At 63.8% G+C, this 48,074-nt stretch carries 43 protein-coding genes; 22 read left to right on the plus strand and 21 right to left on the minus strand.

Annotated elements, in window-relative coordinates; translation table 11 throughout:
• The 3 genes from CVM52_RS06935 to CVM52_RS06945 form a co-directional block, all read left to right on the plus strand.
• Positions 1-876: DinB/UmuC family translesion DNA polymerase (locus CVM52_RS06935; RefSeq protein WP_442439569.1), on the plus strand; the 876-nt coding region annotated here is incomplete at its 5' end.
• A complete protein-coding gene (locus CVM52_RS06940; protein WP_100161783.1) occupies positions 873-4,223 on the plus strand; it encodes an error-prone DNA polymerase in 3,351 nt (1,116 codons plus the stop codon). The genes CVM52_RS06935 and CVM52_RS06940, both read left to right, overlap by 4 nt.
• A 205-nt stretch (positions 4,224-4,428) precedes the next feature.
• Entirely contained in the window at positions 4,429-5,451 is a 1,023-nt protein-coding gene (locus CVM52_RS06945) for an aspartate-semialdehyde dehydrogenase (protein WP_100161784.1), read from the plus strand.
• An 87-nt stretch (positions 5,452-5,538) separates the two neighbouring features.
• On the opposite strand, the gene CVM52_RS06950 is transcribed toward CVM52_RS06945, so the two are convergent.
• Genes CVM52_RS06950 through CVM52_RS06960 form a run of 3 tightly spaced genes read right to left on the minus strand, consistent with a single transcriptional unit; the run spans position 5,539 to position 7,862 of the window.
• Entirely contained in the window at positions 5,539-6,657 is a 1,119-nt protein-coding gene (locus tag CVM52_RS06950; protein ID WP_100161785.1) for a CaiB/BaiF CoA transferase family protein, read from the minus strand.
• The gene (locus CVM52_RS06955) at positions 6,657-7,340 is read right to left on the minus strand and encodes a DsbA family protein (RefSeq protein WP_100161824.1); all 684 of its coding nucleotides are present in this window, start codon (positions 7,338-7,340) and stop codon (positions 6,657-6,659) included. Before CVM52_RS06955 ends, CVM52_RS06950 begins: the two co-directional genes overlap by 1 nt.
• Before the next feature lie 15 nt (positions 7,341-7,355).
• The gene (locus tag CVM52_RS06960; RefSeq protein WP_100161786.1) at positions 7,356-7,862 is read right to left on the minus strand and encodes a DUF721 domain-containing protein; all 507 of its coding nucleotides are present in this window, start codon (positions 7,860-7,862) and stop codon (positions 7,356-7,358) included.
• Between the two features lie 103 nt (positions 7,863-7,965).
• On the opposite strand from CVM52_RS06960, the gene mutY reads away from it, so the two are divergent.
• From mutY to CVM52_RS06975, 3 genes are all read left to right on the plus strand, one after another.
• On the plus strand, positions 7,966-9,006 hold the full coding sequence (gene mutY, locus CVM52_RS06965; protein WP_100161787.1) for an A/G-specific adenine glycosylase: 1,041 nt from the start codon (positions 7,966-7,968) through the stop codon (positions 9,004-9,006).
• A gap of 75 nt (positions 9,007-9,081) precedes the next feature.
• Entirely contained in the window at positions 9,082-10,215 is a 1,134-nt protein-coding gene (locus tag CVM52_RS06970) for an alkane 1-monooxygenase (RefSeq protein ID WP_100161788.1), read from the plus strand.
• Between the two features lie 69 nt (positions 10,216-10,284).
• Positions 10,285-10,674: a response regulator gene (locus CVM52_RS06975; RefSeq protein ID WP_100161789.1), complete on the plus strand. Its 390-nt coding sequence runs from the start codon at positions 10,285-10,287 to the stop codon at positions 10,672-10,674.
• A 130-nt stretch (positions 10,675-10,804) separates the two neighbouring features.
• Here CVM52_RS06975 and CVM52_RS06980 read toward each other — a convergent pair whose 3' ends face one another.
• The 3 genes from CVM52_RS06980 to CVM52_RS06990 all read right to left on the minus strand — a co-directional run bounded on the left by CVM52_RS06980 (position 10,805) and on the right by CVM52_RS06990 (position 13,205).
• Positions 10,805-11,908, minus strand: coding sequence for a site-specific DNA-methyltransferase (locus CVM52_RS06980; protein WP_100161790.1), 1,104 nt, complete (start codon positions 11,906-11,908; stop codon positions 10,805-10,807).
• 94 nt (positions 11,909-12,002) lie between these two features.
• Entirely contained in the window at positions 12,003-12,635 is a 633-nt protein-coding gene (rnhB, locus tag CVM52_RS06985) for a ribonuclease HII (protein WP_100161791.1), read from the minus strand.
• Between the two features lie 102 nt (positions 12,636-12,737).
• Positions 12,738-13,205, minus strand: a complete 468-nt coding sequence (locus CVM52_RS06990) for a hypothetical protein (protein WP_100161792.1) — start codon at positions 13,203-13,205, stop codon at positions 12,738-12,740.
• Between the two features lie 177 nt (positions 13,206-13,382).
• Here CVM52_RS06990 and CVM52_RS06995 point away from each other — a divergent pair, with 177 nt between their 5' ends.
• From CVM52_RS06995 to CVM52_RS07005, 3 genes are all read left to right on the plus strand, one after another.
• Complete coding sequence (locus CVM52_RS06995) at positions 13,383-13,673, plus strand: hypothetical protein (protein ID WP_100161793.1); 291 nt, start codon at positions 13,383-13,385, stop codon at positions 13,671-13,673.
• Positions 13,645-14,349: a winged helix-turn-helix domain-containing protein gene (locus tag CVM52_RS07000; protein WP_100161794.1), complete on the plus strand. Its 705-nt coding sequence runs from the start codon at positions 13,645-13,647 to the stop codon at positions 14,347-14,349. The genes CVM52_RS06995 and CVM52_RS07000 overlap by 29 nt, the downstream gene beginning before the upstream one ends.
• Positions 14,350-14,439: 90 nt before the next feature.
• On the plus strand, positions 14,440-15,090 hold the full coding sequence (locus tag CVM52_RS07005) for a rhomboid family intramembrane serine protease (RefSeq protein WP_172720937.1): 651 nt from the start codon (positions 14,440-14,442) through the stop codon (positions 15,088-15,090).
• Between the two features lie 31 nt (positions 15,091-15,121).
• Here CVM52_RS07005 and CVM52_RS07010 read toward each other — a convergent pair whose 3' ends face one another.
• Genes CVM52_RS07010 through CVM52_RS07020 form a run of 3 tightly spaced genes read right to left on the minus strand, consistent with a single transcriptional unit; the run spans position 15,122 to position 18,417 of the window.
• Positions 15,122-15,985, minus strand: a complete 864-nt coding sequence (locus tag CVM52_RS07010) for a CpsD/CapB family tyrosine-protein kinase (RefSeq protein WP_100161796.1) — start codon at positions 15,983-15,985, stop codon at positions 15,122-15,124.
• A gap of 40 nt (positions 15,986-16,025) precedes the next feature.
• Positions 16,026-17,564: a GumC family protein gene (locus tag CVM52_RS07015; RefSeq protein WP_172720938.1), complete on the minus strand. Its 1,539-nt coding sequence runs from the start codon at positions 17,562-17,564 to the stop codon at positions 16,026-16,028.
• Positions 17,557-18,417, minus strand: coding sequence for an ExeA family protein (locus CVM52_RS07020; RefSeq protein ID WP_100161798.1), 861 nt, complete (start codon positions 18,415-18,417; stop codon positions 17,557-17,559). Before CVM52_RS07020 ends, CVM52_RS07015 begins: the two co-directional genes overlap by 8 nt.
• Before the next feature lie 619 nt (positions 18,418-19,036).
• On the opposite strand from CVM52_RS07020, the gene CVM52_RS07025 reads away from it, so the two are divergent.
• The 7 genes from CVM52_RS07025 (at position 19,037) to CVM52_RS07055 (ending at position 27,395) form a co-directional block, all read left to right on the plus strand.
• Entirely contained in the window at positions 19,037-19,726 is a 690-nt protein-coding gene (locus tag CVM52_RS07025) for a sugar transferase (protein WP_100161799.1), read from the plus strand.
• 109 nt (positions 19,727-19,835) lie between these two features.
• A complete protein-coding gene (locus tag CVM52_RS07030) occupies positions 19,836-22,250 on the plus strand; it encodes a tetratricopeptide repeat protein (RefSeq protein WP_172720939.1) in 2,415 nt (804 codons plus the stop codon).
• Positions 22,251-22,283: 33 nt separating this feature from the next.
• Complete coding sequence (gene xrtD / locus CVM52_RS07035; protein ID WP_100161801.1) at positions 22,284-23,876, plus strand: VPLPA-CTERM-specific exosortase XrtD; 1,593 nt, start codon at positions 22,284-22,286, stop codon at positions 23,874-23,876.
• A gap of 133 nt (positions 23,877-24,009) precedes the next feature.
• Positions 24,010-24,483 (plus strand): glycosyltransferase family protein, encoded by a 474-nt coding sequence (locus CVM52_RS07040; RefSeq protein ID WP_100161802.1) that lies wholly within the window; start codon positions 24,010-24,012, stop codon positions 24,481-24,483.
• Positions 24,480-24,998, plus strand: a complete 519-nt coding sequence (locus tag CVM52_RS07045; RefSeq protein ID WP_100161803.1) for a glycosyltransferase — start codon at positions 24,480-24,482, stop codon at positions 24,996-24,998. The genes CVM52_RS07040 and CVM52_RS07045 overlap by 4 nt, the downstream gene beginning before the upstream one ends.
• Before the next feature lie 52 nt (positions 24,999-25,050).
• Complete coding sequence (locus CVM52_RS07050) at positions 25,051-26,394, plus strand: nucleotide sugar dehydrogenase (RefSeq protein WP_100161804.1); 1,344 nt, start codon at positions 25,051-25,053, stop codon at positions 26,392-26,394.
• 326 nt (positions 26,395-26,720) lie between these two features.
• Complete coding sequence (locus CVM52_RS07055; RefSeq protein ID WP_100161805.1) at positions 26,721-27,395, plus strand: sugar transferase; 675 nt, start codon at positions 26,721-26,723, stop codon at positions 27,393-27,395.
• 34 nt (positions 27,396-27,429) lie between these two features.
• Here the strand turns inward: CVM52_RS07055 and CVM52_RS07060 are convergent, their stop codons facing one another.
• From CVM52_RS07060 to CVM52_RS07080, 5 genes are all read right to left on the minus strand, one after another.
• Positions 27,430-28,458, minus strand: a complete 1,029-nt coding sequence (locus CVM52_RS07060; protein ID WP_100161806.1) for an NAD-dependent epimerase/dehydratase family protein — start codon at positions 28,456-28,458, stop codon at positions 27,430-27,432.
• Between the two features lie 18 nt (positions 28,459-28,476).
• Positions 28,477-29,490, minus strand: coding sequence for a glycosyl transferase family 2 (locus CVM52_RS07065; RefSeq protein ID WP_100161807.1), 1,014 nt, complete (start codon positions 29,488-29,490; stop codon positions 28,477-28,479).
• 12 nt (positions 29,491-29,502) lie between these two features.
• Positions 29,503-30,432 (minus strand): glycosyltransferase family 2 protein, encoded by a 930-nt coding sequence (locus CVM52_RS07070; RefSeq protein WP_100161808.1) that lies wholly within the window; start codon positions 30,430-30,432, stop codon positions 29,503-29,505.
• 158 nt (positions 30,433-30,590) lie between these two features.
• Positions 30,591-31,781: a glycosyltransferase family 4 protein gene (locus CVM52_RS07075; protein ID WP_240620890.1), complete on the minus strand. Its 1,191-nt coding sequence runs from the start codon at positions 31,779-31,781 to the stop codon at positions 30,591-30,593.
• Positions 31,778-32,491, minus strand: a complete 714-nt coding sequence (locus CVM52_RS07080; protein ID WP_133119805.1) for a class I SAM-dependent methyltransferase — start codon at positions 32,489-32,491, stop codon at positions 31,778-31,780. Before CVM52_RS07080 ends, CVM52_RS07075 begins: the two co-directional genes overlap by 4 nt.
• Before the next feature lie 340 nt (positions 32,492-32,831).
• On the opposite strand from CVM52_RS07080, the gene CVM52_RS07085 reads away from it, so the two are divergent.
• From CVM52_RS07085 to CVM52_RS28085, 4 genes are all read left to right on the plus strand, one after another.
• Positions 32,832-34,418: a hypothetical protein gene (locus CVM52_RS07085; RefSeq protein WP_100161810.1), complete on the plus strand. Its 1,587-nt coding sequence runs from the start codon at positions 32,832-32,834 to the stop codon at positions 34,416-34,418.
• 15 nt (positions 34,419-34,433) lie between these two features.
• Positions 34,434-35,213 (plus strand): hypothetical protein, encoded by a 780-nt coding sequence (locus tag CVM52_RS07090; protein ID WP_100161811.1) that lies wholly within the window; start codon positions 34,434-34,436, stop codon positions 35,211-35,213.
• A gap of 6 nt (positions 35,214-35,219) precedes the next feature.
• Positions 35,220-36,815, plus strand: coding sequence for an FAD-dependent oxidoreductase (locus CVM52_RS07095; RefSeq protein WP_100161812.1), 1,596 nt, complete (start codon positions 35,220-35,222; stop codon positions 36,813-36,815).
• 68 nt (positions 36,816-36,883) lie between these two features.
• Positions 36,884-37,678 carry an acyltransferase gene (locus CVM52_RS28085; protein WP_100161813.1) on the plus strand — a complete coding sequence of 265 codons (795 nt, stop codon included), beginning with the start codon at positions 36,884-36,886 and terminating at the stop codon, positions 37,676-37,678.
• Between the two features lie 108 nt (positions 37,679-37,786).
• Here the strand turns inward: CVM52_RS28085 and CVM52_RS26835 are convergent, their stop codons facing one another.
• Positions 37,787-37,933 (minus strand): hypothetical protein, encoded by a 147-nt coding sequence (locus CVM52_RS26835; protein ID WP_172720940.1) that lies wholly within the window; start codon positions 37,931-37,933, stop codon positions 37,787-37,789.
• Positions 37,934-38,037: 104 nt separating this feature from the next.
• On the opposite strand from CVM52_RS26835, the gene CVM52_RS07105 reads away from it, so the two are divergent.
• Positions 38,038-38,970, plus strand: a complete 933-nt coding sequence (locus CVM52_RS07105) for a hypothetical protein (protein ID WP_100161814.1) — start codon at positions 38,038-38,040, stop codon at positions 38,968-38,970.
• A gap of 89 nt (positions 38,971-39,059) precedes the next feature.
• On the plus strand, positions 39,060-40,076 hold the full coding sequence (locus CVM52_RS07110; protein ID WP_172720941.1) for a lysylphosphatidylglycerol synthase transmembrane domain-containing protein: 1,017 nt from the start codon (positions 39,060-39,062) through the stop codon (positions 40,074-40,076).
• Positions 40,077-40,130: 54 nt separating this feature from the next.
• Here CVM52_RS07110 and CVM52_RS07115 read toward each other — a convergent pair whose 3' ends face one another.
• The 6 genes from CVM52_RS07115 to CVM52_RS26840 all read right to left on the minus strand — a co-directional run.
• Positions 40,131-40,862 (minus strand): TylF/MycF/NovP-related O-methyltransferase, encoded by a 732-nt coding sequence (locus tag CVM52_RS07115; RefSeq protein WP_100161816.1) that lies wholly within the window; start codon positions 40,860-40,862, stop codon positions 40,131-40,133.
• A 393-nt stretch (positions 40,863-41,255) separates the two neighbouring features.
• Entirely contained in the window at positions 41,256-43,058 is a 1,803-nt protein-coding gene (locus tag CVM52_RS07120; RefSeq protein ID WP_205964905.1) for an ABC transporter ATP-binding protein, read from the minus strand.
• Between the two features lie 259 nt (positions 43,059-43,317).
• Entirely contained in the window at positions 43,318-44,286 is a 969-nt protein-coding gene (locus CVM52_RS07125; RefSeq protein WP_172720942.1) for a glycosyltransferase family 8 protein, read from the minus strand.
• Between the two features lie 146 nt (positions 44,287-44,432).
• Positions 44,433-45,596, minus strand: a complete 1,164-nt coding sequence (locus CVM52_RS07130) for a glycosyltransferase family 4 protein (RefSeq protein WP_100161818.1) — start codon at positions 45,594-45,596, stop codon at positions 44,433-44,435.
• A gap of 37 nt (positions 45,597-45,633) precedes the next feature.
• Positions 45,634-46,617: a glycosyltransferase family 2 protein gene (locus CVM52_RS07135; protein ID WP_172720943.1), complete on the minus strand. Its 984-nt coding sequence runs from the start codon at positions 46,615-46,617 to the stop codon at positions 45,634-45,636.
• Between the two features lie 74 nt (positions 46,618-46,691).
• On the minus strand, positions 46,692-48,074 hold a 1,383-nt coding region (locus tag CVM52_RS26840; protein ID WP_172720944.1), incomplete at its 5' end, for a cadherin-like domain-containing protein.

Genomic DNA, 48,074 nt, shown 5'->3' on the forward strand with positions numbered 1-48,074 from the left:
GGCGCCGCCCGCGCGCCGCTGGCGCGCCGGTTCGGCCCGGCGCTGATGCTGCGGCTGGACCAGGCGCTGGGCCATCTGGGCGAAGAGATCTCGCCGCTGGCCGAACCGCCGCATTACGGCGTGCGCCTGACCCTGCCGGACCCGATCGGCCTTTATGATGACGTCATGGCCGGCACCTCCCGCCTGCTGGACCAGCTCTGCGCCCGGCTCAAGGCGCAGGAAACCGGCGCGCGAAAGCTGTGCCTGACCCTGCGCCGGGTCGATCAGGACAGCCAGACGGTGGAACTGCGCCTGGCCCGGCCGCTGCGCGACCCGCACCGCATCCTGCCGCTGTTCGACCGCGGGGTGAAAGAGATCGAAGCCGGGTTCGGCATCGACCAGATGCGCCTGGAGGCCACCCAGGTCGAACCGCTGCCGGTGCGCCAGCTCAGCCATGTGAGTTCGGGGCAGAAGGGACAGCTGGACGATCTGATCACGCGCATCGGCACCCGCATCGGGCTGGAGAATATTCGCCGCTTCCTGCCCGCCGACAGCCATATTCCCGAACGCAGCTTTCTGGTTGTTCCGGCGGCCTATTCCGACCCGGAAGGCCCCTGGGTGGCCCTGCGCCCGCGCCCCCTGCGCCTGTTCCCGCCCGAACCTATCGCCGGCTCTGGCGCCCGCCCGCCCGGCCGGTTCCGCTGGCGGCGCATGTCGTTCAGCACCGCCCGCGCCACCGGGCCGGAACGCATCGCCCCCGAATGGTGGCTGGAGGATGACAACTGGCGTTCGGGGGTGCGCGATTACTGGCAGATCGAAACCCGGCAGGGGCGGCGGTTGTGGCTCTATTATACGCCGCAGGCCCCGGGCTGGTTCGTGCAGGGGGAATTCGCATGAATGCCCCCGCAACCTCTCCCAGCGCAGAAACCGGCGGCCCGGCCTATGCCGAGCTGTGCGTGACCACCAATTTCACCTTCCTCACCGGTGCCTCGCATCCCGAGGAACTGGTGGTGCGCGCCGCCGAGCTGGGGCTGGCCGCCATCGCCATCACCGACCGCAATTCGCTGGCCGGGGTGGTGCGCGCCTATCGGGCGCTGAAGGAGCTGTCGCGCGAGGCGGATGCGGCGGTGCAGATCCGGTCGCAGCACCGTGTCGACAATTGTTCGCGGCTTGAAATCGGCGCGCCGCAGGACATCGCCCGCCCCGTTGCGCCGCAGCTGCCCAGGCTGATCGTCGGCTGCCGGCTGGTGCTGCGCGACAGCCCGGTGCACTGGCTCGCCCTGCCCCGCGACCGGGCGGCGTATCAGCGGCTGACCCGGCTGCTGACGCTGGGCAAGCGGCGGGCGGAAAAGGGCGACTGCCATCTCGACCTGAAGGACATGATCGGCGCCTGCACCGGCATGATCCTGATCGCGCTGCCGCAGGGGCGGCTGGGCGAGGCCGCCGGCCATATCCAGCAGGTCCAGCGCCGGTTTCCCGGCCATGTCTTCCTGGGCGCCGCGCCGCGTTATGACGGGTCCGACCAGGCCTGGCTGGCCGCCTGCGCCCGGCTGGCGCATCGCAGTTCGGCGCCGATGGTGGCGGTGGGCGACGTGCTGATGCACCGCGCCGCGCGCCGCCAGCTGGCCGATGTGCTGACCTGCATGCGCGACCATATCACCATCGACCAGATCGGCACCCGCGCCCTGCCCAATGCGGAACGGCGGCTGAAGGGGCAGGCCGACATGGCGCGGCTGTTCCGCGATCACCCGGCGGCCCTGCGCCGCACGCTGGAGATCGCCGCGCGCTGTTCCTTCTGCCTCAGCGAGCTGAGCTATGAATACCCCGACGAGATCGCGCAGGACGAAACCCCGCAGGCCCGGCTGGAGCGGCTGGCGCGCCAGGGGCTGGAACGGCGCTATCCCCAGGGCGCGCCCGACCGGGTACACGCCCTGCTGAAGAAGGAACTGGCGCTTGTCGCCGACCTGGGCTTTCCTGCCTATTTCCTCACCGTCTACGACATCGTCGAATATGCCCGCTCGATCGGGATCCTGTGCCAGGGGCGCGGATCGGCGGCCAATTCCATCCTGTGCTACCTGCTGGGCATCACCGATGTCGCGCCCGACCAGATCGCCATGGTGTTCGAGCGTTTCATCTCGAAATACCGCGGCGAGCCGCCCGATATCGACGTCGATTTCGAACATGAACGGCGCGAGGAGGTGATCCAGTGGATCTACCAAAAATACGGCCGCGACCGCGCCGGGCTGTGCGCCACGGTGATCCATTTCCGCTCGCGCGCCGCGATCCGCGAGGTGGGCAAGGTGATGGGCCTGTCGCAGGACGTGACCGCCGGGCTGTCGGGCCAGATCTGGGGCATGTCCAATGGCGGCGCCGATCCCGAGCGCATCCGCGAACTGGGCCTCGACCCCAGCGACCGGCGGCTGGCCCAGACCCTGCGCCTGATCGGCGAAATCATCGGCTTTCCCCGCCACCTGTCTCAGCATGTCGGCGGCTTTGTCATCACCAAGGGGCGGCTGGACGAGATGTGCCCGATCGAGAACGCGGCGATGGAGGACCGCACGGTGATCGAATGGGACAAGGACGATATCGACACGCTGGGCATTCTCAAGGTCGATGTGCTGGGCCTGGGCATGCTCAGCTGCATCCGCAAGGCCTTTGACCTGATGCGCGATCACGAGCGCCGGACGCTGACCATCGACACCGTCCCGCAAGAAGACAAGACCACCTATGACATGCTGCAAAGGGCCGATGCGGTGGGCGTGTTCCAGGTGGAAAGCCGGGCACAGATGAATTTCCTGCCGCGGATGAAGCCGGCCACCTTCTACGACCTGGTGATCGAGGTCGCCATCGTCCGCCCCGGCCCGATCCAGGGCGGCATGGTCCAGCCCTATATCCGCCGCCGGCAGGGGCTGGAACAGCCGGAACCTTTCGGCCCGGAACTGGAGGCGGTGACAAAGCGCACCCTGGGCGTGCCGCTGTTCCAGGAACAGGCGATGCAGATCGCCGTGGTCGGCGCCGGCTTCAGCGCGGAAGAGGCCGACCATCTGCGCCGCTCGCTGGCCTCGTTCCGGCGCATGGGCACCATCGGCAGCTTCCGCGACAAGTTCGTCGCCGGAATGCGGGCCAACGGCTATGGTCCCGAAGTGGCCGACCGCTGCTTCGGCCAGATCGAGGGCTTTGCCGATTACGGCTTTCCCGAAAGCCATGCCGCCGCCTTCGCCATGCTGGCCTATGTCTCGGCCTGGCTGAAATGCCACCACCCGGCGATCTTTGCCTGTGCGCTGCTCAACTCGCAACCGATGGGGTTTTACGCCCCGGCCCAGATCGTGCGCGATGTGCGCGAACACGGGGTCGAGGTGCGGCCGATCTGCGTGAACAACAGCGATTGGGACAACACGCTGGAACGCCGCGCCGACGGGGCGCTGGCGCTGCGGCTGGGCTTTCGGCAGATCAAGGGGTTCAAGCAGGAGGATGCCGAATGGATCGGCAAGGCCCGCGGCAACGGCTATCGCGACCCCGAGTCGCTGTGGCTGCGCGCCGGCATCTCGCCCCCGGTGCTGGAGCGGCTGGCCGAGGCCGATGCCTTTGCCGATATGGGCCTGACCCGGCGCGACGCGCTGTGGCAGGTCAAGGCGATCCGCGGGCAGGCGCCATTGCCCTTGTTCAACGACCCGATCGACGGCGAAAGCATTCGCGAGCCGGAAATCACCCTGCCCGCCATGCATCTGGGCGAAGAGGTGGTCGAGGATTACGTCTCGATGCGGCTGACCCTGCGCGCCCACCCGATGGAACTGCTGCGCCCGTCGATCCCCGGCCTGACCCCGCATGACAAGCTGGCCGAGGTGCCCCTGAACCGCACCCGCGTCTGCGGCCTGGTGATCACCCGGCAGCGCCCCGGCACTGCCTCGGGGGTGATCTTCCTGACGCTGGAGGATGAAACCGGGGTGTCCAACGTGGTGGTCTGGCCCAAGGTCTATGAACGCTATCGCCGCGCCGTCATGGGCGGGCGGCTGCTCTGCGTCACCGGCCACCTGCAGCGCGAGGGCATCGTGGTGCACCTGATCGCGCAGCAGATCGAGGATATGTCGCACCGCCTGACCGATCTGGGCCACCCGCTGGACGAGGCGGTGGGCATCACCCGGCCCCAGGCCGACGACGCCCCCCGCCCGCGCCGCCAGCCCGCCCGCGCTATGCACCCGCGCGAACAGGCCAAACGGCTGTTTCCCAGCCGCGACTTTCACTAGGCTGGGCAAAGATCGCCCAGTGCAGACACCTGACCAATGCCCAGGGGGCGGAACGGGGCCGCCGGAACAAGCCGGTCAAACGCCCCCGGTCCAACACACCAGCTCTCTAACCCGGTCACCGCGGTGAACTGCCCCTTTCATCCAACCGCACATGACGCTATGTGACCGCTGCCGGGCAGAACCCCGGCAGAATTGGAGAAACAATATGGGTTACAAAGTTGTCGTTGCCGGCGCCACGGGCAATGTGGGCCGCGAAATGCTGAACATCCTGGCCGAGCGCCAGTTCCCGGTCGACGAGATCGCCGCGCTGGCGTCGCGAAAATCGCTGGGAACCGAGGTGTCGTTCGGCGACAAGACACTCAAGACCCAGGATCTGGACAGCTTCGACTTCACCGGCTGGGACATGGCGCTGTTTGCCATCGGCTCGGACGCGACCAAGAAATACGCCCCCATCGCCGCCAAGGCCGGCTGCGTGGTGATCGACAACAGCTCGCTCTATCGCTACGACCCCGATGTGCCGCTGATCGTGCCCGAGGTGAACGCCGATGCGATCGAGGGCTATTCCAAGAAGAACATCATCGCCAACCCGAACTGTTCCACCGCGCAGATGGTGGTGGCGCTGAAGCCGCTGCACGACCGCGCGCGGATCAAGCGGGTGGTGGTGTCGACCTATCAGTCGGTCTCGGGCGCCGGCAAGGCCGGCATCGACGAACTGTGGGACCAGACCAAGGCGGTGTATAACCCGGTCGACGAAAAGCCGCCGGTGAAATTCACCAAGCAGATCGCCTTTAACGTCATTCCCCATATCGATGTCTTCATGGAAGACGGCTCGACCAAGGAAGAATGGAAGATGGTCGCCGAAACCAAGAAGATCGTCGATCCGTCGATCAAGGTCACCGCAACCTGCGTGCGGGTGCCGGTCTTTGTCGGCCATTCCGAGTCGATCAACCTGGAGTTCGAGGATTTCCTGGACGAGGACGAGGCCCGCGACATCCTGCGCGAGGCGCCCGGTATCATGGTGATCGACAAGCGCGAGGACGGCGGCTATGTCAGCCCGGTGGAATGCGTCGGCGATTTCGCCACCTTCATCAGCCGCATCCGCCAGGATCCCACCATCGAGAACGGCCTGAACCTGTGGTGCGTCAGCGACAACCTGCGCAAGGGCGCCGCCCTGAACGCGGTGCAGATCGCCGAGGTGCTGGGCACGCGGGTGCTGAAAAAAGGCTGAACCGCGCCTGAAACGGTGATTAGAATGCGAAAACGCCCGGGTGATGACCCGGGCGTTTTTCTTTGCGGCCAGACGCAAGGCGCGGCGCTATGGCGCGTCATCCTCACCCAGCTTGGGCGCCGGGCGGTGCAGCGCCAGCTCGGCATCGGAAAACCGGAAGGGCGAACGGATACCCGGCACCCCGTCCAGCTCGATCTGCATGCCGCGCGCGACAACCTGCGGATCGGCCATCACCTCGGCCAGGTCGTTGATCGGCCCGGCAGGCACGCCCTGGCCTTCGCAGGCCTTCAGCAGGTCGTCCTTGTTCCACCCGGCAGTGGCGCCGTTCAGCCGGGCGATCATCACCCGGCGGTTGGCGATGCGGTCCTTGTTGCGCAGGAATTCCGGCGCCTCGGCCATATCGTCCAGCCCCAGCAGCCGGCACAGGCGCTGATACTGCCCGTCATTGCCGGTGGCGATGATGATGAACCCGTCGGCGCAGTCGAAGACCTCGTAGGGGGTGAGGTTCATATGCGCATTGCCCATCCGCCCCGGTGCAGTGCCGGTGGTGAGATAGTTCAGCGCCTGGTTGGCGGTGACCGCCACCGCCACGTCCAGCAGCGCCATGTCGATATGCTGACCGCGCCCGGTGCTTTCGCGCTGATGCAGCGCGGCCAGGATCGCGGTAACCGAATAAATGCCGGTGAAGATATCGGTGATCGCCACGCCGGCCTTTTGCGGCTGGCCCTCGGGTTCGCCGGTGATCGACATCAGCCCGGACATGCCCTGGATGATGAAATCATACCCGGCGCGATGCGCATAGGGGCCGGTCTGGCCGAACCCGGTGATCGAGCAATAGATCAGCCGCGGGTTGATCGCTTTCAGGCTGTCATAGTCCAGCCCGTATTTGGCCAGCCCGCCCAGCTTGAAATTCTCGATCAGGATATCGGCGTCCCTGATCAGGTCGCGCACCTGCGCCTGCCCCTCGGGGGTGGTGAAATCGGCGGTGACCGAGGCCTTGCCGCGATTGGTCGAGTGGAAATAGGCCGCCGTCACATCCTCGTCCCGGGTGACGAAGGGCGGACCCCAGGCGCGGGTATCGTCGCCCTTGGGGGATTCGACCTTGATCACCTCGGCGCCCAGATCTGACAGCGTCTGGCCAGCCCAGGGGCCGGCCAGAATGCGGGCAAGTTCTACGACCTTCAGGCCGGCCAGCGGTGCCGCCATCACTCGCCCAACTCGGCGTCGATCGCCGCGGCGAATTCGGCATAGGTCTGGTTCGGGACCTTGCGGCCGTTCAGCACAAAGCTGGGCGTCGCGGTGACCTCGTCAGCCTGGGCGTTTTTCTGGTACCAGGCGACCAGGGTTTCGGCCCGGGCGCTGTCCTGCAGGCAGGCTTCCAGCGTGTCTTCCTCCAGCCCGGCCAGGCGGCCGATCTTTTTCAGCTCGGCCACCACTTCGGGCGCGCCGCCGGCGCGCGTCCACTGGTCCTGGCCACGGTAGATCAGGTCGGAGATGCCGAAGAACTTGTCCGGCCCGGCGCAGCGCGCGATCATCGAGGCCCACAGGCCGTAGCGGTCGAAATAGACCTCGCGATAGATCAGGTGCACCTTGCCGGTATCGACATAGTTCTTCTTGATCTCTTTCAGCGGGCCCTGGTGGAAGGCGGCGCAATGCGGGCAGGTATACGAAGCGTATTCGATCAGGGTGACCGGCGCATCGGGGTCGCCCATCGTCATTTCGACAATCGACGAGGTGTCGATCTCTTCCGCGCTCTCGGTCTGGTCAGAGCTTTCGGGCGCCGGTGCGGCGGCGACTTCGGTGGTGCCCGGCGTTTCGGGTTTCAGGACAAAATAGCCGGCGACCGCAAGCGCGATCACGGCTCCGGCCAGTACGAGGAGGCGGGGCATGGTCATCTCTTTATCTCAGCTTTTGGATTTGATTAGTACGTTCCGGCCCAGACGTTCAAGAGCGGCCCTCAGCCCCTCATCCGCAACCGGCCTGACCGCGGTTTCGACGCTGGCGATGTCATCCGGTTCGGGCACCGGCGTGGGTTGGGGCGCGGCGGGTGCAAATTGCGCCTGGCCCTCGGCAAAGCCGGTGGGCGCGGTCTGGGTGATGCGCACGCGGGAAATGGCGTTATAGCCGTAGACGGCATTGACCCGCTCGCGCAGTGTTTCCTTCTGCATTTCCAGCATCGGCGCCTGTGCCCCGGTGGTCAGCACCGTCAACGTCGCACCAAAGGACCCCCGGCCATAGCTGACCTCGACCGGGCGGGCGATGCTGGCGATGTCTTTGCCGGCAATCTCGGCCCAATGGGTCAGCACCCGCGACACCGCGAAACCCCGGCTTTCCCCCGCGCGCCGGATCTGGTCGCCCAGAACGCTGGCAGTGCGCTTGAAGCCGCGCGTTGTCGAGTGATACCGCGCCATGGGCATGGAGTCTCCGCTGGTTGGCGTTATCTTACGGGGCAGATGCCGCGTTACCAGCGAAACCGCAAGCCGGAGGTCATAAAGATTGCGTGACGGGACAGACATGGAAACACTCGCCCGCGACCTGCTGGACTGGTACGACCGCCATGCACGGGTGATGCCCTGGCGCGTCGGTCCGTCCGACCGGCAGCGCGGCCTGCGGCCTGACCCCTATCGCGTCTGGCTGTCCGAGGTGATGTTGCAGCAGACCACCGTTGCCGCCGTGCGCGACTATTTCCACCGCTTTACCACGCGCTGGCCCACCGTGGAGGATCTGGCCACGGCCGAGGATGGCGCGGTGATGGGCGAATGGGCCGGTCTGGGCTATTACGCCCGGGCGCGCAACCTGCTGAAATGTGCCCGTGTGGTGGCCCGCGACCATGGCGGCGTGTTCCCCGACAACCGCGAAGACCTGCTCGCGCTGCCCGGCATCGGCCCCTATACCGCCGCCGCGATCTCGGCCATTGCCTTCGACCGGCCGGAACCGGTGATGGACGGCAATGTCGAACGGGTGATGGCGCGGCTGTTCGACATTCACACGCCGCTGCCCGCCGCCAAGCCCGAGCTGGCCGCGTATGCCGCGATGCTGACGCCGCAGGAGCGGCCCGGCGATTACGCTCAGGCGGTGATGGATCTGGGCGCGACGATCTGCACCCCGAAATCACCCGCTTGCGGCATCTGCCCGCTGCGCCCGCCCTGCGCCGCCCGCGCGGCAGGTACCGCGGCGGAATTGCCGAAGAAGACCCCGAAAAAGCCCAAGCCGACGCGGCGCGGCATTGTCTATCTGGCGCAGCGCGAAGACGGCGCCTGGCTGCTGGAGCGGCGGCCGGATCGCGGATTGCTGGGCGGCATGCTGGGCTGGCCCGGCAGCGACTGGGGCGAGGCGCCTGTCGAGGCGCCGCCGATTGCAGCGGACTGGGCCATGCTGCCCGCCGAAGTGCGCCACACCTTCACCCATTTCCACCTGATCCTGAGCGTGCGCCATGCCGTGGTTCCGCTGGGACAGGCGCCGCACAGCGGCCATTTCGTGCCGCAAAGCGCGTTCCGCCCCTCGGACCTGCCCACGGTGATGCGCAAGGCGTTCGACCTGCTGCGCGGGGCCTGAGCGCACGATGGGAAAAGACATAGTTTACGCCTAATTTATATGTAGATTTCCGTTCAGACCGATACGGAGCCCGCCATGACCGCGCCCGACACCCTTGCCCGCTGGCAGACTGCCCTGCCCTTCGCGACATCCTTCCTGCTGGTGCCGCTTGTCTGGTACTGTGCCGTTCAGGGTGGCTGGATCATCCTGCTGATCCCGGTCCTGACCTGGAACACCTATTCGGCGCTGGACAAGGTGCTGGGGCTGAACACCCAGAACGCCGATCCGGAGACCAGCGAGGACGATCTGTTCTGGTACAAGCTGATCACCTGGGCCTGGACGCCGATCCAGTTCGCCACGCTGTTCGGGGTGATCTGGTATGTCGCCCGCACCGACCACCTGTCGGCGCTCGAACAGATCGCGCTGTTCTTCGGCGTCGGCGTGATGACCGGCGGCATCGGCATCAATTACAGCCACGAGCTGATGCATCAGAAATCCCGCTTTGAACGGGGGCTGGCCGATATCCTGCTGGCGATGGTGCTGTATTCGCATTTCCGCTCGGAACATCTGCTGGTGCATCACCGCTATGTCGGCACCCCGCGCGATGCGGTCACCGCGCGGTACAACGAGAATTTTCACCGCTTTTTTCCACGCGTGCTGAAAGAAAGCCTGATCTCGGCCTTCCAGGCGGAAAAGGCGATGTTGGCGCGCAAGGGGCTGCCCTGGACCGACCTGTCGAACCCGTTCTTCCGCTATTGGGCCTTGCAGGCGGCGACGCTGCTGCTGGCGCTGGGGCTCGGTGGGCTGGCCGGGCTGGCACTGTTCCTGTTCCAGGCGCTGGTGGCCATCTGGCACCTTGAGCTGGTCAACTATGTCGAGCATTACGGGCTGACGCGCAAACATCTGGGCGATGGCAAATACGAACGGGTTCTGCCCCGGCATTCCTGGAACGCGGCGCACAAGGCGACGAACTGGTTCCTGATCAACCTGCAGCGCCATTCCGATCATCACTACAAGCCCAGCCGCAGGTTTCCCCTGCTGCAGAACTATACCCAGGACGAGGCGCCGCAATTGCCCTATGGCTATGCGGTGATGACCACATTGGCGCTGATCCCGCCGGTCTGGCGGCGGATGATGAACCCGCGGGTGCGCAAGTGGCGGGCGATGTATTATCCCGAAATCACCGATTGGAAACCTTATACCAAGGCGTCCACGCCGATGCCGCGATAGCGCGGGAACGTTTCCTTAATCCCTCGCTGTCATGCTGCGGGCGAAGAGTCCGTAGGCAAGGGGGCCGGGATGACGCAACACGCCCAGAGATGCCTGATCGTCGATGACAGCAGCTTTGACCAGCGGATGATGGCCCGCGCGGTCAGCAAGCTGGACCGCCCGGTCGACATCCTGTTCGCCGCCACGCTGGACGATGCCCGCCAGGTGCTGGCCCTGGGCGAGGTTGCGCTGATCCTGCTGGACAATACCCTGCCCGATGGCAAGGGCGCCAATTTCGCGCTGGAACTGGCGGAACATGCGGATTGGGCGGAAATTCCGGTGATCATCGTGTCGGACTGGCCATCGCCCTTCATGTGGCAAAAGGCGAAACAGGCCGGCGTGGCCCATGTGGTCAACAAATCCGAATTCGGCCCCGACTTGGTGGCGCGGATGTTGCCGGAACCGGCGGTGATGCAATAGCCACCCCGCGCCGGCAGCGCCGCAAGGGGCCGCTGCCGCAAGAAAAGGGCCCCGCCGGGACGGGCGGGGCCAGTTGCGTGCCATGTGTCAGGCCACAGGCACCGGCGGTAACTTGGAATTCTGTCTGCTGTCAGGCCTGCATCTCGGCCCGGATCTGCTGGCGCAGGACGTCGATCGGCACGGTCTTGCCGTCACGCTTGAAGCACCAGTAGGTCCAGCCATTGCAGCTGGGGGCGCCTTCCAGGTGGGCGCCCACCTGGTGGATCGAGCCCTTTACATCCTCGCCGATCAGCGTGCCATCGGCGCGCACCTTGGCGATCTTGCCACGCGGCGAATACAGCGCCTCGCCCGGGCGCAGCATGCCGCGCTCGACCAGCTGACCGAAGGGCACACGCGGTTCGGCACGTTTGCTGGCGCTGACCTGCAGCGCCTCACGGTCGAACTTGCGCACCTTGGCCAGCCGCGCGGTGGCCGCCTTGCGATAGGCTTCTTCGCGCTCGATCCCGATCCAGTCGCGGCCCAGCATCTTGGCCACGGCGCCGGTGGTGCCGGTGCCGAAAAACGGGTCAAGCACCACGTCGCCCGGATTGGTGGACCCCACCAGCACCCGGTGCAGCAGCGCCTCGGGCTTTTGCGTCGGATGCGCCTTGTCGCCCTTTTCGTCCTTCAGACGCTCATGCCCGGTGCACAGCGGGATCACCCAGTCGCTGCGCATTTGCACCCCTTCGTTCAGCGCCTTAAGCGCCTCGTAATTGAAGGTGTATTTGGCGCCTTCCTCTTTCGAGGCCCAGATCATGGTTTCATGCGCGTTGGTAAAGCGTTTGCCGCGGAAATTCGGCATCGGGTTGGACTTGCGCCAGATCACATCGTTCAGGATCCAGTAGCCGGCGTTTTGCAGCGCCGCGCCCACCCGGAAAATATTGTGATAAGAGCCGATCACCCAGATCGCGCCGTTGGGCTTGAGCAGCCGCCGCGCCGCCTTCAGCCAGTCCTGGGTGAACCGGTCATAGGCTTCGAACGAGGCGAACTGGTCCCAGTGGTCATCAACCGCGTCGACCTGCGAATTGTCCGGCCGGTGCAGATCACCGCGCAGCTGCAGGTTATAGGGCGGATCGGCAAAGATCAGGTCGACCGAATTGGCCGGCAAACCATTCATCACCTCGATGCAGTCGCCGTCCAGGATCGTGTTCAAAGGAAGCGCCTGGGCGCTGGGGGTTGTCTTGGTCTTCGTCATCGTCTGCCTCTGTCCCAGGGCACAATTTGCTTGCGCTCTCTTGGTTGAGGTCAGGATGAGTCATCGCGGATTCGGCGTCAATTTCTTTTTTGAATCAATCGCTTATCGTTTTCGCTTGATACAATATATGGTGGACCGGCTTAAAAGAACGTCTATGATGTGGGGTCACACCGAGATTTTGAAGCGCCAATCTGTGGCTTTTTGACGGGTATCCGGCATTGGTCTCCCAGCCATATCCGGGGTGCTGTTGCGCCAAGTCCACCATGATCGCATCGCGTGCGGTTTTTGCCACGATCGACGCCGCCGCAATCGAAACCGACCGGGCATCGCCCTTGACCACCGCCTCGGCGGGAAGGGCCAGATCGCGGGGCAGCAGGTTGCCGTCGATCAGCAGGAAATCGGGCGCCGGATCCAGCGCGGCGACGGCGCGGCACATCGCCAGGTGGCTGGCCCGCAGGATGTTCAACTCGTCGATCTCGGCCACGCTGGCATGGGCGATGGCCACCTGGGCCTGGGCATGGATCACTTCGGTCAGACGGTCGCGCACCTTTGGCGACAGCCGCTTGGAATCGTTCAGCCCCGCGGGCACCGCCTCCAGGTCCAGCACCACCGCGGCGGCGGTGACCGGCCCGGCCAGCGGGCCGCGCCCGACCTCGTCCACGCCAGCAATCCGCAGGAAGCCGCGGGTGCGGGCAGAGCGTTCCAAACTGTCATCGGGTCCGACCATGCCCCTTGCTGGCCGATGCGGGAAACCGGCGCAAGGGCCTAACCCGCGCAAAAAAACGGGGAGGGCCGTTTCCGGCCCTCCCCCTGCTCGATCTTTGCCCCGTTAACCGGCGATACGATACCCACGCTCGCGCAGGCAGACCGGTTCATACCCGGTGTGTCTGCCACGCCGATCGCTGAACTGATACTGGCAGGCATAGGGCAAGGACCGCGCATGGCGGTAATTGCGATTGAGGCAGCCCGCTTCGACCAGCCGGATGGTGCCCCGGTTGACGGAATAGCTGCGCAGGCAGTGCCGCGGCAGGTTGTACCGCGAGACCGCCGGCGGCACCGGGCGCGGGGTGACATAGCGCGGCGGCACCGGCTGATAGCGCGGCGGGGTCTGATAGACATGACGGGTGACGGTGCGGTCGTCATCATTATGGTCGCTGATCGCCTTGCCGATGATGGCCAGCGCGGCGATGCCCGCCAGCACTTTGGCGATATCGTCGGTATCGGCGCGGGCGGGCGCGGTCAGGCCGGTGACCGCGACGGCGACGGTGATGATAAGTGCGATGAACTTGCGGTGCATGGTCCTGTTCCTTTCGGTCGGGTCTGAGTCGGGTCACCGGCCAGTGCAGCCGGGCGATGTCCCAACTTTCGACCCGCCCCCGCAAGACAGGCAATATCGCCCCGCTGTTATCCGATAACAGCCGCGCAAAACCCTGTGGTTATTGAATTTCCACCCCTGCCCGCGCAATGTGAGCGCATGAGACATCTTTTGCTGATCCTTGCCCTGATCACCGGCCTCGCGGCGGCACCGCCCGCCGTTGCGGCGGAGTGTTACGCCGATTACAAGGCCAAGCAGGACGCGCCGCTGCGCCTGCATTACGGAGTTATCGCCCTGCAGGGCCCGTGCCGGCGCGGCGCGGCCAATGCCGAGGTTGCAGAGCGGCTGGCGGCCAATGGCTGGACGCTTTTGAACGTGCTGTCGGTCTTCGGCCCGGAGGGGCTGCAGCAAAGGAGGGCCAATGCAGGAGCCTACTTTCTCCGGTTCTGAGGCAGCGCGCCCGGGCAACCGGATCGCCTTGGTGGGCATCGCCGCCATCGTGCTGATCCTGGCGGCGGCAGGTGCGATGCTGTTGCTGACATTGCCCGATGCCAATGCCTTCAATGAACGTGTTGAACAACTGTTCATCGAAAACGACGACCTGACCGCGCAGGCCGAAATCAAGCTGCTGGAGATTCTGGCGCAGTCCGGCACCGCCTTTTCCGACACGCTGGCCAGCTATCGCATGGTGATTTTCGTGCTGCTGGTCTTTGCCGCGGCGGTGCTGGTGGCGGCGCTGGTGTTTCTGGTGATGCTGACCGCGCTGAACCGGCGCATGGCCCAGATCGAACGCCAGGGGATACAGGTGAATTCGCTGCTGATCAGCCGCGAGGAAAACACCGTCTGGCTGAACAACCTCGATTTCAAGCTGACGGCGGCGGCGATGGAGACTCTCGCCGCACTGGCCGAGGCGCGGATGGACGACGAGGTGCTGTCAGGCGCCGAGATCGAGGCGGTGATCTCGGGCCGCAGCGCTGCGGATTGCGAAGAGGCGGCCGGCGCCACCCGGATCAAGCGGCTGCGCGACACGCTGGGCAACCAGATGGTCAGCGAGCTGCTGGTCAAGAATATCGCGCGGCGGGGCTATATGCTGGCCATCGACAAGGACGTGATCCGGATGGTGTGACCGGCAGGGAATGGACCCCGCGCCTTTCCGGGCTTGTTCCGAAGGGCTAAAACCGGCATCGCTCAGGACATGACAGCGCAGGATCTTCCCATGCCCCACCGGCCCCGTTTGTGGCTTCCGCTGCCGCTGCTGGTTGTTTTCCTGGGCTTGCCGGCGCTGATCGAATTGCTGCTGATCGCCGGCGATCTCGGCTGGCTGCCGTTGCGCGGGGTGCGGTCGCTGGCCTATCAAAACGGCGCCTTCTGGGCCGGGCTGTTGGATAATTGGCGGCCGAATTACGCGGCGCAGCCCTGGCTGATGTTTCTGACCTATTCCTTCCTGCATGCCGGGTTCGGGCACCTGGTCGGGAACATGGTGGCGTTGGTGGTGCTGATGCAGCTGGTCGCGCGCCGGCTGACCGCCTGGTCTTTCACCGCGGTCTACCTGATCTCCGCCATCGGCGGCGGGCTGGGCTTTGCCCTGCTGGGCCAGGCGGTGAACCCGATGGTGGGCGCCTCGGGGGCCCTGTTCGGAATTGCCGGCGCCTGGAAATGGATCGACTGGCAAAGGGTTGCCAGCGGACCCGCCCGCGCTTGGATGATCCTGCGGGATATCGCCCTGCTGAGCCTGCTGAACCTGGTGATCTGGGTGACCGAGGGCGGCGCGCTGGCCTGGGAGGCGCATCTGGGCGGCTTCCTCGCCGGGCTGGCGGCAATGGCGGTTCTGGACCGGCGGGCCGGACCCGGCCCGCGCGGAGGGTGATGGCACCGGGCGTCAGAGCCCGGCGCGCGGCTTAGTAATACTCGTTCTCATAGCCATGCGCGCCGCCGGTATAGCGGCACTGGTTCAGAACGATGCCCAGCACGTTGGTCAGCTCCGACAGCTGCCGTTCAGCAACGTCGATGCGATCCATCGGCGTATGTTCCGCCGCGGCGATCAGCAGCGCGCAATCGACCGATTGCAGAAACCCCTGGCTGTCGTCGCTGACCATCAGCGGCGGCGTGTCGAACAGCATCAGGTCGGGCTGGTACATCGCTTCCAGCTCGTCCAGCACCTCCATGGTGACCGGGCTTTGCAGCAGTTCCGACGGGTTCTGCACGCGCTCGCGGTTGAGGCCGAACACCACGTTGCCCTCATGGCAGATGCCATGTTCGGCAAAGGGCACCCGGCGTTCCAGCACGTCGGCCATGCTGTGCGCGGTCTTGTGTTCCAACAGCCGCGCCAGCCCCATGCGGCGCAGGTCGAAATCGAAGATCATCGTGCGGCGGTCGCGCATCCGGCCAAAGCTGAAGCCCAGGTTGGCGGTGACCGTCGTCTTGCCCGAACCGCTTTCGGGCGAGACCAGCGCGATACGCTTCCAATTGTTCTTGCGCGTCTGCTGAATGATCTTGGTGCGCAGCATGTCGAAGGGGATCGCGCTTTCGCCGGTGGCATAGGCAATCAGGCGATTGCGCTCCACCGTGCGATCGGACAGCTCCAGCTGGGCGAACTCGCTCCAGTTGGCAGCGACCTCGGTGGCGCTTGCCGCGCCACGCCGGGCGCGGTCACGCCCTGTTCGCGGTGCCGTGCGGGCGGCACCGGGATCGCGATAAGCGCCCGTTTCGACATCTTCGCGCTGGGTGCGCGCCTTGCTGATGGCCTGTTGCAATCTGTCCATCGTTACCACTCCGTTCCGGCCAGCAGGATCGCGACGCGCGTCACCACCGGACTCCGATTCTGTTCATGATTTTCTGGGCCAGGATATCCAGCGGCAGATAGTATTCGTGGATCGCCCATACCCCGACCGGCACCACGATCAGGATCGCGATGATCAGCGCGATCTTGCGGCTGCGCTGCACGATCATGTCATGCCGGGTGCGGGTATAAGGGATCGTCGCCATCGGCCAGACGCCCAGTTTCTTGATGATGTCTTCGGGCCGGCGCGGAGCACGGTTCAGCAGTTCCAGCAGGAACACCACCGCCACGCCCAGCATCAGGCCCAGGAAGGTGCCGCCGCCGGCAATCATCATGCGATTGGGCTTGGTCGGGCGGCTGGGCACCGTGGGCTGGTCGATGATGGTGACGCGTTCGCCCTTGGACAGCACCTCGATCTTCTCGCCGGTCGAGGCTTCGGCCTGACGGGCAACCGCGGTGTTATACTGCTGCTGCAGGTTGTTATAGCCACGCTGCAGATCTTCCAGGACGATGGCGTTCTCCGGGGTTTCGTCGATGGTCCTGCCCACCGCCTCGATCCGCGAATTCAGCCCCTCGATCTGGCCCTGCAGGGTTTCAACCCGCGCGTCGATCTCGGCCAGCCGCAGGTCCAGCGCCGAATTGCCGGTTTCCTCGGTGCCCTCGGCCTCCTGGCTTGCGCGCTCTTGCTCCACCGCTTCTTCCAGCAGACCGACCCGCGCCTGCAGCAGACGCACCTTGGGGTTGGTTGCGGAATAGACCAGCAGCGCATCCTGCAGCTCGGTCCGGGTTTCGTCCAACTGGATCTGCGTGCGGCTTTTCGGCAGGCCGGCGGCCGCGGCATCGCCGCCGGCGCTGGCGATCTCGATCAACTGCTGACGCTGGGTGCGCAGGTCGTAGATGTCACGCTCGGCCTGTTCCAGCCGGTCCTGCAGCGCCGAGCGCTGGCGCTGGCGGAAATCCAGGCTGTCGGGCAGTGCGTTGATATGCGCCTTCTTGAATTCGAGGATCTTCTCGCTCTGCGCGCTCAGCTCCTCGCTCAGACGACGCACCTCGATGTCGAAGAAATCCAGCGTATCGGTGGCGCTGCCGGTACGGATGGTCACGTCTTCCTGCTGGATCAGGCTGACATATTCGTTCAGCACGCCCGCCGCGATTTCGGCGGTCCGCGCCTCAAAGGTGATCTGCATGATCGTGGCCTGGTTGCGGCCGCCGCTGGTGCGCATCCCGGTGCGCGACCGCATCGCGTTCACGATCTCGTCGGGCGACATCTGCGACTGGTTGGGCAGCGCGTTGAACCGTTCGGCAATATCCAAGAGCACGGGCCGGGTCAGCAGCCGGTTCTGGATCACCTGCAGGCGCTCGACACTGGAGATCTGCACGGTGCTGGGGGCAAGCGAGTCGGGGATCTGCGAGGATTCCACCATCAGCCGCGCATGCGATTCAAACTCTGGCGGCAGCTTGATGGCAACGATCACCGAAACCGCGGAAACCAGCGCCGAGACAAGCACGACGATCGGCAGCCTGCGGATAAACAGGGAAAAATAGTACTGGAGTTCAGACATTGGTACGTGTCTCCTCGCGACGATCTTCGGTCCAGAAGAACGTTCCGTCATCCAGAACGGCCTGAATGCTCTCTTTCTGAACCTCACGAACATCGTCGGTCCAGCTGTAGAGCAGCCCGAAATCACATAACTGATTAATCAACCGCGGAACGCCGCCCGTGGCCTCGTAAACTAGGTCAATCGCCTCGGCCGAGAACTCCTGCCCGGAGCCGCCGGCGGTCTTCATTCTATGATGGATATACGCCCCTGTCCCCTCTCGATCCATGCGGTTGAGGTGAAAGCTGGCCGCGACGCGCTGGGCCAGCTGATTCATTCTTGGGTTGCGGATCAGATCGCGCAGTTCCGGCTGGCCCACCAGCACCAGCTGGATCAACTCGTCCTTGTTGGAGTTGATGTTGGTCAGCAGGCGCAGTTCCTCCAGCCCCTCGACCGAGACGTTCTGCGCCTCGTCGAACACCAGGATCACCCGGCGGCCCTGGGCATATTCATCGACCAGGAAATCCTGCAGGGTCTGGAAATTCTCCACATAGCTGGCCTGCTGGTCGTATTCGACGTTCAGCGCGTTCAGCACCCATTGCAGGATCTCGCCCCGATTGCCCTGGGCGTTGGACACCAGGCCGATGGTCACGCCCGGTTCGACCTGCGCCAGCAGCTTTTGCAGCAGCGTGGTTTTGCCGGCGCCGATCTCGCCGGTCAGGACGGTGATCGGTGCACGGGACATGATGCCGTATTCCAGAACGGCATAGCCCTTGCGGTGCTGTTCGGACCAGTACAGGAACTCTGGATCCGGCAAAAGTGTGAAGGGCCGCTGCTCGAGCCCGAAATATCCTAGGTAAAACTCGTTCACTGTCATCTTCTTCCGAGGGCCGGACGCGTCGCCAGACCTGTTTCTGTCCTGAGAGCCGCTGCCGGCCCGGGAATCGGGGCAAGGCGGCGCCCAAACGAACCCGCTGTCGTCTTTTTCGTACTCTTCAACCGCAAACTGAACCACTGGCAACGACCATCAAAGAGGGCGAGTGAACCCGCAAAGTTACAATCCTGTATATTTGTGGCGATTCCAAGCAACTCTCGAGCCTCCGATTGTGACTTTTGCAGATCCGCAACTTTTGGTTGATCAGTTTAAGCACCTCGGACCAGCGCAAAAACCTTGATCGGGCCAAGAATTATTGGGCCAATCGAAAATTGATTGAAATTTAACGTCTGCAATTTGCCGATCCCGGCCGAAGCAGGGCAAAATACACCCATAGGTTGCATTGGTTCACGCCCCGTCAACAATAGGCATTTCAAGGCGTAACCATCTCCCAAATAGCCCAAAATTAACCCGAATCGGTTGCCAAGAATCGGTTTTTGATCCACGGTTCAAGGCGTCGATCAGCGTAAAGTGGCCGGAATAAGGCTACATCGTCCAATCATTGAGAGTACTTTTGGGCACAGTGTTTTGGTGCTTCATCCCACGGTAGTTAGTGAGAAAAATGACGTTACAAGTGAATGATTTGGACCATCGGGACGCCACACAAGTCGTCGGTTCGTACAACAAGTCGGGGAGCGGACAACCCAATCTGTATCGCGCATTCGGGAAACGGATGCTGGATATACTCCTGGTGGGTATGGCTGCGCCTTTTGTGGTACCACTCGTCCTTGCGATGGCAGCCTTGGTGGCTTTGGACGGGCACAACCCCTTCTACCTACAGGAGCGGGTTGGCCGGAACGGCCGCGTGTTCCGAATCTTCAAGCTGCGCACGATGGTTCCCAACGCAAAAGCGATGTTGGAAACCTACCTGGCACGCGACGGCGATGCCCGCGCCGAATGGGAAGAAACGCAGAAACTGCGCCACGACCCCCGCGTCACGCGGATCGGCCAGATTCTGCGGGCAACCTCGCTGGACGAACTGCCCCAACTTCTCAATGTGCTGAAAGGCGACATGTCCCTGATCGGTCCCCGGCCGATGATGGTGGAACAGACCGATCTTTACCCCGGCTCCGCCTATTACAAACTGCGTCCCGGAATTTCCGGCTCGTGGCAGGTTTCGGACCGAAATGGTACCACTTTTGCCGCACGCGCGACATATGATACCGAATACTACCAGTCGATGTCTCTTTGGCTGGATGTAAAAATCATGGTACTCACAGTTGTTGTCGTCTTGCGGGGCACCGGGTGCTGAACCCGGTCCCGGTCTAAAAAGTCGAGTAAGTTTCGTGTCTAAAATTGGTGTGATGGGCGATGCGCCCATCCGTATATTGAATCGTTCGGGCCTGCTTCTGGCCCTTTGCATGTTTCTGCTGGTGCTTGCCGGGTGCAAAAGCTCGGAAGAGCGCGCCGAAGAGCATTATCAGAACGGGCTCGCCCTGATCGAACAGGGCGATGTCGACCGCGCGTTGGTCGAATTCCGCAATGTTTTCCGGTTGAACGGGAGCCATCGCGATGCCCGCTTTACCTATGCGCGGGTACAGCGTGACCGCGGCGCCTATAGTGACGCCTATGGCCAGTTCCTGCGCCTGATTGAACAATATCCAAACGACCTTGAAGGCCGGATCGCCCTGTCAGACATGGCGCTGGACCAGGGCAACTGGGACGACCTGGAACGCCACGCGTCACGCGCGGCATCCATTGCGCCGGACAACCTGAAGGCGCAGTCGCTGACCAACATCCTACTGTATTACAACGCCGTTCAGGACGAGGACGAGGCAACCCGCAAGCAGGCGGTGGACCAGGCCGCCAGCCTGTTGGCGCAAGACGAGTCGCTGCTTGCCTCCTATCGCGTGGTGATCGACGATCTGACCCGTCAGGCGCGTTGGGACGAGGCGCTGAAAAAGCTGGACGCCGCCATCGCCCAGTCACCGGACGATCTGTCTTTCTACCAGGGCCAACTGGCCGTGCTGTACGAGTTGGACGACACCCCGGCGATCCGCGCGATGCTGGAAGAGATCAGCCAGCGTTTCCCCGAGAACGAGGCGATCAAGCAAAGCCTGGTGGCGTTCTACGTCGAAGAACAGGATATCGATGCCGCGGAAACCTTTCTGCGGAGCGAAGCCGACAACTCGGACGAGATCGAGGAATCGGCCCGGCTGGTGATCTTCCTGCAGCAATATCGCGGCAATGATGCCGCCCGGGCGGAACTGGAACGCCTGATTGCCGACAATCGCCTGTCGCCGCTGCCGTTCCAGGCGATGCTGGCCCAGTTGAAGTTTCAGCAGGGTGATCAGGACGGCGCCATCGCGGATCTCGAAGCGGTGGTCAAAGATGGCGCACGCAATGCCGAGCTGCGCGATATCGAGGTCGACCTGGCACAGCTGCATTTCCAAAAGGGCAACCTCGTCGAGGCGCGGCGCCTGGTCGAACAGGTGCTGGACGAAGACGCCACCCACCCCGGCGCGGTCAAGCTGAAGGCCTCCTGGCTGATCCAGGACGATGTCACCGGCGATGCCATCGTGCTGCTGCGCAACGCGCTCGGCCAGTCGCCGCGCGACGCCGAGCTTCTGACCTTGATGGCGCAGGCGCATGAGCGCGAAGGCAACCGCAAGCTGATGACCGACATGCTGTCGCTGGCGGTCGATGCCTCGGGCTATGCCCCCACCGAGGCGATCCGCTATGCAAGCGCCCTGGCCTCTGATGACAAGCTGCGCGCGGCCGAAGACGTGGTGAACGACGCGCTGCGCCTGGCCCCGGGCAACACCGACCTGCTGGGTGCGCTGGGCTCCCTGTATATCCGGATGGAGAACTGGACCCGCGCCAACCGGGTGGTCGATGAGCTGATGGCCCTGGATACCGATAACGCCAAAACGCTGGCGATGAGCCTGAGAGCGCAATCGCTGTCCGGCCAGAACCGCAACGACGACCTGTTGTCGCTGCTGGAAGGCATCGCCGAGAACCCCGACACCAAGAAACTGGGCGAAAGCGCCATTTTCCGCGCCCGGCTGCTCGAAGGCGGGCCACAGTCGGCGCTGAACTATGTCGACGGTCTGCTGGCGCAAGTTCCGGGTGATGCCGATTATCAGTTCCTGCGTGCCGGCGCGCTGGCCATGCTGAACCGTACTGACGAGGCCGAAACCATCTTTCGCAAACTTGCCTCGGATCAGCCCGACAGCACCGGCGTGTGGATCGCGCTGTACCGGCTGAAGCTGATCCTGGGCGAGCCCGACGCCGCGGCAGAGGTGCTGCAGGAAGCGCTGCAGGCGCTGCCCGACAACCCGGCCCTGCGCATGGTGCTGGCCGATCAGTCGCAGGCATCGGGCCAGTTCGAGGATGCGATCGCCATCTATGCCGCGCTCTACGAAGACAATCCAAGCTCGCTGGTGGTGGCCAACAACCTGGCCAGCCTGCTGGCCGATCAGCGCAGCGATGCCGCCAGCCTGCAACGGGCCCATACCATCGCCCGCCGGTTCCGCGATGCCGAGATACCGGCGCTGCAGGACACCTATGGCTGGATTGCCTACCGCATGGGGAACTATGCCGAGGCGCTGCCTTATCTGGCAGGCGCGGCCGAGGGCCTGCCCGAGGACCAGCGGGTGCAGTATCACTATGGTGCGGCCCTTGCCGCCGCCGGACAACGGGACGCGGCCCTGGCGCAGCTGAACCGCACCGCCGAGGCAATTGCCAGCCAGCCGCAACCCCCCGAATTTGCCGGCGCGCTGCAGGCCGAGATCGACAAGCTGACCCAGGCCAGTGCCGCGCAACCGCAGGATTGACGCGGCTTAAGGCCGAGCCAGAAACGGACGCTGATGGAAAAGACCTTTGACAGCCCCAAAGCGACGCTGCCGGCCACCGATCTGGCCGGGCTGAGCATCTTCACCTTCGCGGTGGTCGCGGCGGTGCCGGTGTTCTGGCTCGGCCTTACTTCGCTGGCCAGCGCCTGGACCACGCCGGAATACAGCCACGGGCCGCTGATCCCGCTGATCTCGCTCTACCTGTTCCTGCGCGAATTGCGGCACCGACCGCTGCCCGACCTCCGCGTCACCGACCGCTGGCCCGGCGTGCTGGTGATGGGCTTGGCCCTGCTGCTCGGCATCTTCGGCAATCTGACCCGCATTCCCGATATCGTGACCTATGCGATCATCATCTGGATCGGCGGGCTGGTGCTGGCGGTGTTCGGCTGGCAACGCGGCCGCACCCACCAGTTGCCGGTGCTGCACCTGGTCTTCATGCTGCCGCTGCCCCAGTTCGTTTACTGGAAACTGACGGTCTTCCTGCAATGGGTCTCGTCGGTTCTGGGCGTGTGGTTTGTCAGCCTGGCCGGCGTGCCAGTCTACCTGGAAGGCAACGTGATCGACCTGGGCATTTACAAGCTGCAGGTGGCCGAGGCCTGTTCCGGCCTGCGCTATCTGTTCCCGATCCTGTCCTTTTCCTATCTCTTCGCGATCCTCTATCGCGGCCCGTTCTGGCACAAGGCGGTGCTGCTGCTGTCGGCGGCGCCGCTGACCGTGTTCATGAATTCGGTCCGCATCGGCGTGATCGGCATCCTGGTCGACCGGTACGGCATCGAACAGGCCGAAGGTTTCCTGCATTTCTTCGAGGGTTGGGTGATCTTCCTCATCTGCGTCGCGCTGCTGTTCGGGCTGGCGATGCTGCTGCAATACATGGCGCCGAACCCCAAGCCGCTGAGCGAGGTGATCGACCTGGATTTCGAAGGTTTCGGCCGCATCTCGGCCCGGATCCTGGCCATCCGCCCCTCGCTGGCGCTGGCGGTGGGCGGGCTGCTGACGCTGGCCGCATCGGTGGGCTGGATGACCATGGGTAATATCCAGGGGCGCGAGATCGACCGCACACCCTTCGCGATCTACCCGCTGACGGTGGGGGATTGGCGCGGTTCGACCTATCGGTTGGACGAAGATGTGGAATCCGTGCTGGCCGCCTCGGACTATCTCAACGCCGCCTATGTCAACCTCGACGACGGCAGCAATGTCAGCCAGTTCGTCGCCTTCTACGAAAGCCAGACCGAAGGCAGCGGCATACACTCGCCCGAGGTTTGCCTGCCGGTGGGCGGCTGGGAAATCTTCAGCCTCGAACCCTATCAGGTGGACATGACCGGCACTGCCTATGGCACCTTCACGCTGAATCGCGCGGTGATCCAGAAAGGAGTTTCGCAACAGCTGGTCTATTACTGGTTCGAACAGCGCGGCAAACGCTTTGTCAACGACTTCAAGGCCAAGGCCTCGGTGATCGTCGACAGCTTGCGGATCGGCCGTACCGACGGCGCCCTGGTGCGCTTTATCACCCCCATCGGCGAAGATGAAACACCCGAAGCCGCCGATGCCCGCCTGCAGTCGTTCATGCGCCAGTCGCTGCCCAGCCTGCCGCGTTTTGTACCGCTTTAGAGAAACCAGAAACCCAATCGGGGCCTTGCGTTTATGCCGCAAGTGACCTTAACAGAACCTGGCTTGCTGTGAGCCGTACAACCCGCCAGAGGCTGATGCTATTGTTCGAAACTCTGACAAAGGCGCGCTGACCATGTCACAGACCCGAGTCATGGCCGTCGCTTCGGCGGGGGGGCACTGGGTGCAGTTGCTGCGGCTGCGTCCCGCCTGGAAGGGCATGGATGTCACCTATGTTTCGACCGATCCGGGCCTGAACGCGATGCTGGCCGAGAAATGCGGCCCCGAAAACGGCTGGCGCTTCTTCGCCGTGGTCGAGGCCAACCGCTGGACCAAGCTGCGGCTGGTGCGTCAACTGTTTCAACTGCTGCGGATCGTGCTCAAAACACGCCCCGATGTGATCGTCACCACCGGCGCGGCGCCGGGCTATTTCGCGATTCGGATCGGCAAGCTGCTGGGCACGCGCACGATCTGGGTGGACAGTATCGCCAATGCCGAGGAATTGTCGCTGTCCGGTGAACAGGTCGGTCATCACGCCGATCTGTGGCTGACGCAGTGGAGCCACCTTGCCCGGCCCGATGGACCTGACTATCGGGGCTCGGTCATATGATTTTTCTGACCGTCGGAACGCAGGGGCCGTTCGACCGGCTGACCAGGGCGGTGGACGCCTGGTGCGCAGCCGGCACCGGACCCGAGATCTTCGGCCAGATCGGCGCATTGTCGCACGGGAATTACAAGCCGCGGCATTTTGAATGGGTCGAACGTTTGTCGCCGCATGATTTCGACGAACGCTTTGCCCAGGCCGAACTGATCGTGTCCCATGCCGGCATGGGGTCGATCATCTCGGCGCTGCAGGCCGGCAAACAGATCGTGATCATGCCGCGGCGCACCCATCTGCGCGAGCACCGCAATGACCATCAGGTCGCCACGGTACAGAAAATGGCCGACCGGTCGGGCGTGCATGTCGCCCAGGACGAAAATCAGATTGCCGCCTGTATCGAACAGGCCCTGGAACGGATCGCCACCCCCTCCAATCAGCGGATTGGCGAATTTGCCGACGAAACCCTGATCGATGCCCTAAGGACATTCATCCTGGGAAAGCAGGAACGGGCGCCCCGAACCTGACTTCGGAGCGCCCGGACCAGACAGACGAGCCGAAGAACACCCGTAAACCCGCATGACCGCGACATCGCCCCCCCTGGCACCCCTGCTGGAGAAGCTCGACAGACGCAGCGCCCATGTCGGGGTGATCGGGCTGGGCTATGTCGGCCTGCCGCTGGCGGTAACCTGCGCCCAGCGCGGGTTGCACGTCACCGGTTTTGACATCGACCCGCCAAAGATCGACAAGCTGCGCAACGACGACAGCTATATCGACGCGGTGGACCCGGCCGAGTTGCGCAGGCTGAACACCGGTGGGCGCACCCGCTGGACCTCGGATTTTTCGGCACTTGCCGAAATGGATGTGATCGTCATCTGCGTGCCGACGCCGCTGTCCAAGAACCGTGATCCGGATCTGTCCTTTGTCGCCACGACCGCAGAAACCATTGCCCGGTACATTCGGCCCGGCAGCTTGGTGGTGCTTGAATCCACCACCTATCCCGGCACCACCATCGAATTGCTGAAACCGATCCTGGAAAAATCCGAGCTGGTCTGCGGGCAGGATATTTTCCTTGGGTTCTCGCCCGAACGGGAAGACCCCGGCAACGCCACCTATCGCACCGCAACCATCCCGAAAATCGTTGCGGGCGACGGTGACGATGCGCGGCAGGCGGTCACCGCCTTCTACCGGATCGCGGTCGACAATGTCGTGCCGGTGTCGACGACGCAGACCGCCGAAGCAGTGAAAATCACCGAGAATATCTTTCGCGCGGTCAATATCGCGCTGGTCAACGAGTTGAAGGTGATCTTCGACGCGATGGGGATCGACATCTGGGAGGTGATCGACGGCGCGGCGACCAAGCCGTTTGGGTTCATGCCGTTTTATCCCGGTCCCGGCCTGGGCGGACACTGTATCCCGATCGACCCGTTCTATCTGACCTGGAAGGCGCGCGAATACGATCTGACCACGCGGTTCATCGAACTGGCGGGCGAGATCAATTCGAACATGCCGCAATATGTCGTGTCTCGCCTGCGGGAGGTGCTGGACCGGGCGACGGGCAAGGGGCTGAGCCAATCGCATATCCTGATCGTTGGCATGTCCTACAAGAAGAATGTCGCGGATATGCGCGAAAGCCCCTCGGCCCGCCTGATGGAGCTTTTGCTGGACCAGGGCGCGCAGGTCGATTTTCTGGACCCGCATGTCGCCACGATTCCGCCGATGCGAGCCTATCCGCAGCTGCTGAACCGCAGCGCGATTGCACCGGATCAAGTTGCCGCCGCCGGGTTTGACGCCATCCTAATCGCCACCGACCATGACGCGATCGACTATGCCGCGCTGACCGCGCTGAACATCCCGATCATCGACACCCGCAACGCGATCGCCCGGCGGGATCTTGCCATGGACAACGTCACCAAGGCCTGAATTTCGTTCGCCACGCGCAGGCGCCGTTGCGGTGCTCGGCGAGCAACTCCGCCAGAACGTTGAGCTTTTTTCACTCAATTCAATGCATGGTTGTTCCGGGGTGGCGCCTAATCGGGCAATGCGGTCAAGCTGCCTCAATTCTGCCACAATCGAAAGGAAATGCGGCCATTTTGCGTTTGCAGCAAGGCCGGATGATGGTACCTGTTCGGCATTAAGGTCCGTAACGTAAACTCTGCCAATTTAAGTGTTACGGTTGCCAGTTTTTGGGGGGTTAAGACACAGGCGTGATGTATCGAGCAGCGGCGTGTCTTTAGAAGGACTATTTTATGACGGTTCCTTTTCGTGAAGCGTACAAAACCAAATCGTCCATTGTCGAACATCCGAATTATCCGACGGGGTTTTACCGTGCCCGTGGAAAGCGTTTTCTTGATCTGATAATTATCTTTGCGTCACTTCCCTTTGTTCTGCCAATGATCGCCCTGCTGGTGCTGGTGGTGGCGCGCGATGGCGGCCAGCCCTTCTTCACGCAAAAGCGTGTCGGGCGGCACGGTCGCACCTTCCGGATGGTCAAGCTGCGGTCGATGGTGCCAGATGCCGAAGCTCAGCTGCAGGCCTATCTGGAACAGAACCCGCAGGCGCGCGAAGAATGGAACCGGACGCAGAAACTGAAATCCGATCCGCGCATCACTCGGGTCGGCCGCTTTCTGCGCCGGTCGTCGCTGGATGAACTGCCGCAGCTGTGGAACGTGCTGAAGGGCGACATGTCCCTGATCGGTCCGCGCCCGATGATGATCGACCAGGTCAAACTGTATCCGGGCGATGCCTATTTCAGCCTGCGGCCGGGCATCACCGGTCCCTGGCAGGTGTCCGAGCGCAACGAAACCGAATTTGCAGATCGCGCCCGGTTTGATTCCGGCTATCTTAAAGAACTGTCGTTCCGGACCGATTTGAACATCCTGGTCCGCACCTTCGGCGTGGTGATGCGCTGCACCGGCTATTGATCGCACGCCGCCGCGCGCGGCGCCCGGTCAGGCCTTATGCGGCCTGTCTGGCAGGTGGGGGCAGATCGCCGCTGGCCCGATAGGCGGCGATGATATCGACGATTTCGCCGGCAAAATCGGTTCGCGGTTCGTAGCCCAGCAACTTGCGAGCCTTTGAAATGTCGAAGGCGCGGTTTTTCAGAAAGAACGACACCCGGCGCGGGAACAGCGGCGGTTCGATGCCAAAGGGCTTGCACACCGCCTCGGTCACATGCGCCAGCGCCATGATCGGCCCCACGGGCAAATGCAGCTTGGGTTCGGGCACCTCCAAGGCCTTGGCGATCTGGTGCACGTCCTGTTTCAGCGTGCTGTATTCCTTGCCCGCGATCAGGAACGCTTCGGCATTCAGCTCGTCCTTGAGCATCCCCAGTTCGAAGGCGCGTGCCAGGTCGCGAACGTCCAGCCAATGCGTCAGGGCCTCGCCCTTGCCGATATAGAAGAACTTGCCGTTGGCGACCATCTTGAACAGTTTCAGGATGCGCGTATCGCCCGGCCCGTAGATCATTGCCGGGCGGATGATCACGCCACGGATCTTTTCCTGTTCGAAACAGGACATGACGATCTTTTCGCCCTCCAGCTTCGACACCTGATAGGCATCGCTGGGATTGAAGGGCGCGGTCTCGTCCGCGGGCGGGTTGGCAATATGGCTGTGCACGCCATTGGTCGAACAATGGACAAAGCGTTTCACCCCGGCGGCAATCGCCGCGTCCAGGATGTTGCGGACGCCCTGCACGTTGACTTCGTCAAAGGCGCTGTCAGGCACGCCGGCGGTGCGGAACAGCGCCGCGATATGATAGATGCCATGCACGCCCGCCACCGCCGCGTTCAGCGTGTCGGGTTTCTGCAGGTCGGCGATCACCACCTCTTCGACCAGATCGCGCAGCGGTTCGGCCTGTTCCGGCTTGCGCACCATGATGCGCAGGCGCTGGCCCTGGGCCGCAAGGTGGCGCACCAGGTGCGACCCGACAAAACCGGCCGCCCCGGTCACAAGATAAAGGGGGCTGGCGCCCGTGGCCTCGGTCATTCTGCGATGCCTGCCTTCTCAATCGTCATCCGTCTGCGGGATCTCGCGCGCGGTCTTGCCGTCGCCCTTGATGATCTTGCTGACCTTGTACTGCTTGATCTGGCGGCTGTTGGAGAAAATGATGATTTCGCCCACCAGGCCCAGTGCGATGATCTGCACGCCCAGCACGATCATCAGCACGCTGAAGATCAGCGCCGGACGGTCGGCAAGCGGCACATCCAGGAACAGGCGTCCGAACAGCAACGCCGCGGTATAGATCGCGCCGATGAGGAAGATCGGCAGGCCGATCGAACCGAAAAAGCGCAGCGGGCGATACAGGAACTTCAGCACCACGAACAGCGTCACCGCGTCGAACAATGCCCGCAGGTGGCCCATCGGCTTGAACACGAATTTCGGCGCCTCAACCTCGCCGGAATAGGCTTTGACCTGCGATTCCGTCACCCGATACCCGCGCGAGGCGGCGATCACCGGGATAAAGTGCTGGCGCACCCCAAAGCCGCCGATTTCTTCCAGAACATCCCGGCGGCACAGGCGGACGCGGCAGAACACGTCCGAAACGGTATGGCCGAAGAACAGGCGGAACGATCGCTGCATCAGCGCCTGGCGGGTGCCGCCGATCGGCTGGTTGTCGCGGGCGCAGACCACCATGTCCTGCCCGTCGATCGCGTCGAACAGCTTGTTCAACTCTTCCGGCGCCAGTTCCGGCCATTCCGGCAGGGTCAGGACCAGATCGCCCTTGGCCCGCTTGTAGGCGGTGGCCAATTCGCCATCTTCGCCACTCCATGGGCGGCGTTCGAATACCGTCAGCTCCGGCCAATCGGCGGTCAGCTTGGACAAGCCGGCCAGCGCCTCGGTGGCATCCGGGTTGGTCATGCACAGAATTTCATAGGACAGGTCGAGCCCGTCCAGCACGACGCGATAGGTCTTGATCGCCTCGGCCGCCTTGGGATTGCGCGATACGGCGACAACAACCGACAGCTTCATCGCCGCTTCGGTATCGCCCTTGATGGGGTGCACATTTGTGGCCTGCATCGAAAAAATTCCTTACTGTAGAACTTTCTGGGAAGATGGAAACTGCGGCGGTTCCAGCTTGCCCTTCGATTGGAAGATAACCGCGGCGACGAGTCCGACGAGGAACACGAAGACAGCCAGCGAGACGAACAGAAGAAATACAGCGGTTTCGACGACCCGGTAATCGCCATCGGTCTGCACCATCAAAAAGGTCAGAAGGCCGGCGATCAGGCTCACCAGGCTGATGCCGGCAAAGGTCTTCAGCGGCGCCCGCGCAAAGATCAGCAGCGTCTTGATGGTCAGCAGATCGACAATCACCTTCAAGACCCGCGACAATCCGTATTTGGATTCGCCGAATTGCCGGGCGTGGTGGCGCACGCCGACCTCGGCAATGCGCGCGCCCAGCGGAATGGTCATCGCCGGGATGAAACGGTGCATGTCGGAATAAAGCGGCACGCGTTTGATCACGTCGGCGCGGTACACTTTCAGCGAACAGCCATTGTCGCGGATCGGCAGGCGGGTGACCTTGCCGATCAGCTTGTTGGCGAACATCGAGGGCAGCTTGCGCGACAGCCACTTGTCCTGCCGGTTCATCCGCCAGCCGACAACAAGGTCAAAGCCTTCCTCCAGCTTGGCGATCATCATCGGGATGTCTTTGGGATCGTTCTGCAGGTCGCCATCCATGGTGACCAGGAACTCGCCATTGGCAAATTCGATGCCGGCGCTCATCGCCGCGGTCTGGCCGCTGTTGCGCTGGAAACGCAGCACCTGGATGCGCGGATCCTTGGCGACAATCGCGGTGGCGCGCGGGATGGTTTCGTCGCTGCTGCCGTCATCGACCAGCAGCACTTCGAAACTGCGGTTCATCGGCTCCAGCGCCTCGACGATGGCACTGCACAGCGGACCGACGCTGTCTTCCTCGTTGAAGACAGGAACGATCACTGAAATGTCGACCTGAGCCATGAATACAGTCCTTTCGCCTCGTCCGGGCGCCACCCTTGACGACTTTCTTGATGCTGCGTCGCCGCGATGATGATCAAGAGAATTCGCCTTAAACGGTCATAGACCCCAATTTATGTCCAACTTTAGTGCCCAATACGGCCCGGGCACAGCCAATTGTTTCAAGTTGCACCCGCGGCAGACGCCCGGCGCCGCAACCGCGGGATAATCTCGTTCTCCAGAAATCCGGTCAGCTTGCGCCGATAGGCCGCCGGGCTGAATTCGGCCCGCACCCGTTCGGCCGCCTGCCGTGCCAGCCGGTCGCGCAGGTCCGGATCGGCCAGCAGCGCGCTGATGCCCCGGGCCATATCCTCGGCGGTGGGGTCGACCAGCATGGCGATATCGTCGTCCAGCACCTGGGTATGGGTCGGCAGTCGCGTCGCCAGCAGCGGGCGGCCACTGTCGAGGTAGGAATAGACCTTCATCGGCGTGTTGCGCCCCTGGGTACGGGGCGAGGCAACGATGGTGGCCTGCGCCATGTACCGCGCGATTTCCTCCACCGGGCGCGGCCCGGTAAAGGTGATCTTGTCCCCGGCGCCGGTACGGTCGGCAAGCGCGCGATGAGTCTCGATGGTGTCCGGCGTGCCGCCGATCACCACCAGATGCGCCTCGGTGCCGTCGGCCACCGCCTTGGCAAACCCTTCGATCAGCAGGCCGACCCCCTGATAGCCTTCCAGATTGCCGATATACATCAGCACCGGTGATTCATAGGACCAGCCTTCGGGCGGCGCGGTTTCGGCGTCGAACTCGACCAGGCTGACATCTTCCAACGTCTGCACCGGCAGGGTCGGGGCATAATCGCGCACGATATCGCCCAGCGCCTGACAGCAGGGGATCGCACCGATGCTGCCGCGCACAGCCGTCCGTTCGGCCGCGGTCAGCGCCGTGTTCAGCCAGGACGGCAGGCCGAACTTGTCGTTGATCTGTTCGGGGATCGAACTGTCGATGTCATAGATATAGGGCACCCGGAAGAACGGCTTCAGCACCAGCGTCATGAACGCCGCCTCTTCCACCGCGATCACCAGATCATAGCGATGGCGCAGCAGCCGCCAGGCCAGCATCGGGAACATCGCCGCATCGACCAGAAGCTTTTTCAGCGAGAACCCGGGCGGCATGCCCTTGGTGCCGGGAACGCGCGGCGCGCGGATCACCTGCACATTGGGCAGGTCCACGTCCTCGCCCTCGGGGAAGACGATGGCATCACAGCGATGCCCGGCCTCGCCCAGCGATTGCAACAGCATACGCACTGCAATCGGGGTTCCGCGCTGGATGAAGAACGGTTGTGGGGCAACAACCAGTATCTTCAGACTCATTTGGGTAACCTCTGGGCTCGAATAATCACCGGATTACCCATGCGCGACGCAAACGGCGAAAATATGGCCTCACTGGCACGCGAGATTGGCACGTTCTTGATAAAACGGTGAAACGCCATCGGCACCACGAACTGGCCGACATGGGCATCCGGGTCGAAGCCATTGTCGCGAAAGGCGGTGGTGACCGCCTTATGCGGCAGCCGCGTATAGGTGCGCGTGTCGGTCTCGATCGCCTTCTTCAGCCCGAAGAGAAGCGGATACAACCGGTGAATGCCGCTGACCAACGGGAAATCGACGATCACCGCCTTGCGGGCCACCCGGCAGGCCGAGGCCAGGAAAAGCTCCCAATCGGCGACATGCGCCATCATCCGCATCGCGATCACGATATCATAGCTATGGTCGGGTTGTTCCAGCTGCTCGACGCTGCCCAACACGTAGGGAGCGGTGCCGCCGCTGACCCGGTTCAGCCGTGCGGCGGCCTCTTCGCAACTGACCAGGGCAGTCACCTCGCGGCCCTGCGCCATCAGATGCGGCGTAACCTGCGCATGGCCGCCGCCGACATCCAGAATGGTGCCGCCCCCGACATCACGCAGCAGGTCGTCAATGGCCTGTGTCTGCACCGACAACATCCATTCACCCGCGGTGCCGGCGAATCGCTTGGCATAATCCTCGGTCGAGGACACGATATCGGGGGATGTGGAAACGGACACGGGCTGCAGGTCGGACTGGGGCGTTTCTCGATACAATTCACTCACCACATACAAGACAACAGAAACACATTCGCGACGCCCCGCCAATTATGCCGGATGCTTGTTTTCCGGGCAGGATATCACGCTAAAAAACGGCTTCGGGCTATCCCGGTTGGCCCTTAAAATCAATAAAAAAGGTTTTTTGCGCCCAGACGATTGCCTATGCCGGAACTCGAACATTCAATATCCAAGCCAGGTGCGTGCCGTCGCGGCAATTCTGCCCGATTCTGCAGCGTCACCAGGTCCGGGGCAGCCGCCAGGGACCGAGGCTATTTGAGTTATAAGTGCCGGGTCTGAGCACATGAGCGAATTGCAGATGCAACAAAGCGCGCGGGCGGTCTCGCATCGGGCGTTGGTGATTTTGACCGGACTGCTGATTGCGCTTGTCGCGCTGCTGTTCCGCACCCAGTCGCTGAACGGGATCGAACGCTTTGACGAGTTCTATCACCTGCTGGCGGCGCAGGGCTGGCTCGACACCGGCGCTCCGACCATCCTCGACGGGCAATATACCCGGACCCAGCTGTTTACCGGCGCGGTGAAAGAACTGTTCCGGCTGACCGGCAGTGAAACGGTTGCCACCGGGCGGATGCTGGCGGTGGCGGCGGGCGCGCTGCTGCCCCCGGTTCTGTTCTTTTGGGTTCGCGCCCGCGCCGGTTGGCTGGCCGGGTTGGTCGTGGCGGCGCTGGCCATCCTGTGGCCGCATGGCATCGAAGAGGCGCAGACGCTGCGGTTTTACACCTGGCATGTGCTGTTCGTCACGGTGGGTGCGCTGGCGATTTTCGAGATGGTCGAAGGGCGCGCGGGCTGGGGCGGCCTGGCGCTGTTGGCCTTCCTCGCGGCGATCTATCTGCAGATCACCTCGGTTATCGCGTTTGCCGGCGTCCTCCTGTGGCTCTGCCTGGCCCATGTCCTGCCGTGGATGTGGCAGCACCGGATGCGCTGGCGGCTGATCGGCGGCACGCTTGTTGCCGCCGCCGCCGCCGGTGCCGCCGCCTGGGCAGCCGGTATTCTTGAGGCCCTGTGGGCGCAGTACCGCTGGGTGCCGGGCTGGGGCGAGTTGAACCAGAACAACGTGACCTTCTACCACAAGCTGCTGCGTGACTATTACCCGATGCTGTGGGGGCTGTTCCCGTTTGCGGCGATCTTCGCCTTCGTGTTCCGGCCGCGGCTGGCCTCGTATGCGGCGGTGCTCTTCATCGTCATCCTGGTCGGCCAGAGTTTTGGCGGCATGAAGGCGGCGCGCTATTTGTCCTATGCGATGCCGTTCTTCTTTATCGTGTGGGCACTGGCGCTGGCCGGGCTGGCCCGGGCCCTGCGCGGGCCGGTTCTGGCCGGGCTGCGGCCGCTGGATCCCACCGGGCACGGCTGGCTCGCCGGGGTGGCGGTGGCGGTGGCGGCGCTGTTCGCGCTGTCGGTCAACCCGTTCTTCGAACGCTCGGTCGATACGCTGCGCGGCAAGCCGTTCCTGTCCTGGCCGGTGATCGACTGGTATCCGCTGCATGATGTGGTCGGCGACTGGGCCGAGGCGCCCTATCGCGTCACCACGCATGAATTGCACACGATCGCGGCGCTGGGCGATTTTGACGCCCTGTTCAGCGCTGGCCGGTTGACCGAATTGCCGCCTTTCACCGAATTTGTCACCGACCCGCGCACCGGGCGGCCGGTCTTTGGCCAGCCCGGCAGCTTTGCCGCCATCCTGCGCTGCCATCCCGAGGGCCTGTTCGTGACCGAAACCCGCGAATGGGACAAAGACCTGAAAACCGCGCTGATGCCGGTCTTCGACGCCTCCGGCCGGCGGATCGCGATCCGCGACAAGGACGGGCTGCTGGCACTGCACTGGAGCGGCGCAGGTGTTTCCGAAGCCGCTTGCGCCGCCCTGCCGGGTTGAGGACAACAAGACCGAATGACAAACGAAACGACACATAAGCTGGTGGTGGACGGCCATGTCCACCTTTACCCCTGTTTCGACACCGCGCGGTTCCTGACCGCGGCCCAGACAAACCTGGCCGTTGCGGCGCACCGCTATGGCGCCGGCGCCGGCGCGCTGCTGTTCACCGAAACCGCCCGCGACAACGCCTTCGACGCGTTGAAAGAGGGCTCATTGCTGCCCCCCGGCTGGCAGGCAGACGGCGCTGCGGACGATCCGGCGCTCTTGCTGCGCTCGGAGCAGGGCGGCCTGCCGCTGATCATCGTGGCGGGACGGCAAATTCAGACCCGCGAACGGATCGAAGTGCTGGCCTTGGCCAGCGATGCGCCGGTCCCGGCCGATGGCACTGCACTGGCCGAGGTGCTGGCCGCGCTGGCCGCCGATGGCGTGCCCGCGGTCCTGCCCTGGGGTGTTGGAAAATGGATGGGGGACCGCGGCCGCGTCGTCACCCAGACCTTCGCGCAGACCCCCGGTCTGCTGGCCGGGGACAATGCCGGGCGCCCGGTGGGTTGGCCCGCGCCGGCGCTGTTTGCGGGTCACCCGGTTATCCCCGGCACCGATCCGCTGCCCTATTCCGGGGCCGAAACCAATGTCGGGCGCTACGGCTTCGTTCTGGAGGCGCCGGTGGCGCTGTCGCGTCCCGGGGCGGCAATCCGGGCCTGGCTGGCCGGCCTCACCGCATCGCCGCCCAGCTTTGGCCGCCGCGCCGGCCCGACCGGCTTTGCCGTCGGACAGGCGCGGATGCGGATGGGCTGAGAACCGATGCAGCGCGCCTCCCTCGATACCCTGACTCAAACCTCCTATGACGTCCTAGTTGTCGGCGGCGGCATTTATGGCGTCATGGCGGCGCGCGAGGCGGCGGGGCGGGGATTGCGGGTCGCGCTGATCGACAAGGGCGATTTCGGATCGGGCATCTCGCATAATTCGATGAAGGTGATGCATGGCGGCATCCGCTATGTGCAGCATCTCGATTTCTCGCGGCTGCGCGATTCCGCGCGCGAGCGCAGCTTTTGGCACAGCTGCGCGGCAGACCACATCCGGGCGCTGCCCTTCCTGATCCCGATGTTCGGCTATGGCATCCGGGGGCCGCTGGCCTTCGGCGCCGCGGCGCAGCTGTATAACCTGCTGTCGCGTGACCTGCGCCGGTCGGACTACCCGGCCGCCCGCGCCATCGGCCCCGCGGCCGCCCGTGCGCAACTGGGCGATTACGCCCCGCCCGGGCTGACCGGCGGCGGGTTGTGGAGCGATGGGCAGATCCGCGATGCCAACCGCCTGATGCTGGCCTGCCTGGCGGCCGCGGACGCTGGCGGCGCGGATCTTGCCAATTATGTCGAGGCGGTTGCGTTCACCACCGATAACGGGCGCGTCACCGGCGCGCGGGTGAAAGACCATGTCACCGGCGCCGCGGGCGATATCCGCGCCACCGTCACGCTTTCGTGCACCGGGACCGCGGCGGCGCGGCTGGCCCGGCAGGCGGCGCCGCAGATCCCGCAGGACCGGTTCCCGCAATTTGCCCGCGCGATGAATATCGTGGTGCGCCGCGCGCCGCCCAAGATCGGGCTGGGCGTGGTCAGCACCAGCCGCTCGGACGCGGTGGTCGACCGGGGCGGACGGATGTATTTCCTGACCCCCTGGCAGGGCCAGACCATCATCGGCACCTACGAAGCGCCCCATGACGGCAGCGAAAGCTGGAGTCCAACCTCCGAAGACATCGCCGCCTTCGTGGCCGAGATCAATACCGCCTGCCCCAAGATGGCGCTGACCACCGACGAGGTGATCCATTGCTATGGCGGGCTGATCCCGGCCGATGTCGACGATGCCGCCGGGCCGAAACGGCAGACGCGGGGCACGCTGCTGGACCATTCCGCCACCGACGGGCTGGATGGGCTGATCAGTTCGGTCGGGATCAAGTACACCACCGCCCGGCTGATCGCCGCGCGCAGCATCGACTTGGCGCTGGCGCAGCTGCCGGGCCGGGTGCCACGCCCGTTCGACAGCCTGCAGACCGCGCTGCCCGTTGTCGGCGACCCCAGCTTTGACCCTGATGATTCGGCGGCGCTGCAGGCTCGGGTCCACGCGGCGGTGACCCACGAATTTGCCGTGACGCTTGAGGATGTGGTGCTGCGCCGCAGCCGCCTGGCCGAAACCGGCGGGTTGGCGGGCGGCAAGGGGCTTGCCCGGCTGCAAGCGATTGCAACCGTGATGGCGGGCGAATTGGGCTGGAACGCCGAGCGCCAGGCGGACGAGGTCGCCCGGACGGCGCGAAGGTGCGGCATGGAGTCCGCAGCCACCGGGCCGGAATGCCGGGGTGACACCGCAAAAAGCTTGCCAGAACAAGCCGGGTCATGTTCCGATTAAGGTTAGCGTTCTGTGGGTTAGGCGAACGCGGTGTGTAAGTGACGATTGTTCAGGAGTAACGATATACCATGGCTGATATCCAGTATAATGCGCTTGCCGAGTCGCCTGACGCAGATGGGGAGAGCGCATCGCCCAACAAGGATCACGTGATCAAGGCGCTGTCCGAACCCGGTTCGGCGCTGGAGAAATACAGCACCTTCTTTGTCGGCCGACCCGGCTGGAGGCCCTTCCTGCGCTATGAGCTCGCCATGTTGCTGGCACAGAACACTGCCGGCGCGCTGGGCTTTCAACTGCGCAAGATGCTGTTCCCCGGGTTGTTCGGCGGGGTTGGCGGCGGGGTGAATTTCGGGCGCAACATCTCGCTGCGCTGTCCCAGCCGGATGACGCTGGGCGATCATGTCACCATCGACGACAACTGCGGCCTGGACGCGCGCGGCGGCAAATCGGCCGCTGATTTCACCATCGGCGACCGCACGCTGATCGCGCGCGACACGGTATTGGCGGTCAAACAGAATTTCCTGCGGATCGGCAAGGATTGCTCGATCGGCAGCCAGTGTTTCCTTGGCGCGGTATCGGGCATTGAGATCGGCGATCATGCGATCATTGCGGGCCAATGTTATATTGGCGGCGGACGCTACAAAACCAAGCTGGGCGCCGGGCCGATGGTCGAGCAGGGGCTTGAATCCAAGGGCCCCATCCTCATCGGCTCGGATGTCTGGATCGGTGCCGGGGTGCAGGTGCTGGATGGTGTCCGCATCGGCAATGGCGCCATCGTCGGCGCCGGTGCGGTGGTCACCAAGGACGTGCCGGACAATGCCATCGTCGGCGGTACACCGGCCAAGGTCATCGCGATGCGCAGCTAGGGCAGCCGCCGCCAGTGTCTGCGCCGTCGCGTGAAACTGGCCGCGTATCCTGATCGGCAGCCGGTCCGGGGTGACCGGTTTCAACAGCGCAGCACCCGACCCGCCGATTCAGGTCTGCACCATTTCGATCAAATTGCCGTTCACGACATTGATGTCGGAATTTTCAACACCAACGCCGTTGTTTTTCAGGCGGCGCTGCAAGGAACCAAAGCGATGCAAGGCGCAATGCCGAGGCGAGTAGAAAACGTGGGCCATGCGTGTCAGGCCCTGACGCGCGGACTGGCCCCAATGCGCCTGGCCCTTGCCGATAGGATCGGCACATCGCGGTGGTACCCTGTTGCGGGGAGGGAGGCCGGATCATGCCCGCAACCTTAGGCCATATCGCGCTCCAGGTGCCGCTGGGCCGGGTCTTGCGGCAGGATATCGACACCAAATGGCTACTGGCCGGATGTATCATTCCCGACCTGCCCTGGATCCTACAGCGGCTTGCCGGTGCAACCGGGCTGGTCGCGGCACTGGACCTGCGGGCCTATGCCATCGCGCAAAGCGCGCTGGCGGTCAGCCTGCTGTTCTGCGCGCTGCTTGCCGCCTTTGCCCTGCGGCCGATGCTGATCTTTGCCGTGCTGTCGCTCGGCTGCCTGGTGCACCTGCTGCTCGACGCGTTCCAGACCAAATGGGCCAATGGCGTGGCGCTGGCCGCGCCGGTCAGTTGGGAGCTGACCAGCTTTGGTTTTTTCTGGCCCGAGGACTTCACCAGCCTGTTCCTCCTGGCGCTGGGCACCTTCGTGGCCATCCGGCTGTGCTGGATCGCGCCGCCGTCGGGCGCCGACCTGGTCCGCCCGGGGGCTGGCCGCCTGACACTGGCCGGGATCTGCCTTGCCGCCTATCTGGTGCTGCCGGTGCCGATGATGCCCGCGGTCGAGGCGGCAAATCTGCACGGCGTGGCAACCCTGCGCCAGGTCGCCGACCGGCCCGGCCGTGCCATCGCCTTTGACCGCAACCAGGTCACCGTGGGGCCCCAGGACACGACCCTTGCCGCCTGGACCGGTGAACAGTTCCGCCTGACCGGCGCCGTACCCGCCCAGGACGGGCTCTATTCGCTCAGCGGCCGGTTCATCAGCGCGACCGAAGTCGAGGTGCTGGCCAGCCATCGGCATGCCGGGCCGCTGCGCGACATCGCCTCGTATCTGGGACTGCTATTTGTGTTGCTTTGGTGGGCAGCCAGCCTGTGGGACAGGATCAAACAACCAGAACGTGCAGGTCGACTTGCGACCAACGATGGTAGAAAATGACCACAGATAGTAATGACACCCGAAGATTCGCCGACAGATCGCGGCAGCAAACCCCGGCTTACGCCGGCAGAGAGGGCGAGCAGAGCGCAATGGACAAACCCGATATCGCCGCCGCCCGGCAGCGCCGAAGCAACCTTCGCACAACTCTGACCTGGCTGCTGCGCGCCGCGATATCCTTCGGCCTGATCTTCTATATCCTCTGGGGAACCGAGGTGGGCGAGGTTCTGGCCGCCATCCGGGTGGCCGACCTTCGCCTGATCCTGCTCGCGCTTGGGTTGCAAATTCTTGGGGCGCTGATCATGGCGATGCGCTTTGGCATATTGCTGGCGGTCCGCGACACCCGGCCGGGCCTGGCCTATCTGTTCGTGTCGACGATGAGCGCCGCGTTTTTCCGTCAGTTCCTGCCGTCGACCCTGGGTGGCGATGCGCTGCGGGGGTATGACGCCTGGCGTGCCGGGGCATCGAAGGGCTTTGCCGTGCTGGCACTGTTTGTCGACCGTCTGCTGGGCCTGGCGGTGATGACCGCCTTTGCGGTTCTGGCCATTGCGTTGTTTGGCAGCGACCGCGGCGACATGTCCGGCGCCTATCGCTGGGCGATTGCCGGGCTGATCCTGGTGATGATCGCCCTCGGCCTGCTGTTCTATCTGCCGGCGCGGCAGAAAGGGCAGCTGTCCGCGCTGGCCAGCCGCCTGCCCGCCCGCTTGTCGGCCCTTGCCGAAAAGCTGGGGCAAATCGCGACCACATTTCACGGCAAGGGCGGCGTATTGGCCAAATCAGCGGCGCTGACCCTGGTACTGCAGGTCAATGTGGTGCTGTTTTATTGGGTCGTCGCGCAGAGCCTTGGGCTGGAGGTCCAGTTCTGGGCCTTTTTTGTCATCGTCCCGGTGACCGTGCTGGTGATGATGGCGCCGATCACCATCAACGGCATTGGATTGCGCGAGGCGATCCTGGTCTATCTTTTGGGAATATGGGGGGTCAGCAGCGAACTGGCCCTGGCGCTGGCCTGGCTGGAATTCGGCATCACCCTGACCTTGGGTTTGATTGGCGGCGTCATCTTTGCGCTGCGCCCGTCACGGTCAGAAATCCTGTCCAGCACCCAGAGCTAGCAACGGCCAAGGCGTGTTGGCCACCGGGCCGGGAAAGGCCCGGTGGCAGATCGATCAGGCGGCGCGCAGGATGAATCCGCGCCCGTTGGCCTGGAAATCGTCCAGCTGTTCAACCCGGTATTGCGGGCGTTTTTCCAGCCAGTCGGCCAGCGCCTTCTGCTGGCCCAGGCTGCCATCGTCACCATAGCTGAACCAATCGTCGAACAGCAGCACGGTGCCGACATCGACATAGCGGTCCAGCCAGTCCATCGCGATGATGGTCGAGGAATAGTAATCGCAATCCAGCAGCACCACCGCTGCCTTCTTGAACGGGTGCGCCTGGTGCAGCTGGTCGGTCAGGCTGTCTTCGTAATAGCCCTCGATCAGCGTGGCGCGGTCCAGCTTCATGCCGTTTTTCAGCAGGTTGCTTTCCACCTCCTCGCGCGAACAGGCATATTGCCCTTCGAAGAACCGGGTATCGCCGGCGTCGATCCCGGTGGCTTCGGGCAAACCTTCGAACGAGTCAAAGCCGTACATGCGCACGTTGTCCAGGCCCAGCTGGTCGAGGATCTGGCTGGTGGCCAGGAAGGTGCCACCGCGGAACAGCCCGAATTCATAGTAATCGCCAACCGGCGCATCGGGCGCCTTTTCCTTCAGCACCAGTTCAAAAGCCGAACGGATCGCGCCGGGGGCACCGGGGCTGAGCGTCCGGAATTCCGGGTTCATCTTGTGATACACGCGCGATCCGAGCCGATAGAGCGGCGGGATGCCGCGCAGCGTGGATTCAATGACCGATTTCAGTCTCAAATTCAGTTACCTCTCAAACTCGGTTGAAATTCCATACCATGGTTGCTGCGGTATCCGCGCCGCTTTGGCGCGCGCGCCGCATGTTGTGTGTTCCCGTTGTCAGCATGGCGTCAGGCCTCCATCGGCGGAAACCCCGTTGCCCCATCCCCGGCTCCCGAACTCATCACGCTGAGCTTCGGACAGTGACTTTCGCGTCCGGGACAATTGTCCAAAGAACCCCAACGGGGTCAAAGAAAAGCGTGTAACGCGCCGGTGAAGTTTCGACGTGGTGCCGCCCAAATCGACAAATCGCGCAGCGGCATGGGGCCGTGCCCCCCCGATGCGCGGGCTTGCTGATATGATCTGACGCATGCGCATTGTTCTGGGTTGAAGCAATCCTCTCTCTGACGCCCCCTAGGCCGGCTTGGCCATGCTGCGGAACACCGTGTTCTTCTCGACCAGTTCATCATAACGGCCGCTGGCACTGACCCGGCCATTTTCCAGCAGGAAGATGGTGTCGCATTGCTGCACCGTGGTCAGGCGGTGGGCGATCATGATGATGGTCTTGGCATGGCCCAGGTTCGAAACCGCATCCATCACCGCCCGTTCGGTGATATTGTCCAGCGCGCTGGTCGCCTCGTCCAGGATCAGGATATCCGGGTCGTGATACAGCGCGCGGGCGATGCCGATGCGCTGACGCTGACCGCCCGACAGGCGGACACCACGCTCGCCGACCCAGGTGCTGTACCCGTCGGGCAGCTCGGACATCACGAAGTCATGCAGCGAAGCGATCTTCGCCGCGCGTTCCACCTTGGCCTGGTCACGCTTGGCCTCGGGCACGCCAAACGCGATATTGGCCGCCACCGTGTCATCGGTCAGGAAGATCTGCTGCGGGACATAGCCAACATTGTCCTGCCAGGCGCGGATGTTCTCGGCGGTGATCGCAACGCCGTCGGCGGTCATCTGGCCGCTGTCCGGGCGCAGCAGGCCCAGCATCACATCCACCGTGGTGGTCTTGCCGGCGCCGGTGCCGCCGACGATGCCCACCGTGGTATTGGCGGTTATGGTCATGTTCATGCCGTCGATCGCCGCCCGTTCCATATTGGGATAGGCGTATTTGACATCGTCCAGCACCAGCTTGTCCGTCAGCTTGAGCGGGACGCGCCCGCCCTCTTCCGGCAGATCGCTGCCGGTCCTGCCCAGCAGGTGCAGGTCGCGATGGATGACATCCAGCACCGCCCGGCCCACGCGCATCGCGCTGAGCGAATGGTAGACCAGTTGCACCGCCGGCAGCATCCGCAGCCCGGCAACGGCAAACAGGCCCAGGACGGGGATGATTTCCGAGATATTGCCATTGTTGGCGATCAGCAGCGCCAGCACCAGGATGACCATGCCGCCGAACAGCAGCGCTTCCAGCAGATAGCGCGGCATCTCGACAGCCAGCTGTTCGATCATCAGCGTCTTGGCATGGGTCAGGGTCGGCTTGCGGAACCGTTTCATATAGTCGCGCTCGATCCCGGCCAGCTTGACCTCTTTCACTCCGCCGATCACCTCGCTGATGACACGGAAGCGCTGTGAATTGACCTCCACCAGGGTTTCGCCGACGCGGCTGAGGGTTTTGCGCACGGTGCCGAAAATCACCATATACAGCCCGGCCAGAACCAGGCCGACCGAAATCGCCACCTTGGGTTCGATCAGCAGCAACAGCAGCAACATAAACGACACGGTGGTCATTTGCGCGATGATCCGCATTGCCGGAACCATTGCCGAGCCGACCACGCGGTCGACCTCTTGCATCACCGTCTTGGTCAATTGCGAGCTGTGGCGTTCAAGAAACCAGACATAGGGCTGACGCAGATACCCTTCCAGCAGCCGCGAACTCAGGTGGTACTTGCGCATCTGGCTGAACCGGGCCACCGCATACATGGTGGCCACCTTGACCAGCAGGCTGATCAGCAGCACGCCCAACACGATGGCCCCAAGAAAGATCAGGAAATTCTGCATGCTGGAGGGCGCCAGCCAGTCATAGATGCCGGACAGGCGGGTGCTGCTTTCGATGATCGACGGGTCGGTGACCACGCGCAGGAAGGGCAGGATCACGGCAACGCCGGCCATGTCGAACAGGCCCATCACCAGGATCATGGCGCAGACGATGTAAAACTGTTTCCGCTCGCGCCGATCCAGCAAACTGAACAGTTTGCGATACATCTCGATCATGCAGTGTCTCCTGCCTCGGTGCCGCCCGCGCGATCTTGCCGCTCGAACCCTGTCATTTTTGAGGAAGCAACGCAAATTCGCGCGCTTTTTGATAGCTGTCGTTGCAACAATCCCGCGCCCAGGCCGAAATTTGCCCGATCCTGTGCAAGGACCCCGTGCATCGCCGGACCACGCCGCGAATACCGGCCTGCCCCGACCGTTTCGGTCGATGGCGGATCATCCTGCAATCGCCTCACTGGCGGGGATAGCTGGTTCCGCATCACAGCGCCTGTTTCGCATCCAGGATCGCCTGCAGGCGGGTTTCGTTGATTTCAAACTGTTCGAACCCGGTTTCGTCCTGCCATTGCTTCTTCGCCCGCAAGGCCTTGGCCGGGTTGGTCAAATAGCGCCAGATCTTGCCCGGAATCCGGGCCAGGCGGGCCGATTTGCTGGATTTCGAGATCCGCGCCGGCGGCGCCGGCAGGCTGACCCCGTGATCGATGAAAAACGTGTCATAGCCGCGGCGATAGACATGGCGGATCGATCCTTCGGGCGCGCGCCAGGGTTTCTGCCGGCCGACAAAATGCAGCAACACCGGGTCGATCCGGTCGACCCATTCCATCAGTGGCTCGATCACCTGGAAATTCCAGCGCAGCGACAGCAGCCCCAGGTCATCCTTCAAAGCGCCGTTCAGCGCCGACTGGTCATGATGCACCAGCTTTTCATGATTGGCCTGCGCGTAATCCAGCACCCGCTGCATCACCTTGGTCTCGGCCGCCGCCTTGGAATCGACCAGCAGAACGCCCGAGTTGCGATAGAAGAACTCGGGCTTCAGACCCAGCGGCCCGGTGTAGTGCTCATAGGTCTTGTCGGCGCGGAAATCCGCGGCGTCGGGCGCGGCATAGACCGCGTGCTCCATCGGCGCCGCCAGCAGCTCGCCCAGTCCGGGACGGCGCAGGACGATGTCGCCATCGACATATAGCAGGCGGTGATAATCGTCTTTCAGCAGGTCGATCACCACCAGGCGCAGATAGGCGGCCGGGGTGATCAGTTCGGAGTTGGGCAGATCCTCGAACACCATGCCCGGCTCTACTTCCAGATAGCGGATACCGATATCCAGAAGCGGCTCGGGGATGATGGATCGGTCGGTCACGCACAGGATCACGTCAAAGTCGCGCTCGCGCTCCATCGCCAGGATCTGATGACCCAGATAGCAGGAAGGCAGCAGCATCCCTGCGTCGCAGGACATGAAAACCGCCTTGTCAAACTCGGGCGGCGTAGACGACCAGGTAATGCGATGAGCCATTGATATTACAACAAGATCTGAAACGAAGCGGAATTGCGAAACCTCTTATACCCGGTTCTTGGGCTTTTCCATGGCGCGAACAAGACCGGTCACGAAACGTTCCCCCGCGACAACACAACGTCCTTGATCCGGGCCTCCAGCTTGCCTGCCATGCGGTCACTGTCATATTCCAGCGCCCGCGCCCGCGCCGCCTGCCCCATGCGCCGGCGCAGTGCCTCGTCATGGGCAAACTTCAGCATCAGCTTGGCCTGCGCCGCGACATCGTCGGCTTCGATCAGGAACCCGTTTTCGCCATCGGTGACCTGATCGGGGATGCCGCCCTGCCGCGTGGCGATCAGCGGCAGACCCACCGCCCCGGCCTCGACCAATGTCACGCCAAAGCCTTCAACCCAGTCCCCCGCGGTGCGCGAATGCTGCAGGAACACATGCGCCCCGGCCAGTTCGGCCGCCACATCCTCGGCCGCCAGCATGCCGGTCAGGCGCACCCGATCCGCCACCGGGCTGCGGGCGATCCGTGCCCGCAGCTCGGGCATCGCCGGGCCATCGCCGACGATCACCAGTTGCGCATCGCGCAACTCGCCGGCGACCCCTTCAAACGCGGCCAGCGTCTGCAACTGCCCCTTTTCGGGCGACACCCGCCCGACGGTGATAAAGACCAGCGGCGCGCCCTCGGCGCGTTCGGGAAAGGGCAGCGAGGACAGCCAGCCGGTCGGCGCGCCGCAGGGAATGATGCTGCTGTGGCCGGTAAAGCCCAGCCCGCGCATCACCTCGATCTGGTGGCTGCCCACCGCGATCACATCGGCAAAGCGCGGCAGGCTATGCGCCAGCGCCTGACGGTAATGGGGCCAACGCAGGTTGGCGCTGACATCGCGGCCATGCACATGGCAGATCACCGGCACATGGTCGCCTGCCGCCTCCTGCACCGCGATGGCGTTCCAGGCGAAATGGCACAGCACCGCGTCCAGATGGGCGCCGTCCAGCACGCCGCGCAGCCGCTCCATCGTGCCCGGCGACGGCAGCGCCCCCTGCCACAGGCCCATCTTGCGCTGAATTCTTCGCCAGGGGCTGACCGCGCCATCACGGCCGAACAGGTGTAATTCATAGCCATTCGGCACCGGCAGATTGCCGACGCTGTGAGTTTCGGCCAGGAAAACCGGCTCGAGATCCCTGAAGGCTGCGGCCTGCCGAAGCGCCCAGACCTCCGAGGGGATCCCGAAATCTGTAAGTACGACCCCCAGTCGCGGCTTTGGCATTGTATTTCCTCTTCACTCCGCGCATTCCGCGCGCAGGTTATTCCGGCAGTCCCCGCCTGCCGCGGAGTTTCTGACCGATCACCGCAAACAGATCCTGGCGGTTGCGCGTATCCGCGCGCAGCCAGGACATCAGCCTGCGCACCTCGCCCTTGCGCAAAACGGTCCAGCCATAGATCCGGTTTTGCCGCCGCAGACGCACGATTCGGTCCTCGAACACTTGCGCCAGGCCGGGCGAAATGTCACCCGCCTGCCGCATCTCGTCGCGCAGCGCCTCGGTCTGGTCGGCGACGCTGTTGTAATTCACCGCCGTCACGCTGCCGGGCGAAAACCGGCCGCTGCGGGCGCCGACGCGGGTGGAAAACAGGTAATGCGCCTCGCGCAGCAGCGCAAAATCCACCCCCTTGCGCAGCACCGAGACATACAGCGCCAGATCCTCGGCATGGCGCACCCCATCCGGATAGCGCCAGACCCTGCGCTGGGCCAGATCGCGCCGGAACACCGGCTTGAGCAGGCCCAGATCCAACCCGCTCTCCGCGTCCGGACGCAGGAAATCCTCGATCACCAGCCGCTGTACCGCCCCGGAACAGGCAGGCTGCGCCTCTTCCACCGCGTTGGCGGCAAGATCGAAAAACACCAGCAGGTCGGCGATCACATCCACGCCTTCGGCCTCGGCGACGCCGATCAGCCGGGCCAGCCGCCCGGGGGCCAAGGCATCATCGGCATCCAGCACCGCAATCCAGTCGCCGGTGGCCGCGGCGATGCCGCGATTGCGGCTGCCGGCCGGGCCCATGTTCTGCGGGTTGGACAACGCCGTGATCTGATCGGGATAGCGCGCCGCGCATTCGGCAATCACCTTGGCGGTGGCGTCGGTCGAACAATCATCGACAATCACCACCTGCAAGCACCCGATGCCGGTTTGCGCCAACGCCGACTCGACCGCCCGTTCAAGATAACGGCCGGCATTATAGGCCGGGATCACCACCGAGACGGCGGGCAGATCCGTCGCATCAGCCGCCGTCACCCCGCCAGCCTCCTCGCCGCGCGGGCCACACTCGCATCTGCCGGTCCGATCTGCATCACCCTGCCGCTCTATCCTCAGACCAGCGGAATGTCACTGATCACGCCAAAGGCCGCATCCGCCAGTTCGACGGCAATGTCGTTATAGGCATCGACATTGTAATGCAGCGCATCGAAATGATCATAACCAATCGGGGACGAGCCGATATAGACGTTGGCATAAGTGTCGGCGATGTCCTGTTGAGCCTGCCGCAACGCCGGGATCGAACTATAGCCGGCGATGTCGTCCAGCTCCTGGATGAAGATCGGCACATCCGCCCCGAATGTGGTCCAGAAATACTGGAACACATTGGTGGTTGCCTGGATCAGGTATGATACCGCCTCGGCCTCGGTCAGGTGCCCGCTGACATCCACCGCATAGGCATCGGTTTCGCCTTGGGCCCAGAAAATGCCGTCCAGATCCTCACCCGCGCCCAGGGCCGCCTGGATTGCACTGACCGAATCCAACAGGCATTGCCCCGGCTGGTTGGTGTCCAGGTTCCACCAGAACAGATCGGCGCGCGCCTCCTGGTTCGACCCGGAGCCGCCGGTGGCGGCCTCGATCGCCGTGGTCATCCCGCCGGTCAGCCCCTCCATATGCGCCTCGAAGGCGATGAAGCCCATCGGGCCCTGGCTGTAATCGCCCGCCTCCCGCGAGAAGTGACGTTCGGCATTGGACTGGCCGGTAAAGGCGAAATAATCGTAATCGGTCAGGTCCAGACCGGTATGAACCGGCGTGCGTTCGCTCAGGCTGATGGTGTCGATGCGGGCCGGTTCGCCGGCATTGACGATGCCTTGCAGCGCAATGGTATCGCCCGCCGTCAGGTCAAGCCCGAACCGGTGCACCTCGCGGGTGATCGACGGTTCGCCGCCGGTGCCGATCCACGACCCCACCACCTCGCCATTGACCAGCACCCGGTATTCTGCCGCGCCGTCATGTTCGTTCAACCAGGCCACGTCCAACCAATAGGTCCCAGAATCGCCGACAAAGGTTCCGGTCGCGGTGGAGGTACCAGCGCCGGTGGCCTTGATGATCGCGCCGCCGGAATACCCAGCCACGGTTTCTACCTGATAGCCGCCGGTCAGATCCAGCGCTTCGGCCTCGGTATCGCCCAGATCGATGATGGCGCCCTGCACACCGACCGTAATCGTCACGGTGGCCGAGTCGAAGCCGCCATTGCCGTCCGACACCTCGTAGGTGAAGCTGTCTTCGCCGACAAAGGCCGCGTTCGGCGTATAGGTGAAAGATCCGTTCGGGTTCCACGCCAGGGTGCCGTTGCTGACACCGGTCAGAATTTGCGACACGTTCAGCGTGTCGCCATTCAGGTCGTCGTCATTGTCCAGCACGCCCGGCGCGTTGATCACCAGCGCGGTGTTGAGATTGGTGACATAGCTGTCATCGCCGGCGGTCGGGTCGATATT

Origin of the sequence: Pseudooceanicola lipolyticus (assembly GCF_002786325.1) — a bacterium.
In the GTDB taxonomy this organism is placed as follows: Bacteria; Pseudomonadota; Alphaproteobacteria; order Rhodobacterales; family Rhodobacteraceae; genus Pseudooceanicola_C; species Pseudooceanicola_C lipolyticus.

Bases quoted from the DNA above. Each gene is read 5' to 3' on its own strand.
- CVM52_RS06940 (WP_100161783.1), top strand. From the start codon at position 873: ATGAATGCCCCCGCAACCTCTCCCAGCGCAGAAACCGGCGGCCCGGCC.
- CVM52_RS06945 (WP_100161784.1), top strand. From the start codon at position 4,429: ATGGGTTACAAAGTTGTCGTTGCCGGCGCCACGGGCAATGTGGGCCGC.
- CVM52_RS06950 (WP_100161785.1), bottom strand. From the start codon at position 6,657: ATGGCGGCACCGCTGGCCGGCCTGAAGGTCGTAGAACTTGCCCGCATT.
- CVM52_RS06955 (WP_100161824.1), bottom strand. From the start codon at position 7,340: ATGCCCCGCCTCCTCGTACTGGCCGGAGCCGTGATCGCGCTTGCGGTC.
- CVM52_RS06960 (WP_100161786.1), bottom strand. From the start codon at position 7,862: ATGGCGCGGTATCACTCGACAACGCGCGGCTTCAAGCGCACTGCCAGC.
- mutY (WP_100161787.1), top strand. From the start codon at position 7,966: ATGGAAACACTCGCCCGCGACCTGCTGGACTGGTACGACCGCCATGCA.
- CVM52_RS06970 (WP_100161788.1), top strand. From the start codon at position 9,082: ATGACCGCGCCCGACACCCTTGCCCGCTGGCAGACTGCCCTGCCCTTC.
- CVM52_RS06975 (WP_100161789.1), top strand. From the start codon at position 10,285: ATGACGCAACACGCCCAGAGATGCCTGATCGTCGATGACAGCAGCTTT.
- CVM52_RS06980 (WP_100161790.1), bottom strand. From the start codon at position 11,908: ATGACGAAGACCAAGACAACCCCCAGCGCCCAGGCGCTTCCTTTGAAC.
- rnhB (WP_100161791.1), bottom strand. From the start codon at position 12,635: ATGGTCGGACCCGATGACAGTTTGGAACGCTCTGCCCGCACCCGCGGC.
- CVM52_RS06990 (WP_100161792.1), bottom strand. From the start codon at position 13,205: ATGCACCGCAAGTTCATCGCACTTATCATCACCGTCGCCGTCGCGGTC.
- CVM52_RS06995 (WP_100161793.1), top strand. From the start codon at position 13,383: ATGAGACATCTTTTGCTGATCCTTGCCCTGATCACCGGCCTCGCGGCG.
- CVM52_RS07000 (WP_100161794.1), top strand. From the start codon at position 13,645: ATGCAGGAGCCTACTTTCTCCGGTTCTGAGGCAGCGCGCCCGGGCAAC.
- CVM52_RS07005 (WP_172720937.1), top strand. From the start codon at position 14,440: ATGCCCCACCGGCCCCGTTTGTGGCTTCCGCTGCCGCTGCTGGTTGTT.
- CVM52_RS07010 (WP_100161796.1), bottom strand. From the start codon at position 15,985: ATGGACAGATTGCAACAGGCCATCAGCAAGGCGCGCACCCAGCGCGAA.
- CVM52_RS07015 (WP_172720938.1), bottom strand. From the start codon at position 17,564: ATGTCTGAACTCCAGTACTATTTTTCCCTGTTTATCCGCAGGCTGCCG.
- CVM52_RS07020 (WP_100161798.1), bottom strand. From the start codon at position 18,417: ATGACAGTGAACGAGTTTTACCTAGGATATTTCGGGCTCGAGCAGCGG.
- CVM52_RS07025 (WP_100161799.1), top strand. From the start codon at position 19,037: ATGACGTTACAAGTGAATGATTTGGACCATCGGGACGCCACACAAGTC.
- CVM52_RS07030 (WP_172720939.1), top strand. From the start codon at position 19,836: ATGTTTCTGCTGGTGCTTGCCGGGTGCAAAAGCTCGGAAGAGCGCGCC.
- xrtD (WP_100161801.1), top strand. From the start codon at position 22,284: ATGGAAAAGACCTTTGACAGCCCCAAAGCGACGCTGCCGGCCACCGAT.
- CVM52_RS07040 (WP_100161802.1), top strand. From the start codon at position 24,010: ATGTCACAGACCCGAGTCATGGCCGTCGCTTCGGCGGGGGGGCACTGG.
- CVM52_RS07045 (WP_100161803.1), top strand. From the start codon at position 24,480: ATGATTTTTCTGACCGTCGGAACGCAGGGGCCGTTCGACCGGCTGACC.
- CVM52_RS07050 (WP_100161804.1), top strand. From the start codon at position 25,051: ATGACCGCGACATCGCCCCCCCTGGCACCCCTGCTGGAGAAGCTCGAC.
- CVM52_RS07055 (WP_100161805.1), top strand. From the start codon at position 26,721: ATGACGGTTCCTTTTCGTGAAGCGTACAAAACCAAATCGTCCATTGTC.
- CVM52_RS07060 (WP_100161806.1), bottom strand. From the start codon at position 28,458: ATGACCGAGGCCACGGGCGCCAGCCCCCTTTATCTTGTGACCGGGGCG.
- CVM52_RS07065 (WP_100161807.1), bottom strand. From the start codon at position 29,490: ATGCAGGCCACAAATGTGCACCCCATCAAGGGCGATACCGAAGCGGCG.
- CVM52_RS07070 (WP_100161808.1), bottom strand. From the start codon at position 30,432: ATGGCTCAGGTCGACATTTCAGTGATCGTTCCTGTCTTCAACGAGGAA.
- CVM52_RS07075 (WP_240620890.1), bottom strand. From the start codon at position 31,781: ATGAGTCTGAAGATACTGGTTGTTGCCCCACAACCGTTCTTCATCCAG.
- CVM52_RS07085 (WP_100161810.1), top strand. From the start codon at position 32,832: ATGAGCGAATTGCAGATGCAACAAAGCGCGCGGGCGGTCTCGCATCGG.
- CVM52_RS07090 (WP_100161811.1), top strand. From the start codon at position 34,434: ATGACAAACGAAACGACACATAAGCTGGTGGTGGACGGCCATGTCCAC.
- CVM52_RS07095 (WP_100161812.1), top strand. From the start codon at position 35,220: ATGCAGCGCGCCTCCCTCGATACCCTGACTCAAACCTCCTATGACGTC.
- CVM52_RS28085 (WP_100161813.1), top strand. From the start codon at position 36,884: ATGGCTGATATCCAGTATAATGCGCTTGCCGAGTCGCCTGACGCAGAT.
- CVM52_RS26835 (WP_172720940.1), bottom strand. From the start codon at position 37,933: ATGGCCCACGTTTTCTACTCGCCTCGGCATTGCGCCTTGCATCGCTTT.
- CVM52_RS07105 (WP_100161814.1), top strand. From the start codon at position 38,038: ATGCCCGCAACCTTAGGCCATATCGCGCTCCAGGTGCCGCTGGGCCGG.
- CVM52_RS07110 (WP_172720941.1), top strand. From the start codon at position 39,060: ATGGACAAACCCGATATCGCCGCCGCCCGGCAGCGCCGAAGCAACCTT.
- CVM52_RS07120 (WP_205964905.1), bottom strand. From the start codon at position 43,058: ATGATCGAGATGTATCGCAAACTGTTCAGTTTGCTGGATCGGCGCGAG.
- CVM52_RS07125 (WP_172720942.1), bottom strand. From the start codon at position 44,286: ATGTCCTGCGACGCAGGGATGCTGCTGCCTTCCTGCTATCTGGGTCAT.
- CVM52_RS07130 (WP_100161818.1), bottom strand. From the start codon at position 45,596: ATGCCAAAGCCGCGACTGGGGGTCGTACTTACAGATTTCGGGATCCCC.